The organism is Mucilaginibacter sediminis (genome assembly GCF_051903035.1).
In the GTDB taxonomy this organism is placed as follows: domain Bacteria; phylum Bacteroidota; class Bacteroidia; order Sphingobacteriales; family Sphingobacteriaceae; genus Mucilaginibacter.
On sequence record NZ_CP170602.1, the window covers coordinates 3572712 to 3630382 of the forward strand.

At 39.3% G+C, this 57671-nt stretch carries 52 protein-coding genes (2 of these 52 cut by a window edge); 12 read left to right on the forward strand and 40 right to left on the reverse strand.

Annotated elements, in window-relative coordinates:
* Nucleotides 1-905, forward strand: partial view of a uroporphyrinogen decarboxylase gene (gene hemE / locus ACFGVS_RS14510; RefSeq protein WP_439699138.1) — the 3' portion only. 121 nt of this gene lie to the left of the window's left edge; only the last 905 of its 1026 coding nucleotides appear in the window; the start codon falls outside the window, past its left edge; the stop codon is at nucleotides 903-905.
* A gap of 112 nt (nucleotides 906-1017) precedes the next feature.
* Nucleotides 1018-1554: a CopD family protein gene (locus tag ACFGVS_RS14515; protein WP_439699139.1), complete on the forward strand. Its 537-nt coding sequence runs from the start codon at nucleotides 1018-1020 to the stop codon at nucleotides 1552-1554.
* 289 nt (nucleotides 1555-1843) lie between these two features.
* Here the strand turns inward: ACFGVS_RS14515 and ACFGVS_RS14520 are convergent, their stop codons facing one another.
* Complete coding sequence (locus ACFGVS_RS14520) at nucleotides 1844-3109, reverse strand: amidohydrolase family protein (RefSeq protein WP_439699140.1); 1266 nt, start codon at nucleotides 3107-3109, stop codon at nucleotides 1844-1846.
* A gap of 454 nt (nucleotides 3110-3563) precedes the next feature.
* On the opposite strand from ACFGVS_RS14520, the gene ACFGVS_RS14525 reads away from it, so the two are divergent.
* The 4 genes from ACFGVS_RS14525 to ACFGVS_RS14540 all read left to right on the forward strand — a co-directional run bounded on the left by ACFGVS_RS14525 (nucleotide 3564) and on the right by ACFGVS_RS14540 (nucleotide 6947).
* The gene (locus ACFGVS_RS14525) at nucleotides 3564-4136 is read left to right on the forward strand and encodes an RNA polymerase sigma factor (RefSeq protein WP_439699141.1); all 573 of its coding nucleotides are present in this window, start codon (nucleotides 3564-3566) and stop codon (nucleotides 4134-4136) included.
* On the forward strand, nucleotides 4096-4908 hold the full coding sequence (locus ACFGVS_RS14530) for a hypothetical protein (RefSeq protein ID WP_439699142.1): 813 nt from the start codon (nucleotides 4096-4098) through the stop codon (nucleotides 4906-4908). Before ACFGVS_RS14525 ends, ACFGVS_RS14530 begins: the two co-directional genes overlap by 41 nt.
* A 30-nt stretch (nucleotides 4909-4938) precedes the next feature.
* On the forward strand, nucleotides 4939-5787 hold the full coding sequence (locus ACFGVS_RS14535) for an outer membrane beta-barrel protein (protein ID WP_439699143.1): 849 nt from the start codon (nucleotides 4939-4941) through the stop codon (nucleotides 5785-5787).
* A gap of 161 nt (nucleotides 5788-5948) precedes the next feature.
* Nucleotides 5949-6947, forward strand: coding sequence for an ABC transporter ATP-binding protein (locus ACFGVS_RS14540; RefSeq protein ID WP_439699144.1), 999 nt, complete (start codon nucleotides 5949-5951; stop codon nucleotides 6945-6947).
* Nucleotides 6948-7119: 172 nt separating this feature from the next.
* On the opposite strand, the gene hemA is transcribed toward ACFGVS_RS14540, so the two are convergent.
* Nucleotides 7120-8346: a glutamyl-tRNA reductase gene (hemA, locus tag ACFGVS_RS14545; RefSeq protein ID WP_090643117.1), complete on the reverse strand. Its 1227-nt coding sequence runs from the start codon at nucleotides 8344-8346 to the stop codon at nucleotides 7120-7122.
* 166 nt (nucleotides 8347-8512) lie between these two features.
* Here hemA and ACFGVS_RS14550 point away from each other — a divergent pair, with 166 nt between their 5' ends.
* From ACFGVS_RS14550 to ACFGVS_RS14575, 6 genes are all read left to right on the forward strand, one after another.
* On the forward strand, nucleotides 8513-8887 hold the full coding sequence (locus ACFGVS_RS14550) for a DoxX family protein (RefSeq protein WP_439699145.1): 375 nt from the start codon (nucleotides 8513-8515) through the stop codon (nucleotides 8885-8887).
* A 75-nt stretch (nucleotides 8888-8962) separates the two neighbouring features.
* Complete coding sequence (locus ACFGVS_RS14555) at nucleotides 8963-10489, forward strand: GNAT family N-acetyltransferase (protein ID WP_439699146.1); 1527 nt, start codon at nucleotides 8963-8965, stop codon at nucleotides 10487-10489.
* Nucleotides 10490-10498: 9 nt separating this feature from the next.
* Nucleotides 10499-10948: an RDD family protein gene (locus ACFGVS_RS14560; RefSeq protein ID WP_274211830.1), complete on the forward strand. Its 450-nt coding sequence runs from the start codon at nucleotides 10499-10501 to the stop codon at nucleotides 10946-10948.
* A gap of 5 nt (nucleotides 10949-10953) precedes the next feature.
* The gene (locus ACFGVS_RS14565; protein ID WP_439699147.1) at nucleotides 10954-11784 is read left to right on the forward strand and encodes an alpha/beta hydrolase family protein; all 831 of its coding nucleotides are present in this window, start codon (nucleotides 10954-10956) and stop codon (nucleotides 11782-11784) included.
* Between the two features lie 78 nt (nucleotides 11785-11862).
* Nucleotides 11863-12858 carry an MBL fold metallo-hydrolase gene (locus ACFGVS_RS14570; RefSeq protein WP_439699148.1) on the forward strand — a complete coding sequence of 332 codons (996 nt, stop codon included), beginning with the start codon at nucleotides 11863-11865 and terminating at the stop codon, nucleotides 12856-12858.
* A gap of 126 nt (nucleotides 12859-12984) precedes the next feature.
* On the forward strand, nucleotides 12985-13764 hold the full coding sequence (locus ACFGVS_RS14575) for a DUF5995 family protein (RefSeq protein WP_439699149.1): 780 nt from the start codon (nucleotides 12985-12987) through the stop codon (nucleotides 13762-13764).
* A gap of 219 nt (nucleotides 13765-13983) precedes the next feature.
* On the opposite strand, the gene fcl is transcribed toward ACFGVS_RS14575, so the two are convergent.
* The 38 genes from fcl to rplK all read right to left on the reverse strand — a co-directional run.
* A complete protein-coding gene (gene fcl, locus ACFGVS_RS14580; protein WP_439699150.1) occupies nucleotides 13984-14955 on the reverse strand; it encodes a GDP-L-fucose synthase in 972 nt (323 codons plus the stop codon).
* A gap of 5 nt (nucleotides 14956-14960) precedes the next feature.
* Entirely contained in the window at nucleotides 14961-16076 is a 1116-nt protein-coding gene (gene gmd, locus ACFGVS_RS14585; protein ID WP_439699151.1) for a GDP-mannose 4,6-dehydratase, read from the reverse strand.
* Between the two features lie 35 nt (nucleotides 16077-16111).
* On the reverse strand, nucleotides 16112-16975 hold the full coding sequence (locus tag ACFGVS_RS14590; protein WP_439699152.1) for a hypothetical protein: 864 nt from the start codon (nucleotides 16973-16975) through the stop codon (nucleotides 16112-16114).
* A 6-nt stretch (nucleotides 16976-16981) separates the two neighbouring features.
* Nucleotides 16982-17992: a Gfo/Idh/MocA family protein gene (locus tag ACFGVS_RS14595; RefSeq protein ID WP_439699153.1), complete on the reverse strand. Its 1011-nt coding sequence runs from the start codon at nucleotides 17990-17992 to the stop codon at nucleotides 16982-16984.
* 50 nt (nucleotides 17993-18042) lie between these two features.
* A complete protein-coding gene (locus ACFGVS_RS14600) occupies nucleotides 18043-18711 on the reverse strand; it encodes a cyclase family protein (RefSeq protein WP_439699154.1) in 669 nt (222 codons plus the stop codon).
* Between the two features lie 21 nt (nucleotides 18712-18732).
* Nucleotides 18733-19839 carry an acyltransferase family protein gene (locus ACFGVS_RS14605; RefSeq protein ID WP_439699155.1) on the reverse strand — a complete coding sequence of 369 codons (1107 nt, stop codon included), beginning with the start codon at nucleotides 19837-19839 and terminating at the stop codon, nucleotides 18733-18735.
* Between the two features lie 47 nt (nucleotides 19840-19886).
* Nucleotides 19887-20174, reverse strand: coding sequence for a hypothetical protein (locus ACFGVS_RS14610; protein ID WP_439699156.1), 288 nt, complete (start codon nucleotides 20172-20174; stop codon nucleotides 19887-19889).
* Nucleotides 20161-21285, reverse strand: a complete 1125-nt coding sequence (locus ACFGVS_RS14615) for a 6-hydroxymethylpterin diphosphokinase MptE-like protein (protein WP_439699157.1) — start codon at nucleotides 21283-21285, stop codon at nucleotides 20161-20163. The genes ACFGVS_RS14610 and ACFGVS_RS14615 overlap by 14 nt, the downstream gene beginning before the upstream one ends.
* Nucleotides 21286-21296: 11 nt before the next feature.
* Nucleotides 21297-21752, reverse strand: coding sequence for a YhcH/YjgK/YiaL family protein (locus tag ACFGVS_RS14620; protein WP_439699158.1), 456 nt, complete (start codon nucleotides 21750-21752; stop codon nucleotides 21297-21299).
* 12 nt (nucleotides 21753-21764) lie between these two features.
* Entirely contained in the window at nucleotides 21765-22514 is a 750-nt protein-coding gene (locus tag ACFGVS_RS14625) for an inositol monophosphatase family protein (protein ID WP_439699159.1), read from the reverse strand.
* A gap of 21 nt (nucleotides 22515-22535) precedes the next feature.
* Entirely contained in the window at nucleotides 22536-23138 is a 603-nt protein-coding gene (locus ACFGVS_RS14630; RefSeq protein WP_439699160.1) for a D-sedoheptulose-7-phosphate isomerase, read from the reverse strand.
* A 33-nt stretch (nucleotides 23139-23171) separates the two neighbouring features.
* Nucleotides 23172-24164: a Gfo/Idh/MocA family protein gene (locus ACFGVS_RS14635; RefSeq protein WP_439699161.1), complete on the reverse strand. Its 993-nt coding sequence runs from the start codon at nucleotides 24162-24164 to the stop codon at nucleotides 23172-23174.
* 18 nt (nucleotides 24165-24182) lie between these two features.
* Complete coding sequence (locus tag ACFGVS_RS14640; protein WP_439699162.1) at nucleotides 24183-25127, reverse strand: phosphoglycerate dehydrogenase; 945 nt, start codon at nucleotides 25125-25127, stop codon at nucleotides 24183-24185.
* The gene (locus tag ACFGVS_RS14645) at nucleotides 25120-25818 is read right to left on the reverse strand and encodes an acylneuraminate cytidylyltransferase family protein (protein ID WP_439699163.1); all 699 of its coding nucleotides are present in this window, start codon (nucleotides 25816-25818) and stop codon (nucleotides 25120-25122) included. Before ACFGVS_RS14645 ends, ACFGVS_RS14640 begins: the two co-directional genes overlap by 8 nt.
* A gap of 48 nt (nucleotides 25819-25866) precedes the next feature.
* The gene (locus tag ACFGVS_RS14650) at nucleotides 25867-25995 is read right to left on the reverse strand and encodes a hypothetical protein (protein ID WP_439699164.1); all 129 of its coding nucleotides are present in this window, start codon (nucleotides 25993-25995) and stop codon (nucleotides 25867-25869) included.
* A 118-nt stretch (nucleotides 25996-26113) separates the two neighbouring features.
* Nucleotides 26114-26263, reverse strand: coding sequence for a cytidylyltransferase domain-containing protein (locus tag ACFGVS_RS14655; RefSeq protein ID WP_439699165.1), 150 nt, complete (start codon nucleotides 26261-26263; stop codon nucleotides 26114-26116).
* Nucleotides 26264-26283: 20 nt separating this feature from the next.
* Nucleotides 26284-27279, reverse strand: a complete 996-nt coding sequence (locus ACFGVS_RS14660) for a hypothetical protein (RefSeq protein WP_439699166.1) — start codon at nucleotides 27277-27279, stop codon at nucleotides 26284-26286.
* A gap of 3 nt (nucleotides 27280-27282) precedes the next feature.
* Complete coding sequence (locus ACFGVS_RS14665; RefSeq protein WP_439699167.1) at nucleotides 27283-28515, reverse strand: MBOAT family O-acyltransferase; 1233 nt, start codon at nucleotides 28513-28515, stop codon at nucleotides 27283-27285.
* A gap of 270 nt (nucleotides 28516-28785) precedes the next feature.
* Nucleotides 28786-29664 carry a glycosyltransferase family 2 protein gene (locus ACFGVS_RS14670; RefSeq protein WP_439699168.1) on the reverse strand — a complete coding sequence of 293 codons (879 nt, stop codon included), beginning with the start codon at nucleotides 29662-29664 and terminating at the stop codon, nucleotides 28786-28788.
* A gap of 19 nt (nucleotides 29665-29683) precedes the next feature.
* Complete coding sequence (locus ACFGVS_RS14675; protein ID WP_439699169.1) at nucleotides 29684-30712, reverse strand: hypothetical protein; 1029 nt, start codon at nucleotides 30710-30712, stop codon at nucleotides 29684-29686.
* A 367-nt stretch (nucleotides 30713-31079) separates the two neighbouring features.
* Nucleotides 31080-31946 carry a glycosyltransferase family 2 protein gene (locus tag ACFGVS_RS14680; protein ID WP_439699170.1) on the reverse strand — a complete coding sequence of 289 codons (867 nt, stop codon included), beginning with the start codon at nucleotides 31944-31946 and terminating at the stop codon, nucleotides 31080-31082.
* Nucleotides 31928-33280 (reverse strand): lipopolysaccharide biosynthesis protein, encoded by a 1353-nt coding sequence (locus tag ACFGVS_RS14685; protein WP_439699171.1) that lies wholly within the window; start codon nucleotides 33278-33280, stop codon nucleotides 31928-31930. Before ACFGVS_RS14685 ends, ACFGVS_RS14680 begins: the two co-directional genes overlap by 19 nt.
* Entirely contained in the window at nucleotides 33267-34292 is a 1026-nt protein-coding gene (locus ACFGVS_RS14690; protein ID WP_439699172.1) for an NAD-dependent epimerase/dehydratase family protein, read from the reverse strand. Before ACFGVS_RS14690 ends, ACFGVS_RS14685 begins: the two co-directional genes overlap by 14 nt.
* Nucleotides 34293-34315: 23 nt before the next feature.
* Nucleotides 34316-35158: an NAD-dependent epimerase/dehydratase family protein gene (locus ACFGVS_RS14695; protein WP_439699173.1), complete on the reverse strand. Its 843-nt coding sequence runs from the start codon at nucleotides 35156-35158 to the stop codon at nucleotides 34316-34318.
* Nucleotides 35159-35185: 27 nt separating this feature from the next.
* Entirely contained in the window at nucleotides 35186-36487 is a 1302-nt protein-coding gene (gene rfbH / locus ACFGVS_RS14700) for a lipopolysaccharide biosynthesis protein RfbH (RefSeq protein WP_439699174.1), read from the reverse strand.
* 78 nt (nucleotides 36488-36565) lie between these two features.
* Nucleotides 36566-37657: a CDP-glucose 4,6-dehydratase gene (gene rfbG, locus ACFGVS_RS14705; RefSeq protein ID WP_439699175.1), complete on the reverse strand. Its 1092-nt coding sequence runs from the start codon at nucleotides 37655-37657 to the stop codon at nucleotides 36566-36568.
* 1 nt (nucleotide 37658) lies between these two features.
* Nucleotides 37659-38429 (reverse strand): glucose-1-phosphate cytidylyltransferase, encoded by a 771-nt coding sequence (gene rfbF / locus ACFGVS_RS14710; protein WP_439699176.1) that lies wholly within the window; start codon nucleotides 38427-38429, stop codon nucleotides 37659-37661.
* Between the two features lie 118 nt (nucleotides 38430-38547).
* Nucleotides 38548-39591 carry a ferredoxin--NADP reductase gene (locus ACFGVS_RS14715; protein ID WP_439699177.1) on the reverse strand — a complete coding sequence of 348 codons (1044 nt, stop codon included), beginning with the start codon at nucleotides 39589-39591 and terminating at the stop codon, nucleotides 38548-38550.
* Between the two features lie 121 nt (nucleotides 39592-39712).
* Nucleotides 39713-42082, reverse strand: coding sequence for a GumC family protein (locus ACFGVS_RS14720; protein ID WP_439699178.1), 2370 nt, complete (start codon nucleotides 42080-42082; stop codon nucleotides 39713-39715).
* 26 nt (nucleotides 42083-42108) lie between these two features.
* Nucleotides 42109-42927 carry a polysaccharide biosynthesis/export family protein gene (locus ACFGVS_RS14725; protein ID WP_439699179.1) on the reverse strand — a complete coding sequence of 273 codons (819 nt, stop codon included), beginning with the start codon at nucleotides 42925-42927 and terminating at the stop codon, nucleotides 42109-42111.
* Between the two features lie 163 nt (nucleotides 42928-43090).
* Nucleotides 43091-43405, reverse strand: coding sequence for a DUF3467 domain-containing protein (locus tag ACFGVS_RS14730; RefSeq protein WP_439699180.1), 315 nt, complete (start codon nucleotides 43403-43405; stop codon nucleotides 43091-43093).
* Between the two features lie 866 nt (nucleotides 43406-44271).
* Nucleotides 44272-46347, reverse strand: a complete 2076-nt coding sequence (locus tag ACFGVS_RS14735; RefSeq protein WP_439699181.1) for a hypothetical protein — start codon at nucleotides 46345-46347, stop codon at nucleotides 44272-44274.
* A 693-nt stretch (nucleotides 46348-47040) separates the two neighbouring features.
* Nucleotides 47041-51330: a DNA-directed RNA polymerase subunit beta' gene (gene rpoC, locus ACFGVS_RS14740; protein ID WP_274211797.1), complete on the reverse strand. Its 4290-nt coding sequence runs from the start codon at nucleotides 51328-51330 to the stop codon at nucleotides 47041-47043.
* Between the two features lie 154 nt (nucleotides 51331-51484).
* Complete coding sequence (gene rpoB / locus ACFGVS_RS14745) at nucleotides 51485-55288, reverse strand: DNA-directed RNA polymerase subunit beta (RefSeq protein WP_090642973.1); 3804 nt, start codon at nucleotides 55286-55288, stop codon at nucleotides 51485-51487.
* 224 nt (nucleotides 55289-55512) lie between these two features.
* Entirely contained in the window at nucleotides 55513-55896 is a 384-nt protein-coding gene (rplL, locus tag ACFGVS_RS14750) for a 50S ribosomal protein L7/L12 (protein ID WP_073405423.1), read from the reverse strand.
* A 63-nt stretch (nucleotides 55897-55959) separates the two neighbouring features.
* On the reverse strand, nucleotides 55960-56478 hold the full coding sequence (gene rplJ, locus ACFGVS_RS14755; RefSeq protein WP_090642968.1) for a 50S ribosomal protein L10: 519 nt from the start codon (nucleotides 56476-56478) through the stop codon (nucleotides 55960-55962).
* A 2-nt stretch (nucleotides 56479-56480) separates the two neighbouring features.
* The gene (gene rplA / locus ACFGVS_RS14760; protein WP_090642963.1) at nucleotides 56481-57179 is read right to left on the reverse strand and encodes a 50S ribosomal protein L1; all 699 of its coding nucleotides are present in this window, start codon (nucleotides 57177-57179) and stop codon (nucleotides 56481-56483) included.
* 108 nt (nucleotides 57180-57287) lie between these two features.
* A protein-coding gene (gene rplK / locus ACFGVS_RS14765; RefSeq protein WP_090642959.1) for a 50S ribosomal protein L11 crosses the window boundary here: on the reverse strand, nucleotides 57288-57671 show its 3' portion. 57 nt of this gene lie beyond the right edge of the window; only the last 384 of its 441 coding nucleotides appear in the window; its start codon lies off the right edge, out of view; the stop codon is at nucleotides 57288-57290.

Genomic DNA, 57671 nt, shown 5'->3' on the forward strand with positions numbered 1-57671 from the left:
CCTTTTTGGAAATGTGCAAAACACCGGAACTTGCTGCCGATGTTACCATGTTGCCGGTTAATTTATTAGGTATTGACGGTGCCATCCTGTTTTCGGACATACTGGTTACCGGCGAGGCTATGGGCGGCGATTTGAGTTTCAACGCAGGCACCGGCCCTAAGTTTGCTAACCCGGTACGTACCCAAAAAGATATTGATAACCTGCAAACCGATGTAGGTGATAAATTACAATATGTTGCGGATGCCATTAAGGTGATTCAGCAGCGTTTAAATGGCAGCATCCCGCTGATTGGTTTTGCAGGCGCGCCATTTACTGTGATGAGCTACCTGGTTGAAGGCGGATCGTCGAAAGATTTTAAGGTCACCAAACTGATGCTTCACAATGAGCCGGCAATGGCGCATCAGTTGTTATCAAAAATAGCAACCGTTACAGCCGATTACCTGAACCTTCAAATTGAAGCAGGCGTTAACGCGGTACAGATTTTCGATAGCTGGGCACAGGCTTTGGCCTGGGATGATTATAAAGAGTTTAGCCACTACTACATCCAACAGATCATCAGCAAGCTTAACCGTAAGGATATCCCGGTGATATCGTTCTGCAAAGGCAGTTCGGTTTTTGCTCCGCTGATGGCCGAGGCTAAGCCGGATGTGGTATCGATTGACTGGAATGTTGATTTGCTGGATATCAAAAAGCGTTTACCTGCCGGTGTAGCCGTACAGGGTAACCTTGATCCGCATATACTTTATGCCGATAAAAAAGTAATTAAAGACCGCATATACCGCCTGTTCGACCGGATGAAGGATGAGCCAGGTTTCATTTTCAACCTGGGCCACGGCATTATGCCCGATATCCCGTTTGATAATGTGAAGTACGCGGTAGAAATTATAAAGGAATACAGAAACTAAAAACAAATATGTCATTGCGAGCGATAGCGTGGCAATCTCGTAGCCATGCAATGTCGGCCTCGCACAGTCGGCGATTGCTTCGTTCCTCGCAATGACATACTGAAACGCCGTTATGTACGAATACGTTCTCGCCATACACATCATTTTTGTAGTCTGCTGGATGGCGGGGCTTTTTTATATGGTGCGCCTGTTTATTTACCATACCGAGGCACAAGCCAAGCCCGAGCCTGACCGCAGTATCCTATCGGCCCAGTTCGAGATCATGGAGAAAAAGCTATGGTATATTATAACAGTACCCTCCATGTTCCTGGTACTGGCTGCGGGGATAACCATGGTTTATATAAAGCCTGGTTTTATGCTGATGGCGTGGCTCCCTATAAAGCTTGGTTTTGTTATCGGGCTTATAATTTACCACTACATCTGCCAGCACAAAATGAAGCAAATGCGTAAAGGTATTTTTAAATGGACATCAACCCAATTACGCCTGTGGAATGAGTTGGCCACCATTTTACTTTTCGCAATAGTTTTTCTTGCAGTAAAAAAAGATGGCTTAAGCTGGATATTTGGAGTTGTGGGAATAGTATCGCTGGGGGCGATCCTGATGATCGCGGTTAAAATTTATAAACGGTTTAGAGAGAAGAAAAATTAGAGAACCGTTAACGAAAAAACCGTCATTGCGATTGTAAAATCCGGGGACTTTGAAGGTGTAATACCAGTCTATTAAAGCTTGCCATGTTGGATAGTAAAATTCGCGAAATTCTGAAGGGGGAATGACATTCAAACATAAAATATAAAATACTGTCATCCTGAGGTACGAAGGATCTATTCACGAACTTTTCTGCCGGTCATGCAAAACTAACAGATCCTTCGTACCTCAGGATGACAGGAAAATTGGATATATCGTGAGTAGGAACGAAACAATTAGGGCGTGGGTAATATTACTCCTTCACAATCACCCCATCCTTCACCACCAGCTTCACCATTTTCAAAACTTTCATATCCTCAACCGGATTACCATTAACGGCAACCAAATCTGCCAGGTATCCCGTCTTGATATTCCCCAAATCCTTCAATCCAAAAACGGCGGCGTTAACCGATGTTGCCGAGCGCAGTACCACTAAGGGTTTCATACCGTATTCGGCCATTAATATCATTTCGCGGGCATTATCGCCGTGGCTGAATACACCGACATCACCGCCCATACAAATAGCAACATCGGCCTTTAATGCCTCGGTAAAAATGTAATGCTTTTGCTTTACTGCTGCCGGCTCCGGATCGATGCCCTTCTTCCAGCCTTTGTAGCCCGAAATTGATTCGGTGGCGTTGAGGGTTGGGCATAAAGCTATGCCTTTTTCTTTCATCAGCTTAAACAGTTCTGGTGTTCCGCCGTCGCCATGCTCAATGGTAGTTACGCCTGCCGCTATGGCCCGGCGCATACCTTCGGTAGTTGACGCATGTACAGCAACCGTGCGACCGCTGCTTTTGGCTACCTGTACAGCTACCTTCAACTCTTCTTCGGTAAAGGTGGACGCTGCGGTGCTGTTTAGCCCCCAGCGATAGTCCACATAAATTTTTACTACATCTGCACCATGGCCAATTTGCGACCGCACAACCCTGGCTATTCCATCAATACCGTCAGCCTCTTCTCCGCCTTTAATTATGCTGGCTTCGGCAACTTCTGATTTAGGGCCATAACTGCCGGTGGCTACAATTGCCCGGGTGGCCACCAGCATCCTCGGGCCCGGGATTATGCCTTTTTCAATCGCAGTTTTTAAACCCGCATCATCGTAGGTGGCGCCTTCGGTGCCCAAGTCACGCACGGTAGTAAAGCCGGCCATCAAAGTTGCGCGGGCATGGTTAACGGCACGTGCGGTACGTTCGGCACGGCTTTCACCAAGTACCTGGTCGTTCCAGGCAGTCTCGTTATACGGATGCAGGAAAAGGTGCGAGTGCCCTTCAATCAGCCCGGGCATCAGGGTTGTACCCTTCAGGTCAATCACCTTAGCATTGCCGGGTGTTTTTATGGTAGCGGCCTCCCCTGCTGTTTCTATATGATTACCTTTCACAAGTACCCACCAGCCAGGGTGCATCTGCTCACCGTCGAAAACACGGTCGGGTTTAAGTAATATATAAAGTTCAGTTTTTTGGGCAAATATGGGCAGGCAAAAAATGAGGAGTATTATTGTGGCTATTGTTTTCTTCATTATAAATAAAGATAGCTTTTTGTATAGGAGAACGTATTTTGATGCCGTCTTTTATTTCAGGAGAAAGGAAGGTTACGATCCTCACGTTCATTTCTCTGCCAGGACTCGGCGTCTCCGAATGGAGATGGAGAGGTAGCTTTAAAATTAATAATCCTATTCCGTAAATCCTCCAAATGGGAATCTTGTGGCCGTATAGGCTTTAACTCAAAATCGAGATCAAGTTTTTTGGCCAAGGCAATAATCTTTTCTATGCTTTCCCTATTATCCGACTTTAGTATTAATTCCATTGTTAGGGTATTGAATTACATATAAAAATACAATTATTCAAACTTGATTACAAATGTTACTTTGCTATCTACTAAAATGACCTAATTAAAATGCGGTCGCCCAATAACTAAAAAAATATTTCAAACCCCATGCAACCATTTGCCCCAGGTTACCATCTTACTTTTAAATGATGTTTTTGGAACCTAAATATACTATCGAACAATTGGTTGACCGCTGCAAAGCGGGCGAACGTAAGGCACAGGAATTGTTATACAAACAATTGGCGGGTAAAATGCTGGCCGTGTGTATGCGCTACGCTACCGATAGAATGGAGGCGGAAGACATGCTGCAAAACGGGTTTATAAAAGTTTTTGGCAAGATGGCTGATTACCGGGCAGATGGATCATTTGAAGGTTGGGTAAGGCGCATCATGGTACACAGCTCTATTGAATACTATCGCAAGCACCATAAAATGATGCAGGTGGTTGATATAGACGATGCAGGCACCGAACCATCGGTTAACCCGATAGCTGCCGCCAACCTTGATGCCAAAGTGCTGATGGGGCTGATACAGCAACTGGCACCGGGTTATCGCATCGTATTTAACCTGTATGCTTTAGAGGGTTATGCACACAAAGAAATTGCCGAAATTGTAGGCATTACCGAAGGGGCATCAAAATCGCAGCTATCAAGGGCGAGAACGATATTAAAAGAACAAATTGCAAAAATGGAGAGCAAAAGCTATGGATATGCAGGATAAGGATCTGGACAAGCTATTTCAATCGGCATTAAACGATTACGAGATAGAACCATCTGCAAACGTGTGGACAGAGATTACCGGCGAATTGGATGCAAACAAACGCAAAAAGGTTTGGCTGCCATACCTGAGTATTGCCGCGGCAGCGGTTTTACTGATAACCGCCGGTGTTTTATTTATCCCTAAGGAAGTAAAAACGATCAGCCCTAAAAAAGATGGGCTGGCAGGTGTTAGCCATCCGATAAAGCCCAAAACGGCTGCCGGGCCAGTCGAGGCAACACAGCCTGAAACGACTGCCGGTAAAAAGTCGGAGGGAGTGGCGGCAGCGCCAGCTAACAGTTTAGCGGCTATCAGCATACACAAATGGAATAAAAAAGCGATTATTACTGCAATCCCGGTTACAGCCGCGCCTGCAAAGGATATTGCAAAGCCCGACGATCGTCAGCCGGTATTAGCATCGGCAACTAACAAGCAGGAAATAAAAGTGCCGGTGCAGCCAGATACGGCTACCAGGATATTCCCAAAACATATTGACGAAACCCCGGTTTTTGCAAGTATTAAATCGCCCGTTGGCCCCACAGAAGTGTCAACTATTAAGCCAGCGACGCCGGCAAAAAAGCATAAAATTCGCAGTTTAGGTGATGTATTTAATGTGATGATTGCCGCTGTTGATAAACGTAAAGATAAGATCATTGAATTTAGCAATACCGATGAGGACGATGCCACCATTACCGGCGTAAACCTGGGCATTATTAAAGTGAAAAAAGAAAAATAAAATCTAAAGAAAAAATATATACCCGATAATATGAAACGTTTAATTTTAACGGCAATGCTATGCGTTGCAGCAAGCTACGGCTTTGCCCAAACCACCACAACTACTACAACTACTATAGTCGACTCGACCAAAACCGGTACAGATACCACTATTGTAACCAAAAAACATATCAAAGTTAAATTAGGGCTTGGCCATGATGCGCCTTATGTGTCGCCATACACTAACGATACTACCAAAGTTCAACGGACTAAGGCCCCTGGTTTTTCTTTCGGCATTACTTTTTCAAGGATCGACCTTGGTTTTGCCACTTTGCTTGACCATGGCAGCTTTACCCTGTCGCCCAATAACCAGTTTCTGAGTTACCGCCAGGCCAAAACAGCCAACTTTGGTTTTGATGTGGTGCAGTTTGGTTACCGTTTTAACAGCGCCTTCAAAATATATGTTTCGGGTGGGTTCGACTGGACCAACATCCGTTTGCGCCAGGATATTACCATACAACGCAATGCACCCGTGTTAACGTATGTGCCGGATAGCATCCACTTCAGCAAAAACCGGTTTTCGTCAAGCTACCTGCGCATACCATTATCGTTTTACTACCGCAGTCATGAAGATAGCCGTGGCAACTACTTCCGCCTGGTTGTTGGCCCCGAGGTTGGTATCCTGCTTAACGGCCGTGTAAAACAAATAAGCGAAGAACGCGGCAAGCAAAAATTTGACGACGATTATCACTTTGCCAAACTGCGCAAAGGCGCATTCATCCGCATGGGCTATGGCATCATGGGCATCTACGCCAAGTACTACTTTAACGACATGTTTGAAAACAGCCCCGCCCAGGAAGGGTTGAGGAACTTTAGCTTCGGGTTGACGTTGGGATTCTAATACACACGAATAAATACGAATTGGGTGGAATTTCACGAATTTTAACTTCAGGCAGATTTGTGAAATTCGCTTCAATTCCTGCCATTCGTGTTTATAAAATTCGGATTCTTGGAGTCCATCCAGATTTGTGAAATTCGATTTAATTCGTGTTATTCGTGTCAATGTCAGACATTCCTTTTTTGCAGGCTATTGCAGTAAGTAAAATATATCCCGGTAAACAGGCGGCCGGTGTTAAAACTACAGATATTTCTATCCAGCCCGGAAAAATAACGGCTATTATTGGCGAAAGCGGAAGCGGGAAAAGCACGCTGCTTCGATTATTATACGGATTGCTTTCTCCTGATGAAGGCATTGTTAAGTTTAAAGGCGAACGCATCTGGGGGCCTGAAGAAAAACTGATTCCCGGCCACGATGCCATGAAAATGGTTACCCAACATACCGACGACCTGAACCTGTTTGCCAAAGTTTGGGATAACGTAGCGGCCATGCTGCCTGCAACCGACCTAAAAGCAAAAAAGGAAAAAACCGAGCAAATTTTAACACAGCTTAACATGCTCCACATGGCCGACAAACGGGTGGCCGACCTGAGTGGCGGCGAGAAGCAGCGCGTGGCCATTGCAAGAGCTATAATTACCCGCCCGCAGGTGTTATTACTGGATGAGCCTTTTAACCAGGTTGATACCTCGTTCCGCGAGGGTTTGCAGCAGGACATCAGGCAAATTGTAAAAGAGCTTGGTATTACGGTGATCATGGTGTCGCATGATCCGGCCGAGGTGCTATCCATGGCCGATGAACTGGTAGTAATAAAACATGGGCAAATTGTGGAGCATGGGCATCCAAAAACCTTGTATCAACGCCCGCAGCATTTGTATACCGCCCAACTGTTAAGTAACTGTAATGTGCTTAGCGCTGCCGACGCGCAGATCTGCGGTATCGAAACCATAAAAGACCATGTGGTAATTTACCCCGACTGGATAAGGATAAAACTGATCTCATCAACCAAAAGCTGGGCAATAAAACAAATTCTTTTCCGTGGGTTTTATGAAGACCTGATACTCGAAAAAGAAGGCGTGCTGCTCCGCGTATCCAATGGCGAACCCGATAGTTACAAAGAAGGCGATATGGTATCTGTAAGGTTTTGGAAGTGGTTGGAGTATTAATAGCCGCCGCGAGTTTAGCGAAGCGTAACTCGTGGTTTACACCATTTAAGCTTCCAGCTTAAATTATCGTCCATGAAAATTATTAGGGTAAATTAAGCTGGAAGCTTAATTTATGATTACCACGGGTTGCACTTAGTTAAACCCGCGGCAGCTGCGCAATGAAAAAATTAAATCAATTTTCATTAATCAATATATCCTTAGCCATAACCATGGGCACACTGATATATTTCTTCTCCATGTAGTTAATCACTTTTTCCAGGATGTCGCGCGATTGCTGATCCATGCTTTGTACTTCATCAGCAAAAACAGAATTGATGGCCGTGTTGCGGATCTCTTTTATCTTTTCGGGCACCTGGCGCATGGCCACTTCAATACGGCGTTGTTTCAGTTGGGTTAAAAACTCGGCTATATTTTGTTCAATAATACCTTCGGCGTGTACCAGTTCGTGATAGCGCTCCTGAAGGTTACGTTTGGCAACTTCGTTTAATGAATGTACTTCGATAAAGTTAACCGGGAATTGCTCTAAAACTTCGGGAGCGGTATCATTAGGGATGGCAAGATCGACGATAGTTTTCTTGCCGGTTTCGCCGTTGAGCAGCGATTGGTAAATTTCGGTGGTGATGATAGGCTCTACTGCCGACGTACAGGTGATAATAGCGTCAAAGCCTTTATTGTATGTCTTAAGCGCTTCCAGGTCAAATGCCTCGCCGCCCAGGTCTCTGGCCAGTTCAGCCGCCTTCGAAACAGTCCTGTTAAAAACCGCGAAGTTACTGAACTTATGCTTTTGCAGGTATTTAGATAAATTTCGGTTGGTTTCGCCGGCGCCGATAATCAACACACGGGCGTTTGAGCAAAGGTTTAAATCTTTAAGCTTACGATAAGCTAACGAGACAACCGAAATAGGGTTTTTTGAAATATTGGTATGGGTATAAACTTCCTTGGCTGTTTTAACCACACAGTTCATAATCATACGCAGGCCGTCGCCGGTAAGTCCGGCTTCTTTACAGTGTTCATATGCTTTGCGCAGCTGGGCCAGTATCTCCTTTTCACCAACTATCAAACTCTCTAACGAGCATGAAGTACGTAGCAGGTGCACCATAGCTTCCTGGTCTTCATAAATAGACGCGCCGTCCATGAAGGTACTCAGGGAGTGTTCACAAAGTTCGGTGTTAAACGCTTCGATGAAACGTTTGGCAAAGTCCTTGTCAACTACTTGCGGAGTAGTCATAACAAATTCCACACGGTTACATGTAGCCAGATAGAATATTTCCGGTATTCCAAATTGAGTTTTAACCTGTTGAAGCTTTTCAGTCAGATTTTCCTGGCAAACCACCAATCTTCCTATTTCCTTCAGTTCAATCTGTTTGTGTGTAAAAGCAATAACCTTTAAATACTTCAAAGCAGTTTTAAATTTGACCGAACAAAAATATCACTATAAAAGGGATGCAATGTCAACACTTTGTCAAACAGAGGTATTTAGAATGGTTATAAATTAGCCGAAATACCCCAAAAACCACATAAAAACTGCTTAAAACAATAGCTGGCAAAATTATGTATATTAACAAATGCGTTTATTAAAAACGGTTAGCCTGTTCATATTGGTGGTTGGTTATGCATTTGCGGGCATAAATCATTTCATAAACCCCGACTTTTACATTCATATAATTCCGCGTTATATACCCTGCCCTGTTTTATTGAACATTATTGCCGGGATAGCAGAAATATCATTTGCGCTCCTGCTGATACGGCCCCAAACAAGGCCCTGGGCGGTATATGGCGTTGTATTGATGCTGGCAGCGTTTTTACCGGTTCATATCCAAATGCTTATTGATGCCCCTTTTAAATTAGGTAACATAACCGTAACACCACTTATTGCCTGGCTACGCTTAATTTTACAACCGGTATTGATGCTGTGGGTATGGTGGCACAGGAAGAATTAACATCAAAGGCTTATTTAAGGGCAAAACAAATCACCGGGTTTTTTATTTAAGGATACAGCATCTTAAAAGTACAATATGGATTTGCAAAGTGTTGAAATGCGTAACCTGGAAGTACAGGATTACCAGGAATTAAAAAAGTCGATGAAATCGGCATACATGGATATGGACGAGGATTATTGGGATGCCAATTCCATTAAAAAGCTCATCAAAATATTCCCCGAAGGGCAAATTTGTGTAACCGTGAACGATGTGGTGGTAGGTTGTGCGTTGGCCATTATAGTCGACTATCAAAAATTTGGCGATAACCATACCTACAAACAAATTACCGGCGATAGTACCTTTAAAACCCACACAGATAAAGGTGATGTTTTATACGGAATAGATGTATTTATTCACCCAAACTACCGCGGCTTGCGCCTGGCCCGTCGCCTTTATGATGCCCGCAAGGCCTTGTGCGAAAAACTGAACCTGAAAAGTATTATTGCAGGTGGCCGGATACCCAATTATCAAAAATTCCAGAATGATCTTACCCCCCGCCAATATATTGATAAGGTTAAGTATAAAGAGATATATGACCCTACCCTATCTTTCCAGCTGGCCAATGATTTTCACGTGCGTAAAGTGCTGCGTAATTACCTGCCCGAAGACAGCCGCAGCAAGGGCTTTGCTACGTTAATAGAGTGGAACAATGTATATTACGAGGAAATCAGCAGCGCTATCAACCAAAAAACTATAGTGCGCATTGGCCTGGTACAGTGGCAGATGCGCCCGTACAATAACATCAGCGAACTATTAAAGCATGCAGAATACTTTGTAGATGCTGTAAGCGATTACCAGGCAGATTTTATACTGTTCCCAGAGTTATTTGGCACTCCTTTAATGGCCGATTACAACCACATGGACAGCGCCAAAGCCATGCGTGAACTGGCTAAATATACCCAGCCTATCATCGAAGAATTTTCAAAGCTGGCGGTATCATATAATGTGAACATCATAGCCGGCAGTATGCCTACCATTTTTGAAGATTCGTTATACAATGTATCGTACCTCTTCAGGCGCAATGGCAGTATGGAAGAGGTTTATAAGATTCACCCTACTCCATCCGAGATCAGCTCATGGGGTATCCGCGGCGGCGATGAGGTTAGGGTATTTGAAACCGACGCCGGTAAAATAGGCATCCTGATTTGCTACGATGTGGAATTCCCGGAGTTATCACGGATACTGGCCAGCCAGGATATGCAGATCCTGTTTGTACCATTTTTAACCGATACCCAAAATGGCTATAACCGGGTTAAGTTTTGTTCGCAGGCACGGGCGGTTGAGAATGAATGTTATGTGGCCATCGCGGGCTGCGTGGGCAACCTGCCCAATGTAAATAATATGGGCATCAGCTATGCGCAGTCGGCGGTATTTACACCGTCGGATTTTGGCTTCCCTACCAACGGCATTCAATCAGAAGCTACACCAAACAGCGAAATGATTGTAATAGCCGACGTAGACCTTTCACTGCTGGACGAGCTGCATGAATACGGCAGCGTACAAAATTTGAAAGACCGCAGGACTGATTTGTATAATATTACTTTTAACGGGAAAAAAGTGTAGTATTGAATAATGAAAGTAACTACGGTTATTCCCCGGGCCTATATCAAATTACGCATATTTGCTACTTTAATTGACTACAGCATTTATGGCATTTTTTACTTTGGATACATTTATGCTTTCGATGAATCTACCCGGCCCGGCAATATGACCGTTACCGGATTGATGGCCCTGCCTATATTCCTGGTTTGGTTTTTATATTTTGTAGTCATTGAAGCCTTGAACGGAACACCGGGCCATGATATATGCAAACTTAAAGTTGTTACAAGCGGCGGGGCTAAAATAACAATTATAGATGCACTTAAACGCCGCATTTGCGACCCGATAGATATCATGATGTACGGAATACCGGCAATAATCTGCATTTCAAAAACAGAAAAGCACCAGCGCATAGGCGACCTTTTAGCAAATACCCTGGTAGTAAAAGCAAGCGATATAACTGTAACCGAGGTGATATTTTAACCCCCATGATCCGTAAAGATACTTACACCCTCCCAGGCGCTAAAGGCCGCCCCATGCTGATAGACGTAACTTACAATAACGCTTTTAAAGACGCACCTATAGTTATCTTCGCACATGGCTTTAAAGGTTTTAAAGACTGGGGCACTCATAATTTAGTAGCTGGCTACTTTGCCAACGCTGGTTTCAAATACCTGAAGTTCAATTTTTCGCACAACGGCACCACGCCCGATAACCCGCTTGATTTTACCGACCTGATAGCCTTTAGCGACAATACATTTTCGATAGAGCTGGAAGATCTGGATACCATTATTGATTTTGCCTGTAGCGGATCGGGCATGGCGGCAGCCCGTGGGGTTTACCTTATTGGCCACAGCATGGGTGGCGGTATCAGTATCATTAAATCAGCCGAGGATAGCCGGATAAAAAAGCTGGTTACTATGGCTTCCATATCAAGCTTTTATAACCTTTGGCCCGAAGAAATTGAGATACAATGGCGACTACAGGGCATTATTTACATGCCCAATAAGCGCACAGGCCAACAAATGCCCTTAAAATCTACTTTGCTGGGCGATCTGGATAAGCATCCTAAACGCCTCGACATATTGGCGCAGGCAGCAAAAGTTAAGCAACCCTGGCTATTGATGCATGGCGATGCAGACCCTACTGTTCCGCTAAACCACGCCGAAGAACTATATGGCGCGCATCCCGACGCTGAATTTTTTATTTTGCCTGGCGGAGATCATACCTTTGGCGGTGCCCACCCTTATTTAAGCGATGTTTTGCCGGCATCGCTGGTTACATTTTGTGATACAGCAATATCATTTTTAAGTAAATAAAACCGACGGCAACAATCTATCGTAACTTTTTTGTGTTAAAGCTGTCACACACCCAGTATAAGTACTATTATTGTTTAGATGAGTTTAGAAGGATCCCGCAAAAAAGCAAAAAAATATATCAACGTTATTCCTACCGACGAGGCCGGTTTTGGAAAAATGATTCCCATTTTACGCGAATATATAGGCAATAAAGCCGAAAACTCGCCCAGAAAACCGATTGGCCCCTTTAAAACCGACGTTACTATTTTTAATGACGCGCCCAAAAGTGGCCTGCGCATTACCTGGGTTGGCCACTCCAGCATATTAATTGAAATTGATGGCAAACGCATCCTTACCGATCCGGTTTGGGGCGATAGGGTATCTTTCTCCAAACATCTCGGCCCGAAGCGCTTTTTTAAACCGGCTATTGCTTTACAAGATTTGCCACCGCTGGATGCTGTGCTGCTATCGCATGACCATTACGATCACCTGGATAAGGATACTATTAAATTTTTTGCAGGCTCATCAATTCCTTTTTACTGCTCGGTTGGTGTAGGCCAGTATCTTGAAAAATGGGGAATACTTAAAAATTTTGTATTTGAAATGGACTGGGGCGATAGTATGCTGATAGGTAACCAGGTTGTTATTACCTCTACCCCATCAAGGCATTTTTCGGGCCGCGGCGTGGTAAACCGTAACGAAACCCTTTGGGCAAGCTTTGTAATAAAAGGCCCAAAACATAATATTTATTTTGGCGCCGATTCGGGTTGGTCGCCAAGTTTTGCCGAGATTGGCAAAGCCTTTGGCCCGTTTGATTTAACTATGCTTGAGGTTGGCGCCTACGGAAAATACTGGCCGGATATCCATATGGGCCCCGATCATGCTTCAAACGCCCACATAGCCCTTAAAGGCAAGATCATGATGCCCATACACTATGGCACGTTTAACCTGGCCCCCCACGCCTGGTATGAGCCAGTTGAACGTTTGGAGAAATTTGCCAAAGATAAAAAGATAGACCTCTTTATACCCGAACCTGGTAAGCCCACCGAAGTTAAAGGCCCTTATAACTCGGCGTGGTGGAAAAAGTTTATGTAGGTTACAGCCCATGCAAAAAATAATATCCTGATATCGGCCCAAAAGTAATTGAACCATGTATGTCCCATTCAGTTTTTGCGCTATCTTTAAGTTTAATTACCTGCCTAAACTTACGGATACAGTCCTATGCAAGCTACAACTATCGATCAAATTATAACCGAATTGGAAACCATCATTGCCGATGCCATACAAACCGGCAGCCGGGCGGGATATTTTGCGGCTTTATACCACAAAGTAACCTGCAAGGTAAAGGAAGGCATATTGGCCGGCGAGTTTGAGGATGGCAAAAGAATGGAGCAACTGGATGTTACTTTTGCAAGCCGTTATATTATGGCCTATCATCAATGGCAACAAAAACAACAACCTTCGGCATCATGGGCATTGGCTTTCAGTATATTTAATAAACCCCGAAAAATGGTACTGCAACACCTGCTTATTGGCATGAACGCGCACATCAACCTTGATTTAGGGATTGCAGTTGTTGAAACTGCCCGGGCTTTTAACCAGCCATTGGCACAGGTACATAAGGATTTTAACGCCATCAATACTATTCTGTCGGCCCTCACTTATGAGGTTATTAACGAACTTAACCAGGTATCGCCCTTAATGTCGTTAGCCGGTTTGCATGCGCAAAACAACTCCATCCTAATTCAATTTGCGCTTGGTAACGCCAGGGACGGCGCCTGGTGCTTTGCCGAAGACCTTTACACAAGAACAGGCCAGGATTACCTTAACCTGATAAGCAGCCGCGATGCCGATATCAACAAACTTGGCCTGGGCATTGTTGCCCCGGTAGGTTTATTGAGTTTTACTGTATGGCTTATCCACTTGTTTGAATGGCGAAACCCATCCAGAATAACCCGGGTATTAAATGAATATAAGAAAACGTATTTGAAGGTGAATTAATTTAAAGATTACAATTACCCGGGTATAGATATAAAATACTGAAAATTTCAGGTTATCTATAATTGAGTAAGCAGATTTAAAGATTTTCAAAGCACAGTTCACAATGGCTGGTAAATAGTAGCACCAAATGTGTGTATATTAACAAAAAACCGCATTACTATTTCAATAATGCGGCTTTTCCTTTAACATTCGATTTTAAATTTGGCTCCGCCAAAGCATTTATTTAACCGATTTAGTAAGCAAATTACTATCTGTATTTTGCCCATTTAATTTTGTTAAAAAATCGTTGTAGGCTAATTTAATTCCCTCATTTAATTCAATGGTATGTTTCCATCCCTGGCTATGAAGTTTGGTAACGTCCATTAGTTTACGTGGCGTTCCATCGGGTTTTGTAACATCAAAATCAATATCTCCCTGATAACCAACAACTTCTTTAATTAACAACGCAAGATCTTTAATAGCAATGTCTTCCCCTGTACCTATATTAACCAATCCTTCTTCATTATAGTTCTGCATCAGATAATAGCAGGCCTCGGCAAGATCATCTGCAAATAGAAACTCACGCTTTGGAGATCCGGTACCCCAAATAGTTACACTTGGAGCATTCTCCACTTTTGCTTCATGAAAACGACGTATGAGTGCTGGTAAAACGTGTGAGTTTTGCGGATGATAATTGTCATTATAACCATACAAATTTGTAGGCATCACAGATATAAAGTTACATCCGTATTGTGCCCTATACGCATCGCACATTTTTATACCTGCAATTTTAGCAATAGCATAGGGTTCGTTTGTTGATTCGAGCAAACCAGTTAACAGATATTCTTCTTTTAAAGGCTGAGCCGCCATTTTAGGATATATGCAGCTTGAACCCAAAAACATTAGTTTTTTAACTCCGTTTAAATAGGAATTATGGATAATATTATTTTGAATTTGGAGATTATCGTACAAAAACTCGGCACGGTAGGTATTATTGGCTATAATTCCACCAACTTTTGCAGCTGCTAAAAAAACATAATCGGGCTTTTGCTGCGCAAAAAAATCAGCTACTTGTTGTTGATTACGCAAATCGAGTATATCTGATGTTCTGGTAATAAAGTTAGTGAACCCTTCCTTCAGCAGTTTCCTGTGAATCGCCGAACCAACCATACCCCTATGCCCGGCTATATATATTTTCGCTTCTTTTTCCATTGGCATTATTCAAATTGGTTTTTAATTGTATAACCAGATTCTTTTAGCAATTTCTCTTTGCGGAAATGGTTAACATCTGCATCCATCATGTCTTCCACCAACATTTTCAAATCATATTTAGGAGTCCACCCTAATAAGGTTTTTGATTTTGTAGGATCTCCTATAAGCAACTCAACCTCTGTCGGGCGAAAATATTTAGGGTCGACAGCCACGACTTCTTTACCTATTTCAACCTGAAAATCCAGAGAATCGCAAGATACTACGTAACCTTTTTCATCAACTCCTTCGCCCTTAAATTCGATTGTTATACCTACTTCAGCAAAAGCCATTCTTACAAATTCACGTACGCGCGTAGTTACACCGGTTGCAATTACATAATCTGTAGGAGTTTCCTGCTGTAATATTAAATACATAGCCTCTACATAATCCTTGGCATGCCCCCAATCGCGTTGTGCATCAAGATTACCCAAGTATAATTTATCCTGCAGGCCCATTGCTATTTTAGCTGTAGCACGGGTAATTTTGCGGGTTACAAATGTTTCGCCCCGTAGTGGGCTCTCATGGTTAAATAATATGCCATTACAAGCATAAATGCCATAAGCCTCGCGATAGTTCACTGTGATCCAGTAAGCATACATTTTTGCTACTGCGTAAGGTGACCGAGGATAAAAGGGCGTAGTTTCTGATTGTGGAACTGCCTGAACCAAACCATATAACTCAGATGTAGATGCCTGGTATATTTTTGTTTTCTTCTCCAGTCCTAATATCCTGATAGCTTCCAACAACCGCAGGGTACCAATACCATCTGCATTTGCGGTATATTCAGGTGTATCGAAACTTACCTTAACATGCGACATAGCGCCCAAATTGTAAATTTCATCAGGCTGTACCTGTTGAATTATACGAATCAAATTGGTTGAATCGCTCAGGTCACCGTAGTGTAATGTAAGGTGCACGTTTGTATCATGAGGATCCTGGTACAAGTGATCAATCCTATCGGTGTTAAATAAAGAGCTTCTTCTTTTAATACCGTGTACCTCATATCCTTTTGATAATAACAGCTCGGTTAAATAAGCCCCGTCCTGACCGGTTATGCCTGTTAGTAAAGCTACTTTTTTCATTTAATTTTTTCTTTTAGTAAATACCTATACCTGAATTATTTCTTTGAATCGAAATAATTTATCGTCGAAACCGTGTTTTCAATGTTAGCTTTTGAAGATGCCCCGAATAATATCGATTCGATGTTTGGCAAGTTACATACATACTCCATTGCTTCTTTTGGTGCAATAGCACCACCGCCCAACACCTGCATGGCTATCGCCCTTAATTTACGTGTTTTTAACGTTTCTTCGTAAATTTCTTTACCGCCAGACATACGGAAACCAACTTTATTTATTGATGAACAGATAATCGGATTCTCAATGCCGCCTTTTTCAAGTACATCAAGCAGTTTTGGCATGTTCATAGTAATAAACCCGGCTTCAGCATTATATTTCTTTTTAACATAGCTATGAAAACCCGTTAGAATTTCGTTGGCACCCAAGCCCAGAAAAAGGTCGGTAATAACGTTTTGCAAAAACACCACAGGTGTGTTTACACCTTTAAACATTTTCATTTCTGCATCAATCAAAAGTTCCATAATCGAGATAAAATCTTTTGACAGGAAAGCTACTCCACCTTTAAATATAGTACCAAAAAGGTTACCTGGTACGTATTGCTTAATAGTACCTGCTATGCCTAATTCTGTAACAGCATTAGCATACTTGTGGGCATACGGCATGCACGGGTAAACTTTAAAGTCTTTATATTTTTCAGGATCCTTCCTTATTATTTCGCAGATATTGGCAATCCTATCATGGGTTGTACACATAAATGTATTAATACCCTGTGCTCTTGCTTCATCAAGCGTCTTTATGATGGCACTATCATCCTTAAATTTTATAGATTGTGCTCTTGATTTTTCGTCAGATATATGATTAACAGCAAAAAACTGGTTATCTCCAAAAAGAATTCTTTCCATAGTATTTTATTTAACGCTTTTTTTAATCAGATCAATAGCGCGGTCTGTATACCATGCACTTTGAAACGTGTTTATTGTATTTGGAACCTTACCTTCAACAGCTTTAATAAAATAATCAAGCTGCGCAGAATATTCTTCTCCACGTAAATAAAAATCTACTTCTTCTGTTAAATCAGTAATATATTTTACGTTCCAGCCTTTAGAGTATCCTTTGTATGCATTTTCATCTTTTAAAAATACTTTAAGCTCGTTGGCGTCAGAAACAATTTTTCCTTTGGTACCAATGATTGTTATCGAGGTAGACATTTTGCGATAAGTTTCATCACTCCAATTAACAGATAAAACTCCACTGAGTTTATTTGATAATTCAACCAAAGAATAAACTGCATCTTCTACATTTTTTGAATAGATAGACTTTAGCAGGCTACCTTTTACGGCAGTAACCGGTGCAAGGATGTCGTTTAACAGGTCGATTACGTGTGATGCATAATCAAGCAGACAACCACCGCCTTCCGATGGATCTGAACGCCAGGTTTCCTGTTTTGCTTTAATCACCACCGGCCCGTATGATTCTGCCACAAAGTGATTAAGCTCGCCAAGGGCGCCGCTATTCACAATCTTTTTAACTTCACCAAACGTTCCAATAAATTTGTTGTGGTAACCAACCTGATTTACAACATTCTGTTTTGCAGCAAGCTTCACCAATTCTTCGCCTTCTGTTGCCGTTAAGCAAAACGGCTTTTCTGCGAAAATGTGAACTTTGCTATCAAGCAAATCCTTTATAATGCTGTAGTGGAATTTAGTAGGAACTGCTACTACTACTGCATCAGGTTTTACTTCACTAATCATCTTTTTGTAATCAGTGAAACATTTAAAATTACAATACCTCGATAAAAAATCATTTACCATTTTTGAGGTATCACATACCCCGACAACTTCGACATCGGGATGAGCACCTAATATAGATAAATGAGATATACCCATTTTTCCGGCGCCGATAAGTGCAACTTTTACCATATTTTCTTTAATTTTTGAGGCAGATTATTTCTTTATTGTTTTTATTTAATTTATTTAGCAAAAATAGTAACAGCGCCTCCATTACCGTCTTCGACCATTAATGGGGCAACCACAACTAAATCAATTTCATTTGGGGCCTTTAATAAGGCCATATCTTCTATTATCAGAATAGATTTTTTACCATCGGTAGGGCATAAAAATGCCTTATGACTTGCACGACCCTCTACCCTGAACTTCCATGAAGTAAGGGATATAAAATCAAATCCAACACAACGCAAAGCAGGATATAACTCTCTAAAATAATCAGCGAGTTCAGGTGCCAACCCTGGATTATCGTTCCAATATTTGTCTTCTCCGCGATAATTCTCATACCCTGTCCTGATAAGTAAAAGTTCGGTATCCGGTTTTATCGTTGTAAGAGTTTTAAAATCCTCAATATCTATCAGCTTAGCCTCGGTACATGGGATATCAACAATCGATACTTTTTCATAAAAGTAATCCCGTATTGGAATTTCAAATGTCTTCTGTCCATTTTCGCAAAAATGGTGCGCTGAATCGATGTGGGTGCCAATATGGTTGTTTGAAAAAAACCAACACGACGTATTGGCTGTATCGCCCTTACTTATAGCCGAGTTCGTTTTGATAAAAACCCTATCCTTATCTCCATAGGCCGGAGTTAACTGTGATACGATGTGAGATAAAAGAAGATAATCCTGCATACTAATATATAAAATATTTAACTATTGCTCAACTTGTAATGAAGGTATGGCATCCTGTGCTTTGGACGCATCGCCCGTATGAGAACCAAATTTACGCCTTAATTTCATCACGGGTTTTTCAACCAGGTTATAACTGATTAAAGCCAGGATAAACGCCCCTGATAAACTTAAAAAATAATAAGGTAATGATTTTGCGTTCATGTTGAAGTAAGTATCACATATACGATAAGCAATCAAATGAAACAGGTATAGTGAGTAACTGAGTTTACCAATAAACACCAATGGCTTAACGGACAAAAACCTGTTAATGAAAACATACCTTTTCCCAAATAGCATAGCAGGAATTATTGACATTAATGCTATACTTTGCACCGAATACCTAAGTGTTTGCCTGAAAAATTCATTCCTGATAACTAAACTCATGAATAATACAACTAACGCGCCTATAAATACTGGTAGAGATTCTGCAACTTTAAGATATACATTTTTTTTATCAAGCCATAGTATCATGCTTGAAAGACAGCCTAACAATATCGAATCGGACCGGCACAATGATGCATTGTAGTTATACTTATATGAGAATTCGCTAAAGTGGTAATTATAACCTATATAAACACGCAACAAAAGTGACGAAAGAACTATTAGCAACGTTAATATTATCAGCCACCGCGTGTTTCGCATAAACAAGCTAAAAAACAAGGGGAATACCAAATAGAAATGCTCTTCTACTGAAAGCGACCATATAATTCCAAGATTAGATTTTACTTCGGGATGAAATATCACGAAATAGTTTTCATAATAAAATATGGACGCTAACACCTCGCTTGATAATAGCTTTTGATTTACAAGAAAAGCAAACACAAATGCAACTGCTATCATTAATAATAAAGGCGGGTATAAACGTAATAACCGACGGATATAAAAATTTTTGAAATTTATATGTTGCCGTTTTTTAAACTCCTCGATAAGCAACCTTGTAATCAGAAACCCGCTTATGAAAAAGAATATGTTGACACCTAAGCCGCCTGGAACATTCTTTTCAAATCCCAGATGTGCAAACAACACTAACAGTATGGACAAAGCCCTTGCACCATCAAGCGAGGATAAGTAATGGTTTTTCTCTGACATAACCTTGTTTCTTAATAATTAAAGTTCTATTAATATATAACCACCCTTTACAAAACAATAGGCTCAGTCCGTTTTATAAGCACATATGAACCATTAAAGGGATCGTACGGAATAGGTGTTAATATAAACTTAGGAGCCAATTTTGCTCCTTCTTCACCGTCGATACGCACTTTATCAGTATTATGGTTATTGGGTAACATCCAAAGAGATGTGTTGGCTGTATCGCCATTTTTTATGGCATAACTTGGCCTTATACAAATCTTATCCTTATTGCCAAAAGCCGGAGCAGATTGCGATATCGTATGTGAGAGACGTAGGTAATTATTGGGACTCATCCTGATTGCTTGTCTTTTGTAAGATGTCACTATTCCTGTCAATAAATATATATCTATCCTGATAAGGGCCAAAAGGTACATGCGACAGGATTGCTGTTCTGATCAAATCCTTGCCAAGTACGTTATCGGTTGTAAAGATTTCGTTGGCAACCGAAAACTCGTCGGCGGTTTTTATAACTTTTGACTCATTCCATAATGTTAGAAAGGCATCTGGCGAAAGCGTTGAATTTATGCCGTCGATAAAAAGCTGCCTTTCTTCTTCCTCCGAGTAATTAAAAAGCTCACGGATGGCCTTTCTTGGAAAAGCTTCTAGTTTACCTCCAATTGTTGAATTATAAATATTTACGCCATTTTCGGTAAAAAATTTACGCGCATCTTCAAATTTTTCGGCCATGATATCAACCCTCGCCGTGTGATATTTTTTCCCCTTTCCCCAATAACGAGGGTCAAAGTGGCTTACATCATTATTGTCTTTTGCTTCCCAATCGCGTGAGCTTAGTTTTTTTCCGGTATGGCTGGCAAAGCTCATGTCTACGCCTAAAACATAAATTTCTGTAAAACCCAGGTAAGCCAGGATTTGTAAACCTGCATTAACTACAGATTGATTTATACCGCAATAAGGTAAATTTAAAGAAAAGCCCGGCGTGTCGGTATGTAACCATAATACATTATCCCTGGCTTTAAGCTTTTCTTTAAAGTTAATATTGTAAGGCGTAATATCAGGAAAAAAGCTATACTCAAAATCTTCTAACAACTTTCCGTTCAACTCATCAAGCATATCCATGTACACCAAATCATCAGTAATCGCAAAAAAATCAGGTTTCCAGCTCAAACGCTCGTAAAGCATGTTTACGCGGTTAAAGCACATGGTAAACTCATCTTTAAGCAGATACAATGGGGTTTCATTTAAACTAGGCCCATTTCCCAATATAAATGCGCGCTTACCTTTATATTTGCCTTTAATATCTTTCCACTTCTGCAGGTTTTCTTTATCCTCCGACTCAAAAATTCGATTGAGCTTCAATGTGAAATATCTTACAGACCTATCTAAAAATACAGAAAGCCCCTCTTCTTTAATGCTACTTATAGCCTGATCATAAACGCCTCGCATATTTTTTTTAATTATGTAACTTTAATTTTTATAACAATCTTCTTAATGTATTCGGGTATATTATTATAGCAGTGCTGCGGTGCATGGGCATCTATCGGAAAAAATATGCCGTAAATACCATTACCAATAACTACCTCCGATTCAGGTTGGGCCGTCCTATAAAAAGTAACGTCTTTCACTTCATCATATGCTGTATATGCCGATAATTTATCGAGCGTAACATATTTAACCAGTTCTTTCCCAATAAAAGGAAACTGAATGTCGATAACGCGTTTATGGGCTTCGTAACCAAACCCGTTATCAATTTTGGTTTCATACTCCATCACCAATGCTTTTACATTGGCCGATATAGGGTATTCGCCAAGCGCGATATCCAACGGGGCATTTTTTATAAACTGAAGCCCTTCGTATATATCCGTATTAAAGGATTTATAAAACTCTATATTGTCTACCGAATCTAAAATCATATTTTGTTTGTGTTATTGTCCGTTAGATGCATAAACCTTTAAGTAATTGGCGCCTGTACCCTCGCTGTACGAATAGCTGCCACCTGCGGCTTTCACAATAGCCAGCCCAGCAGCAACATCCCAAATAGCTATATTATCTTCGGTATAGGCCTCCATGCTTCCCTTTGCAACCATAATAAGTGAAAGTGCGGCCGAACCAAGCAGCCTCACCTTTTTATATGCCTGTATACCGGTAACAAACTTAAGTAAGGTTTCTTGACTAAAATCTGAATAAACCGGAAAACCTGTAGTTAAAATACTATCCTTTTTGTTTTCTATACTGCTCACATAAATTCTCTCGTCATTACAAAAAGCAGCTTCACCTACTATACCCGTATATAATTTATGATGATTAAAATCATATATAACCCCCAAAACGGGTTCTCCATTATCCCAAAGACCAATTGAGATACCGTACATATCAAAGTCTCTTGAAAAATTGAGGCTACCATCAAGTGGATCGACTATCCATCGAAGCGTTTGTCCATCAGACGCTTTAACCAGCCCCGACTCCTCACTTAATATATTGTAGGGAGTATTTTCTGATAAATGTTTTACTATTAATTTTTCTGATTCAACGTCCGCTTCCAGTTTAATATCTTTCCCTATGCTGCTATTGATTTTTACGTCGGCCTGTTTAGCTGCTATTAACAGTTCACTGGCAAGGCGCGCGGCTTGAATAGCAACATCAAGATCCTTTTTAAAAGTTGAATTATAAGTCATTAATAACGGGTATTATAATCATTAAGCGGTAAGTGAAAGAAACTCTGGATCAACAGAAAGATAATTCACAATTATGTGGTTTAATATCATGTGCACATCTTCTATCGGCCCATAATCGCCTTTAGGATTTGGTGTATATAATGGTATAGTTGAAATCTCATTAAGCTTACCACCTAAAAATCCAACAAAAGCAATTGAAGTACCACCTAATTCGTTAGCAAATTTAGCCGCTCTAACCAGGTTAGGTGAATTTCCACTTGCTGAAATGGCGATCAAAACATCACCGGATACAAATTGGCCCCGCATCTGTTCAACAAATACATCGTCAAAGTTATTATCGTTACCAATTGCTGTGATCATCGGAACGTTATCTGTTAAAGCGAAAATTTTAGGGCGGAACTTTGAAAAGTAACGCACAAAAAACCTGAAATCGGCTTGCATGTGTGATGCCGTTGCAGCACTGCCACCATTACCTACTACATAAATAGTTTTACCATTTTTGAATGCAGTGATCATGGCTGTTACTACTTTTTCAAGTTGTTCTACTTCAATCTTTTCTAATATTGCGGTTAAACGACTAGTGTAATCCTTTAAATAGTCTTTTAGTTGCTCTTTTCTTTCCATAATAGAAATTTTTAATTTATGATAATGTGATTTTTAAAAATCCTTTTGATCGTAAACTTTATCAATGATACGCATCAGTTTGTAAGCATCATCTGAATTACCAATAGCAATCGCCTTATCATCGGTAATTGAATCAAAGAAATGATCCATTTCGTAACGCCAGCTATTGTTGTTAACATACTTAGTAACTACTTCGTCTTTCCAGGTAGCAGCTGGCGCTGTTGATCTATTTTTAGCTATTGATAACGTTTCTTCGCCATATGACATTGAGGATGTAATCAACCCATTTAAAACCATATACCCTTTTTCGAGGAAAATCTCTAAAGAAAACAAGTGACGCCATTGCGACATGGTTGAATGTAATGAAGCAACTTTACCTGTTGTTGATTCTTTAAGAATAACAAATGCATTATCCTCAACATCCATGTGCCAGTAAAGGTTCGAAACTTCGGCTTTGACAACGTCAAAATCGCCCGAAAGATACAGGAACAAATCAAGCATATGAATACCCTGATCCATCAAAATACCACCGCCCGCTAATTCCTTTTTAGCTCTCCATTGGTTAAAATAATCACTGGTAACACTTTTACCATACCGGCCGCGGAGCCACAACACCTTTCCGTATTCACCGCTATCTATCAATTTTTTGATATGCATAACGCTGTCATGATGGCGGTGATTAAAACCATACATCAATTTTTTACCACTGGCGGCTTCGGCCTCTTGTATCTCCAATATATCAGCACCGGTAAAAGCAGGTGGTTTTTCGCAAAATACGTGTTTGTTAGCGCGTAATGCCCGTATGGTCAGCGATTTATTTAAAAAATTGGGAGTACAAACAATTACTACATCAATATCGGGGTTATTAATAATATCGTCATGACTAACATTAGGTATACCATCAACCACAGCATCGGCATTGGGTTCTGAAATGGCAACAACAACGGCTTTTTCAATTTCTCTAATGGCCTGGCTGCGAATTTTACCCATAACACCATAGCCGATTATTCCAACTTTATATTTCATTATTGTAGATTTTACTATCTAATTTAAATTAGAGTGATTATATTTAGAAAGCGCTTCGATTATATTATTTACAGCATCAATTTCCATCAGCAGTTTGCCTTCCTCGGCATACGAGCCCAAATGTGGCGTTAAAACCACATTTTCTAAATCACAAAGCGGGCCGGTATACGGTTCATCTGTAAATACATCGATTGCCGCCGATGCTAGCTTTTTTGTAGTTAATGCGCCATAAAGGGCATCTTCATCAACTATGCCTCCGCGAGATATATTGATGAGCATTGCTGTGTTTTTTACCAGTTCAAGTTCTTTGGCACCAATTACTGCGCTTTTATCTTCATTACCGGGCACATGCAAGGTAATTATATCCGCCGTTTTTAATATAGTTTCAAAATCAACCAATTTAACGCCTGTTCTTTCGGCCCATGCTGCATCGCTATAAGGATCATAACCAATTACAGGGTTACCGATACCTCGAAATAATTCTGATACCAAACGGCCAATACGGCCTAAACCCACTACACCTATTACCTTATTAAAAATGAGGTTACCAGTTTGCTTTTTCCATACACGGTTTTTCAGATCGGCATCGGCCTGCGGAATTTTACGCAACAAGGCAAATGTCATTGCTAAAGTAAGTTCGGCGACGCTTCTCGTGGGACCGTTAGGTGTGTTGGTAACAATTATGCCTTTTTGGGCCGCATATTTTAAATCAACGCTATCCATACCAATACCTACCCTGCTAATGCATTTTAACAATGGCAATGCATCCATTACACGGGGGGTTAGCGGCTCAACGCCTGCAACAATACCAATACAATCTTTTGCCAACTCAATCACTTCATCTTCAGTTAATTTACGGCCATACGGATTATTAATTACCTCATAGCCACTTTTAACAAGTAAGTCAACAGGCTCTGACCCTACCTGCCCAAAAGAAGAAGGCGATGTTAATATTTTATTCATAATATGTTATTGTTTTTTCGGTTGCTGTATTTTTTAATGACAGATATAGCTCAGCTAATTGAAAATCCTCTTCCGTGCTCACTTTAATTGACCGGATGGGATCAATCGGGTACAAACCATATTTGCCCACAAAAACGGCGTAGCCTTTTGCCTCAAATTGTTCTTTAAATTTCTTTGCATTCCAAATACATACCGTCCAGGCGCATAGTTGTACCGGCTTTAAATTCTGGGTCATCGGAAGCAAAGCCTGATCACTAAAATTCAGTGGCTGATGATCATAAAATGCCTGTAGTTTTTCTTCCCTGATGGATATCAAGCAGTCAAGTTGGTTTTCTTCATAAAACCTGATGGCGTCATCAATATCTCTTGCCGTTACCAAGGGCGACACCGGGTTAACCATTACCAGGTTTTCTGTTTCTATATGGCTTAAAAAGTCGTAATTGAATTGATCTTGTACTATATGGTCTTCCGCGAGTTCCGCCGTACGGCGATAGAAGTTTACACCATAATCGCCACAAAGTTTTTCCATGATATCTGCCTCTGAATTTACATAAACACTATCAATAAACTCAGATTGTTTACAAGCGTCTATCGCATAGCCAACCATCGGCTTTCCAAGAATATACCTTAAATTTTTTTTCGGGACTCTTTTACTTCCCAACCTAACAGGAATTTCAGCTACGTATTTCATTACAAATTCTGATAAATAATATTTTCAACAAGTTTGAATTTTAAAAATCTACTTTTTTACCGCCGTTACCTCGTCACTAAAAAAGGTGTCGTAATCCCGCTTCTCAAAAATATCCGGCTTTCCGCCTACAGTTGCGTCATAAATTACATGACCATCGTATTCAACGGCTCTTCGCAATGGTAAAGCTAATCCCTCATCTTTGTAATTTGGAATCTTCCACCCAATAATGCGAGTCGCCGATATGTTTTACAATTCAAACTCTCAGCAATTGCCGCAAGCGAATCATCATCTGTGTTCACATAACCTCATCTAAGTTACTATTTAAAGCACTTTCAATGCTATATGCGATCATCGCTTTACCATCCATATACCTGAGATTTTTTGACTGTACCCTTTTGCTTCCCCCTTTTGCGGGTATATGAGCTATTACTTTACCTAATTTCATATAATGAGATAATAATATATTTAACGAGCGACTCTTAAATCAGGATACTCACTCATTTTAATAGTTGCTTTATTGCGTAATATTTTATTAAAAAGTTTTGTAAATGACTCGCCACCCTGTTCATTCAAATGATCTGCGTTATAAAACCATTTAATATCATTGGCAATTGGTTTATAAGTTGAGAAATTATAATACTCGGCGCCTGTTTCTTTACAAATTTGCTGCATAAATTTCTCTGTTTCTTTTATATCCGCCTGCGGATAAAGTCGTGTATATTCCTTATAATAAGGTGGGGTAAAAAACACGCATGCTATATTTTTAGATTTCAAGACTGAAGCTATTTGTTTCAAATAGTTCACATACTCATCTCTAATGTGCGGATTATACTCCAGAGCAATAGTCTTATCTTTACTATGATCATATGCTTGTACCGAAGCCGACTCTAAGATGTGAAGAGAATCTAACGCTGTTTTCTTTTCGTCACCCTTTGTAAATTCTTTATTCCCCTGAACGAGGTTTTTGAATTCCTCGAAGCCATAGTCGGCGTGCATAAACGCAAACATTTTTCCAAAAAACATATTGTTATAATCTTTCGGCGAAACCAACTTATAAGAGGGGATGGATGCATATATCGCCTTACGGGCATCATTTAAATTGCCGTTCGACAATGCCTCATTATCAAAATACAAAGAAGAATAAGAAATACAAATCAATACTTCTTTTAAATTAGTGAGCTTAGGCAAAAAATAGTTCAAACTGTAGTTGATTGAAGCTATATCTTCTCCTCCTAAAGATAAATTTTGCCCCTTATAATCCCAATGATCATAATGTAACGCAAAACCGTGCGACCTTCCAAAGGTTAATGATTGGAGGGTATCTTTTTCGGCCATAATATCAGTTACCCATTTACGTTGGACAACTATGGCTTTTGATGGGAATACAATATTCAATACCTGGCATATGCCAAATATTACTAATAAGTAAATTACAGTTTTTATTAATATTTTATTTCCCATGAACTAAAATTGAAAATATATAAACTCATTGATCCCAAATTTACCAAACCATAGTACAACAAAAGTTATCACTATATAGAAACTCCATCTTACAACTGTTGACCGGCTTAATATAAATTTTGGCAGTCCATCCTTGCGGAAGATGAAATTAACCGTTATAAATAACAGAATAAAGAATATCGCCAGGAAGAAATCGTAGAATTTTAAGCCTATCAATCCCTCGGAACCTCCTTGTGTAAATAATGTTATAGAATCATGTTTAAGATCTTTAAACGCAAATATTTTTTCAAATATTTTTATGGCATCGCCAATATTATTGGCCCTAAAAAAAGTCCAGGCAACTACAACAACTACATAAGTAATAAACCACCTGCAGATATTAGCGAACGTAATACCGCTTGTAATGTTTCTTATTTTATCGCCATATATAAACCGTTCAATTACCAGCATCGCCCCATGTATAGCACCCCACACTAAAAAGGTATAATTTGCACCATGCCATAGCCCACTCACCACAAACACCAGCATGGTATTGAATATCCATTTTGATTTTGACACTTTATTACCGCCAAGCGGTATATATAAATAATCTCTGAACCATGTTGATAACGATATGTGCCATCTTCGCCAAAATTCTGTAATAGTTTTCGAGAAGTAGGGCTGCTTAAAGTTTACAATCAGATCGATACCAAATAGCTTTGATACGCCTAACGCTATATCAGAATAACCGGAAAAGTCGCAATATATTTGGTATGTAAAAAAAACGGTGGCGATAATCAATGACAATGTAGATGCTTTATCAACGTGATTATACACGTGGTTTACGGCAATCGCCAACCGATCTGCTATCACCATTTTTTTAAATAATCCCCAAAAAATCAGCACAAATCCCTTTCTGAAGTTACTATAATCATAGTCTTTCAATTCCTGCAACTGAGGTAACAGGTTTTCCGAACGAGCAATTGGCCCCGCTACCAACTGAGGAAAAAATGAGACGAATAACAAGAACCTAAAGATGTTGCGTTCTGCCTTTATCCGGCCGTTATAAACGTCAATAACATAGCTAATGGAGTGGAAAGTATAAAACGAGATACCAACCGGAAGCAACAAATGCAATACATTTAATTGATAATTTCCGTGAAAAGCAGACGCCAAATCCTCAAAGGCTTTGATAACAAAATTAAAATACTTAAAAACAAATAAAATACCGAAGTTGACTGTTAAGCTTAAAGCCATAAACAATTTGCGATAACCGACATATTTGGTATTTGTTATTAGCCGGGCTACAACAAAACAAGAGGCAGAGGTAAAAAATATTAACCCCAGGTACATCCAATCCCAACATGCGTAAAAAAAATAGCTGGCGGCAAGTAAAAAATACAACCTCCCTTTTTGATTAAGAAGCGGGTAAATAATTAATACCAGTAATAAGAAAAAAATAAATTCAATAGAATTAAAAAGCATACAAATTAATTTTTAAACATACTATCAAAAGTGTTCTAAATTTTACCACAATCTTAATCTTGAAACAAACCCCCCAAGGTGAATAAACATGCGGCATACAAAAAAGAAATGATGCTGCACCGGGTTATTCTTTGATAGTATCTTTCCATAATAATAACGATACTTCCAATAAGCCGAACTTCTGAAATCAAAAAACTTACTTTTAATATCGTTAAGTGAATATTTCTCTTTAATATCGACTGAAGCTGTAGTACCTGTATATTCCATAACTATGGCCCTTGATGTAACCAATAACTTATAACCCGCATTTTTTGCCCTTAGTGGTAATTCAGTGTCACCACGGTGTTTGAAATGTTCATAATCAAAAAGTCCGGTCGATTGAAATACTTCCACAGGTATGTAGATTCCTCTGCCAATTAAATCAAATGATTCTATTAGCAGATCTTCCTTAAGCGAGGAAAGCTTTGCACCACGATGATAATACTTTGAATATGCAAACCATGGGTGAGTCGTCTTTCCGGCATATGTTATCGTATCACCATCAGCAACGTCGACCGTTGCCGAACCAATCAGCGCTTTCGGGTTTTCTTTGGCTACGGTTACTAAATTTTCAATCCAATCACTTTTAAAATTTACATCATCATTTTGCAAAATTATCGCTTCAATTGCGGGGTGGCTTTTTAATACATAATCAATTCCCAGATTTACCGATCCTGTCCACCACAAATTACCGTCACCCTTTAAACAAATTACTTCAGGAAAATCGCGACTCAATATTTCTCCGGTCCCGTCAGACGATCCGTCATCAACTACTATAGTTAGTTCGGGCTTAACGGTTTGAGTTCTCAGTAATTCCAAACACTGAATTAATAAATGCTTCCTGTTGAAGGTAGGTATAACAATAGCTATTGGTAATTTCATGATCAAATATTATATAGTGTTAAAAAGATAAAGAGTTATTAGCTCCTTTAACATCACCTTCAAGCGAATCCTCTTCGACTTCTGAAGGTTGGGCAGTTACCTTTTTCGTTAATTCCAACTTCTCGCGAACTATATAGATACCACAGAATATCAATATAGTATTGTAATAATCGCTTATCCAAGGTCGTTGATACCAGCATAACAACAGCCCCAGGATAGCTAAAATTGAATTGTAAGGATTGAGTACCTTACGTATCAGCTTGTAATAAATAACAACAAGTAATAGTACTCCACCTATCCCGTATTCATATATATATACTTTATATGAAGCAATAGCTGCCTTGCGCTCTTCAAGTGCAAATTCGCTCCCCATACCATTTCCTATAGCTAATTGAGGCGTTTGCACATATTTATCATAATGATTATTGAACACTTCCATTGTTCGCTGTTCGCCTATTAAATCTTGCGCATTGGTAATTCTTGAATAAATTAGGGTATTAAAAACCTCCGTGTTACTAAGGGTTATAACAACAATTAAAGCTGTAACCACTGTAATCAACATCCTTTTTACACTGGTAATTTTCATCATAAAAAACATGATAAAAGACCCAATGTAAAAGAAAAGCGAAAACGATAAAAGACCAGCTAATAATATTATTTTATTACGCCACGGCTTAAAATCGTACCTTAAAAACAATAACAAATAAAAGCACACCGTCCCAACCACCCCAGCTTCGTCAAAAATAAACCTGAACCTTGGTAATGCGTCCACATCCTGTACAGCTTCCACAAAAAAGCCAAAATTTCTGTATTCCTGAACAAGTACCAGATTTCTGCTTGGGATGATAAAAAATGGCAATTTTATAACATAATGAACCAGGTATAATATTATTCCAGGTACCAATAAAGTACTAAATAGCTTTACAAACTTTTGAAAAACTTCCGCTTTAACATCATCGTCTTCATGTTGTAAAAAAGTAACAAACGCTATGGAAGTTATCAGGGCCGCTTTGAATGATATAATTTCATATGTACGTGGAATAAGCATATATATGATAAGTAAAAAGGGCAAAACAGTGTACTTCCGCCTTTTTAAGGTGGTAAAACATACTATGAACATGTAGAGTAAACCAATAACCGGGAATAAATTATTAAGATCCCACACTATCCAGGGCTGCACGGATAAAAAGCACAAGGATACCAACAAGAAAACCCTTAATGATCTCAACTTGTTTACCCTTCCTACATGTGAACTTTTAATCGTACTCATTAATATTCGTAATTAATAACCGCTCTCCGTTTATTGTTAATCATTCAAACCCTAATTTCTACTGCTGTTCGTTACTCTATATATTCTGTTTTTAAGAAACCGCATCCATGAAATTTAGTGACGATTTCAATAACTACAGGTAAAACTATCGTATCAAAAAATAAACTTCTTTTATCCTATCTACATTAAACTTGTGCCTTTTTATGAGGTAGTAAATATATCTTGTCCCTAAAATTGCTTTATAAAACCAGGTAAAGGTTCGATATGAATTTAAAAAAAAGGCTGTTGCGTATAAATATGGCATTATCAGGTCTTCATTTCTGGTAATTGAGTCATCTCCTCCCAAAAAATGACAGTTTGTATTATGTACATATCCCACATTTTTATAGCGTGCAGCCGTTAGCAAAAATAGCAGTACATCGTTGCCACCGCCCGTACGGGGATAATTTATACCTAAAGGATTTGGTATATTATATAGCAATGACTTCTGGATATCAGTTTTCCTGAATATAGCACAACCTGGCGACACAGGGACATTGCCTTTACTACGTATATACCTGTAAATAAAATCTTTGGATGCAAACACTTTATTTTCGCCAAAATTATCATATTTACCAACTACCTCGCCAAATTGATGAAGCATTGTCTTTGAAAAAACCAAACCTACGTCGGGATTATTTTCAAGATAATCTATCGTTTTTTCAATATAATCATCATCAAACCAATCGTCAGAGAATAGAAACTTCACGTATTCGCCTTTTGATTGTTTAATACACTCCATCCAATTTCCCACCGGGCCAAGATTTTCAGCATTTCGGAATATTCTTACCCGAGGGTCTTTCCCGGCATATTCACCCAACACTTTCCAGGTATTGTCAGTACTACAATTATCAATGACAATTACTTCAATATTTTTATACGTTTGGCTAAGCGAACAATCAATCGCCTTGCCAACCAGGGTCTCCCTATTATAAACGGGAATCAATATACTAACTAAGCTACCGCTACCCATTTGTTAATTATTTTAAAAGATTTGATAGATCCTGCAACGCCAAATATAGAAAGTGAAATCGCCATAGAAAGCACAACACCTTCTGGGCCGAAATGTAAATACTTAACTAAAAATATCGACAATGGAATATGAATTATCGAAGCTATAATGGAGGTTATTACCTGTATTCTAATTAAGCCGGTTCCGTTCAAAAAATATGAATAAGTATTGTTCCATACTTGTATCATAGCATAAAATGAAAAGATGATTAACATTCGGTTACTTACTACCACTCTCTTATTTGTCCACAGAGCTACAATTGATGGTGCGGCTAAGAACATGATTAATATTACAAACGCAACAAATATCATGAGGTAGTTAAGTTTTCTTATAGTGCGTTGTATCCACTTGTAATCTTTGGTTGCCATAGCATGAGTAAATGCCGACCACATTGGTGTTACAACAATGCCCCAAACCATTATGATGACACTAAAATATTTATAGGCTATATTATAAGGTGTAACCGATGCTGGTGAAAACAGTTGTGCTATAATGATATTGCTGGTTTGAAAAATGATGATCACAGCAATTTGTACCATGAAAAATTTTAAACCTAAGCCCAAAAGGCTTTTTGAGTAACTAAAATCAACGTATTTAAGTCCAGGGCGTAAAAACCTATACTTTTTGCTAAACAGGATGATACTTGCTATCAGAAATACCAATGCTGGTATTGACATAATAGCAATACCAAAGTTCAACAATGAAGTTTTGCCTAATACAGCCAAAAAAAGAATAGCTACCAATCCCAAAACACTTCCGGAAACCTCCAATAAACTGCTAAAGGCAGGGCGTTGGCTGGCCAGCAAAATCACATCAATTACCTGTAATACAAACTTTAAACAAAAAAGAAATATTACAATAACCGCCAGTTTAGATAGCTCACTCTGAAAAGATGTTTGAGTATTTAAAATTGAGGGCCAGTAAAGCCAATGATTTATAATAAAAAATAAAAAGGCAATGCTTGCACTTATAATTACCAACAATGCGTAAGTAGTACTTACCAGCTTCCGAGCCACAAGCTTTTCATCATTGGCTAAGGCAGTTGCAAGATTGTTCCTCAAGCCGTTTCCTAAACCAACGTCAAATAACGAAAACCAGGCAACTATCGATGTTAAGGTAATCCATATTCCGTACCGTGTGGTGTCTAGATATTTGATGGTAGCAGGAACGTACAATAAGGATGCGCCGATATTTAATCCTTTCAAAAAAAATGAAATGACAATATTCTTCTTAACATTAATAGATCTGTCTGACCCTTTTGTTAAAAAATTAGTTATTGGTTTAAATATTCGCACTTTTCAGCCAGTTAATAGTTTCTAAGACACCTGTTCTTTTGTCAACAAGCGCTTTCCATTTTGCAAGTCGTGTAATTTTAGTATTATCGGCAATGAAAACTTTTTGATCACTTTCTCTCCATGGCAATTGTTTGTAAACCATTTTAATATCAAGCAATTCTTCAAGCAGGTCAAATAGTTCAAGCAACGATAAACTATTTTCCACGCCGCCACCTATATTAAATGCCTGCCCTTTGGTGTTTTTTATATTTTCAAATGCGGCAAAATATAAACGAACTACATCATCAGCATGTAAAACATCACGCACTTGTTTACCAGTTCCGCTTATAGTAAACGGTTCTTTAAGTTTGCCGCTCTTTATTTCCAGCGCATTTTTTATGAACCAACTTACCCAACCCTGGTCATTTGAGGGATGTTGGTTGCCACCGTACATCGAAGAATGTCTAAACACTACCGTTTGCAAGCCAAAAATTCTGTTATAATCGATCAGGTATTGATCAGCAGCGCCTTTTGAACAACCATAAGGTGAATGGAACGAAAGTGGAGCCTGTTCGTCAAAGCCATTTGGAAACTCTTTACATTGGTACCGGGTTTCGGTTTCTTCAAACGTCAGATCGGCAAAGTCCCCGTATACTTTATTTGACGAAGAATATAAAACAGCAGTATTTGGCGAATATTTTCTTACCGATTCCAACACGTTATGTGACCCCATAACATTTACCTCAAAGTCCATACGCGGGTTTTGAATAGAGGTAGTCATAGCTACCTGCCCCGCCAGGTGAAAAATAACATCTGGTTTTATATCTTTAATTACTGTTTCAACATCATTTAAGTTTCTGATATCTCTATGATAAAACTCAAATGCGCCGCGTTCTTGTAACCAAGCAAGATTTTGAGTACTTCCCAAACGGTAAAGACTATCAAAAACAAAAAGTTCCTCGCCTCGTTTTAATACTTCGGCGGCTAAATTACTACCTATAAAACCGCAGCCTCCCGTTATTAAGTATTTCATATGTACCCTTTAAATTATGTATATTAAATTGTCTTTTTTAATCCTTCTGTAAGAGTTGTTTTGGCCTGCCAGCCAAGCGCCACAAGGCCTGAATTATCGGTGGTTGATATCATAAGTTCATTTTCACGATAAGGAACTGCACCAAAATTCAATAATGTCGAACTGTTTGTGAGCTTTTTAAGTTCGTTCAGCAGCGCTTTAACAGCGACAACTTCGCCCGAGCCCACCTGAAAATTATTATAAGCATCTGCTAAATTATCTATCTTGCTTACCATCAATTCGTAGGCATCAACAGTGTCGTCAAAATAGATAAAATCCCTTTTTTGCTCACCTTTAGTTAAATCGATATGGCTTTCGTTGTTTTTAAGCCTTCCAATCATCATCGTAATAAAATTGGTACTGTCGCAGCCTGGCCCATAAAAGTGCTCAAGTTGTAAATTAATTACTTTGATTTCATTCCTCCTGAAATAAAGCCAGTCGGCAAACTGACATTTCGTTAGTGAATATAAATTGACAAAACGATCTAAAACTGTATCAGAATTAATAAAAGCTTTAACCCCATTTTTAATTGCCGTATCTAATAACCTCAAGGGAAATTGGAAATTTGTTTGGGATATTTCATCTACAGTTTGATTATTACGGCCATACGAAGTAGCCGTGTGAATGACAACATCAATCTTGTGCTTTTCAAACAACTCTTTGATGCCAGCTTCGTCAGATTTATATATCTCAAAGTTATTACCCTTTATTCTGTGCAGGTTTTCCGGATTGCGTACAAGGCCCAGAATAGTATGATTTATTGAGAGCCTCTTAGCTACATGGCTACCCAAAAAACCATTAATACCTGTGATCAAAATTTTATACATAAGCAATATCTATTGAGTACCGATCAGTTATTTTAAATAATCAGTTATAGTATCAAGCATATAATCATAATGACTTTCATTTAAGCCAGGCCATACGCCTATCCAAAACGATTGATTCATAATGATGTCTGTATTTTTCAGATCTCCGATCGCGCGATGCTGAACGTTTGCGTAGGCAGGTTGGCGTAATAAATTACCGGCAAACAACAAACGTGTTCCTATCTTCTTCTCTTCTAGATGCTGTACCAACATGTGCCTGTCGGCGGCGTCACCTTCCCTCAGCGTCAATAAAAACCCAAACCACGATGGATCGCTATTTGGCGTTGCCTCTGGTAAAATAAACACATCTTCTAACTGTTTCATGCGGTCATAAAGTGCTTTATAGTTTTCCCGCCTACGTTGCACAAAATGGTCAACTTTTTTAAGTTGCGATACCCCAAATGCCGCCTGCATATCAGTAACCTTCAAATTAAATCCAATATGCGAGTAGGTGTATTTGTGATCGTAACCATAAGGCAGGCTACCCAACTGCTGGCCAAAACGGCATCCGCATGTATTGTCTTTTCCTGGCTCACAATAACAATCGCGCCCCCAATCGCGGAAGCTTTCAGCCAGCTTAATCAATTCGGGATTATTAACTATCACTGCCCCTCCTTCGCCCATAGTGATATGGTGTGCAGGATAAAACGAGAATGTTGAGATATCGCCGTAGGTTCCTGTTTTTTTACCCCTATAGGTAGCGCCAAGCGAATCGCAATCATCTTCAACCACCCATAGGTTATATTTCTTAGCAACTCTCATCACCTCATCTAAATCAAAAGGGTTACCCAATGAATGAGCAATCATAATTGCTTTTGTTTTTGGGGAAACAGCAGCTTCAATCTGATCTGACAGCACATTGTGTGTAGCTATATCTACATCTACAAACACCGGTATAGCGCCAAACTGAACCATTGGATTTACTGTTGTAGGAAAACCAGCTGCAACGGTTATCACCTCATCGCCCGGTTTAATTGCCCTATCGCCAAGTTTTGGAGATGTAAGCGCATAAAATGCAACAAGATTTGCTGACGAACCCGAGTTAACCAGTAACGCTTTAGGAGCGTTAAAATAGGCCGCAAACTCCCTTTCAAAGTCGTTAGCAAAACGTCCTGTTGTTAACCATCCATCAAGTGCAGCTTCAACACCTAATAAAATATCATCCTCATCTAGAACTTTACCTGTTACCGGAATATAATTTTCGCCCGCGATAATAGTTTTCGTGGTTTGAGTTTTTGCGATTGCCCTCAGGCTCTTTTCCAGATCGGGCGTGTTAATGTGTTTTAGCATGCTATTACTAATGACTTGTTTTTCAAATATTAATATACTATTTAAGATACAGCAGAGTATACCGCTTTACCCATACAATTAGCTGTGATCAGCAGCTTCAATAAACTCGGTAATCTGCTTTTCGGTAAAAGCGATAATATCCGCCGAAGTGTTATAGTAGTACTTGTACCATTCTATGCTTTTTCCAATAGCATCAATGGCCTCATATTGCGGCTTCCATTTTAATTGATTTACCGCTTTGCTGATATCTAATTTTAAAAGTCCTGCTTCATGTGGTTGCTTATCAGCATTTAGTAAGTCGAATTGACCAGTACCCCATGAAGCAATAGCTAACTCTACCATTTTATGAACAGGCAAAGCGTCACTCAACCCCGGTCCAAAATTGTACGCTTCTGAATATTCTATTGGGTCAGCTACCAGTTTACTACCAAGCAACAGGTAACCAACTACAGGCTCAAGCACGTGTTGCCAAGGTCTTACTGCGTTTGGGTTACGGATAATAACTCTCTCGTTTTTTGCAAGGGCTTTAACGATATCCGGGATTAGCCTGTCTTTGGCCCAGTCTCCGCCGCCAATTACATTGCCCGCACGGGCAACTGCAATGGCCTTACGATGATCATTATATACAGCCTTGTTAAAAAAAGAATTCCGGTATGAATCAATTACCAATTCCGCACAGGCCTTGCTTGCACTATAAGGATCATACCCGCCTAAACGATCAGTTTCACGGTATGGGTGAACCCACTCCCTGTTATGATATACTTTATCCGTAGTTATCAAAACTACCTGACAAGTTTTTTCCAAAGTTCTTACTCCATCAAGTACGTTGGCTGTACCTATTACATTGACATCAAAAGTTTCAGACGGAATGCTGTAGGATAACCGCACCAGTGGTTGTGCTGCCAAATGAAAAATAAAATCTGGTTGAAAACTACTGATAGACGCAATCAGCTTTTCTCTCTCACGCAAGTCTGCTATTACCGAATCACAAATTTCATCTCCTTTGATTAAATTATACAAATCAAAATCATTTTCAGGAGCCAACGCATAACCTTTTACGTCAGCACCCAACATAGATAGTATTTTCAACATCCAAGCGCCCTTAAAACCAGTGTGCCCTGTTAAAAAAACTTTTTTTCCTTTATATATTTTTTCTAATTCTTTAAACATATTACCAAATTTTCCATTTAGCCTTATTCTGTACCCAATCTTCCTCTAACTCCTGCTTATCCCTTAGCGTATCCATTGGCTTCCAAAAGCCACTATGCTTGTAGGCAACCATCTGACCATCTGCAGCAATCTTTTCCATCGGCTCACGCTCCCATAAAGTACTGTCGCCGGCTATATAGTTGAAAACGTCAGGCTCACAAACAAAAAATCCGCCGTTTATCCAGGCACCATCGCCTTTGGGTTTTTCCATAAAAGAGTGCACATTATTATGGTCATCAATATTAAGCGCACCAAACCGTCCAGACGGTTGTACCGAGGTTACTGTACAAAACTTTCCGCCGCGTTCATGGCACTCCAAAAGTTCCTTAATATTTACATCACTAACACCATCACCATAAGTTAACATAAATCTTTCATTGCCGATGTGTGGTGCTATCCTTTTAATACGACCACCTGTCATTGATTCATTACCGGTATCAACCAAAGTAATTTTCCATGGTTCGGCTTGTGAGTCATGGACTTTAACAGAGTTATTTGTCAAATCAATTGTTACATCCGATTTGTGCATGAAGTAATTGGCAAAGTACTCCTTAATTACGTACCCCTTATAACCCAGGCAAATAATAAAATCGTTAAAGCCATAAGAAGAATAAATCTTCATGATATGCCACAAAATGGGCATTCCTCCAATTTCGACCATTGGTTTTGGTCTTAATACCGTTTCCTCAGATAAACGAGTGCCTAAACCTCCGGCGAGTAATACTACTTTCATACGTTTTAAAATAGATGAATGATGTTAACTTAATATATATGTTCCTTAATATTTATACTTTATTTCATGTCGGCCAGGTTTCTTAGCCAACCCTATAACACAAATATCTTTTCTGGTATTAATCAACCGTTATACAAACATCATCAGTTAACGGATAAGTACAGCATAATAAGTACTCGTTAACGTTAAGGTCGGCCGGCCTTTTATCCAAGCCAATCATTTTAACCTCACCGCTGGTTACCTGACCCTTACATACAGAGCAATTTCCCGTTTGGCAGGAATAGGATAACTCTAACGAAGAATCAAGCCCTGCTTCTAAAATACTTCGCCCTTTAACAACTTCTACCTTATGAGTTTGTTGATCCTTAAAGATTTGAACGAATCGGGTATTGATATCCTCAAAATCCTTAGGGTTTTTAACTAACTCAAAATCTTCTGTAAAAATCTGTGATTCGTCGGCACCCAAATCTTTCAACGACGCTTTAACGGATTCCTTTAAGCCAACCGGCCCGCATATGTAATGAATTGAATTTTCAATATCACCAGTTGCTTTCATCACCGAAAGCACTTTTGACGGATTTATTCTGCCTTGCACCAGGTAAGGATTTTGATCACTAACGGAAAGCTGCGTATGAAAATGCCATATCGAAAGCTTGTTTGGGTAAGCTTCATGTAAGCGCTTAATAGTGTCTAAAAATATAACAGTTTCATAATTTCTGTTACCGTAAACCAACGTAATCCCGGGTGCATCCTCCAATGACAATGCATATTTAATAATTGACATAAGCGGCGTTATGCCACTGCCGGCACCCCACAGCACTATATTATTTACATTGGGAAACAATATCCGGTCGTAAACAAAATCGCCAAGAGGGGGCATAACTTCTATAATATCATCAATTTTTATAGTGTCATGGATGTGGTTTGATACTATCCCACCAGGTACTCTCTTTATCGTCACTTCCAACAAAGCATCAACAACAGGAGCAGATGAAAATGAATATGGCCTAATATATCTCCGCCCGTTAATTCTGAAAATGAGTGTCAAATATTGCCCTGGTAAATACTTAATTTTTTTTAACCCGGGCTGCTTAAAACAAAGCGTAACGGTATCACCAGTTTCCTGCCTGATCTCCACAACTCTCAATGTATAAGTAAGCATATTAAGTCCCGTTTTAATTATTAATTATTGTATCTTAAATATCACGCAAAGTGATAAGATTATCCCGTTATATTCTATATCTAACTTAAGGATGGCTGCGAGTATTCAACTACTCCGCTTATTATTTTTTAAATAGATTTTTGAACCAATCCGCTTTTGATTTCTGAACATCAACCGAATATCCGTACCCATACCCGTAACCGTATCCATACCCATAACCGTATCCGCCTCCGTAGTAGCCAGCCTTCTTTGATTTAATATCATTGATAACCAAATATGGCCTTCTTATTTTGCCAGTTACCTTGAGATCGTTTATAATTCCAATTTGTGATTTAAACGTATAGTTTTGTCGCACAACGTACAGTACCACGTCTGCAAATTTCTCTATCAATAATGCATCAGATACCAAACCAACCGGTGGAGTATCGATAATTATAAAATCAAACTGTTTTTTTAATGTTGCAATCAATACGTCCAACTTTTGGTTTAATATCAACTCAGAAGGGTTAGGAGGAATCGGGCCTGACGATATAATAAAGCAATTTTCATGAAAAAAAGTAGGCCTGATAATGCTCTCCGGCGAGTTGCTTTCTGAAACAATGTAGTTAGTAAAACCATTGGAATTATCCATACCGACATTTGCCGAAAGTTTTGGTTTTCGCAAATCCAATTCGATAAACACAACTTTCTTTCCGGTTATGGCTAAAGCAGTACCTAAATTTAATGATATAAAAGATTTTCCTTCACCACTCATACTTGAAGTAAGAACCAATACCTGCGATTCACCACTTTTTAACAAATATTGAAGGTTGGTACGTAAGCCTCTAAATTGTTCAGAAATTATAGATCGCGAATTGGAATCTACAACCAGATTGTTTTGATCTACATTGTTTCCAATTTCACCAACGATTGGAATGTCGGTTTCACGTTCAACATTTTGTTTTGTTATGATCCTAATATTCAAGCTATCCTTGATAAACAGATATGCTGCAGGTAACAAAAGCCCTAATAATGCTCCAACCGTAAATATAAATCCCTTATTTGGTTTATAAGGCTTAATTGCACTCTTAGCCCTATCTATTATTCTTGTAGTTGAAAAGGTAGAGGTTTTCGAAATCGCTGTTTCCTCTCTTTTCTGCATCAGGTATAGGTACAACTCCTGTTTTAAGTTTTGCTGACGCGAATAATCTAAAAATATACGTTCAGTAGCAGGAGCACCTTTTATTTTACTATTGAAATCATTATTACGAACATTTAATTGGCTCCGTGTTACTTGTAAGCCTTTTTTATAGGCAGCAAAGCTTTTAAGCAAATTTCCGCGTATCCCTTCAATCTGACTATCGATATTAACTATGATGGGGTTGCTTTCCTTAAAAGAAATAGTTTGCTTGCTGCGCTCCAGTAGTAACTCATTGTATTTTTCGATGGCACCGGCAAACAGCGGATCGGGCACGGTTAAAGTGCTCGGAATTATTGTCCTGTTGCCAGGATTTTGAATGTATTTTTCAAGATCTTGTATAATAGTTAGCTGAATATCTGCATCGGTTAACTTACTGTTCAAATCTTTGGCACTTTGTACCAATGCCTTTGATTGCTCATCAACATCAGCCAAACTATTTTCCTTTTTAAAGTCTTCTAATTTTTTTTCAACGCCTGAAAGATCTCTGCCAACTCCTACCAAACGATTATCAATAAAAACAAGTGTACTATCCAGTATACGAATTTTATTGTTCAGATTATCCAGCATATATTGATCAATAAGGTGCTGCATAATTGCTTCGCCCTTTTTTGAATTTGGATAATTAAAGGTTAAATTAATAGTTGTACTTTGTTTATCTGACAGGGTCGCGTCAAATTTTTCGCCAAGTTCTTCCACCTTGGTTTCGGGTGCCTGAACTAATATAACATACTGTGAGCCGGGTATTAAAGGCTTTAAATTGTTCTTAAATACAATATTGTATTGATCGAGTTTTATAAGAGTACCAAATGTGCCATTTACATCAACATTTGCTTTACTGTTTTTTAATCTAAAATGATGCGCATCTAATACATCGAGCACATATCTTGCATCTTCAATGGTATCAGTTGAGTTATCTAATACAATATCAAAAGGAGTTTCATCGAACAATTCAACAGATTTTATCGTTCCCTTTTTAAAGACAGTAACGTTCAACTGTAGTTGATGAACTACTGCTGTCATTAACGATCTTGATTTTAGTATTTCAAGCTCATTTTGAGCATTACTCGGCAAATCAAAAATACTTGAGAAATCAACAATCGAATTTAAGGCAGATGAAGTTGGGTTCTTCTTATCATCATCAACCAATAATTTACCGTCAATTATATAGTCTGGTGTTGAGTAACGTATAAATAAAAAGGCAAGCCCTAAGCAAAGGATGACTCCCAAAACAAAAAGATACCAATTTGATAAAACACTACCTATTATTTCTTTAAAATCAAAACTTTCCTCTTCCTTATTAGACTTTCCCATTTGTGTGTTATGGTTGCTCATTTAATCTATTTTAACCTGGTTAATAAAACAATCAATACTGATAATGCCGAACTGATTATAGTAATATTGCGCGTTTGGGCAATATCATTTGCGGCCACTTTTGATTTGGAAGGCTCTACGTAAATAATATCATTTTGCTTCAGATAAAAATAGGGCGATTTCATAATATTGGAATTATTCAAGTTAAAACGATATGCCAGCTTATGACCATCAGCTTCTTCTCTGATCAATAGCACGTTTTCCCTTTTACCATAAATGGTGATATCACCAGCCATGGATAAAGCATCAAATAAACTTACTTTTTCATTTGGAACAACGTAGGTAGAAGGACGCCCTACTTCGCCCGTTACGCTAATTTTAAAGTTTGCAAACCGTACGCTTACAGTAGGATCATTAAAAAATGTGGCAGCCTTAGCTTGAATTACATCTTTCGCTTCACTTGTTGTTAAACCGGCCAACTTTAACTTGCCTAAAACAGGCAATTCAACATTTCCATCTTTATCAATTAAATAACCAGCAATAATTTGCTGGGGGGTGACAGCCGGATTTACATTAAGCGCACCATTAGCGGACCCGGGAATATTTCCCATATTAATTACCTGACTGGCAAGAGGATCAACTGTAACAACCGTAATTGTCAAAATATCATCCGGTTGTATCTTGGGCGCCACGAATGAAGTAGCCGGAATCTCTGTTACCTTAGCTGTGTCAGAAATATCTTGAAAATATTTAATGTTTTTTGAAGAAGAACAAGATGAAATAAAAAGAAACAAAAAATATAGTGGGATGCAGAGGAAAAGATTTTTCAGGTAGGGTTTTTTCATAAAAATGTAATTATTTGAGCTTAGTTAAGCTTTAAATAATGGCTGCAATATAGCCACTATTTTTTTAAAAATAAAACTGTTTATTGACTTTTTTTCAATGTTAAAGCAAAAATATAATTTTTTCGCTAATCAAAGCACCTTTTTAATATTAATAATTAAAAAATCAGGCCTGTCCCATGGTCCCGCCAAAATTCATTGTAAAGCCAGAATGGTCCTGCTGAATTTTGATTCTACCATTTGCTGCCTCGTATCTTTCAATATTATTTTCAAGTGCCGACAAAAGCCGTTTAGCGTGTTCAGGCGTTAAAATTATCCTTGTTTTTACCTTCGCTTTGGGGACACCCGGCATAACACGAATAAAATCAAGTACGAATTCGGCGCTTGAATGAGAAATAATGGCCAGGTTTGAATATATGCCTTCTGCAATTTCTTCTGAAAGCTCGATATTCAATTGATCCTCGTTTTGTTCATTGTTCATAAAATCTAAGGTATATCTGTATAGTAATTTGATTATCGATGATCAACGTTAATTAACAATTAAAGTCGGTCATCGTTTAGAATTGACGGAACAAAAGAAAGCATATAAAGTTTTAAAAAAGAAAATATATTAGGAAAACATCAAGATTTTTCACGAAAAAAATACCGAACGAGCGAAAACGAAATAAGCATGATCTACCCAACCGGTAAAAATAAGATGAGTTCGAGAGAAGCAGATATTTAAAAAGAGCCAACGTGCAGTCTCATTAATAAATAGGTGGCAATAAATTTATTAACAACTATCAACACCGATGTGCAAAGTATTATTTGCTGCCTTATATCAACGCTGTATAAATAGCTTAACAAATCCATTGCAGGTGGTTTCCTGGAAACGATTGATCGCGTAATGATCGGGATGGGACGATCCCGATATGGGTTACGTTTTCCGGTCTGTGGCTGATAAACAGATAGCTTCAGATCTATCTCCCGAATGCAGGTAATATGATACGAGCGCACCAATTCCTTCTCTGTTGGCTTTTCGTAGTATGGTAAATTTCCGCTTTTTCAATCATATCAATCCCTGATCTTTGGCGCGATGCCCGAGGTAAGTCTGGATTACTTTTGACGTAGTAAATGTCGAAAAGACGATATTAATAAATGTTATTTATCGTTTGTCGCCAGGGGCCTCTAAATTGTGTCCGTTCCGTACAGTTAAATTTAAGTTATAAACCATCCCGCAAACTTGTGCTTTATCCCGGAGTATAGAAATCTCGTTATATCTTTTGAAACAGCTATGCGTCACAATTTATCTTCACTGATTCCCATCACATGATAAACAAAAAAAAGAAGTATCGCCTGGCCGGAAGTCTATTTTTTTCTTAAGATGACTGAGCAAAACGGTTTCAAGGTAATAGCATTAGTATATTTGATGTTATTTGTGTCAAAGTAAGTTCCATCTAAACGAATTACCTTGGTAAGTTTTGTGTCGTTATATTTTAAAATAAATGAGTCTCCTGCGGTTTGATCATCTGAATCATTACTATGACTAAGTTTCCACTGAGTTATATTTAACGTTCTATGCAATTTGTTCTGTGCCGCCAGATTAATACCCTTATCCAACTTTGAGTGTATATACTTATTGTTGTTAAATAAACCCATCTTTTCAATTTCATCATTATCGATGGCCCTAAAATCGCCTATAGCCTGTGATGAGTCATTTGAAGCCAATATGTTGTTTGATATTAAATTATCTTTAACAACACTTTTAACAAAATTGCTGCTATGAGCCATAAACAATTGCACATGATTATTACAAATAACATTATTTGAAATATCTATTTTTTTTGCATTATGTATAAATATGCCGCTGCCGTTGTTATTGAACAGTGTATTATCTTTGATCTCTATGTTTGAAGCATTATCATCAATATAGATGCCATTAGCCGTCCAGGGCATAGTACTTTGAGACTGATATCTTCCATGATCAGTGCCATTCCGCGCTTCCATGCCATATGAAATTATATTTCCCAAAATCTTCCTGCCTGTATATTCAGGATTATTTGGACTTGTCCATATATATATACCTCCGGCGTCGTCTTTGTTAATAGCAAAATGGTCTATAATATTATTTTTTATTGTGATTGAATCCCCATTAAAATTAACAGGCAGGTAACCTGTGTTGCTTATTCTATTATAAGCTATCAGGTTATTGCTTCCAAATTTTACAATTGCACTTGTATTATTAGCATTGCAAATGTTTATTGCATTATAGGTACTTTCGCCGCTTTTTCCCATTCCTGGAATTAATCCGGTATTTATAATAGTATTGTTAGTTATAGACGTATGTGAACACGTTGGGCATGTGAAAGCATTATTTAATGTTTCGGCAATTTTTCCGCTATCTATGGTAAAGCCGTCTACATTTGTTGCCGTTATGGCATTACCTCCCGAATAAAGAATATTACATCCTTTTAAAATTATGCCGCTTGCCCGGTTGACTGTTACCGCAGTTTCGTTAGCGCCCTCAATTACAATATTTTCAATAGTGATATTTTTCGAATCATTAAGAGTAACCAAGGTGTCAATTGTACTAGCCTGTACAACCAGGCCGTTAGGTCCGGCAGATCCAAAGTACATGAGCATTTTTTTTGTAGATGGATTAAAATACCATTCTCCCATCATATCAAGAGTAGAGGGGTGATTTTGAATAAAATAGCCAAATTTGTCTGTTGCATCATAATGCGACCCCGATTTATAACTTATGGTGTTACCACTGTGATTTGTTATTGGGCTACGATCAATAATCCAATGGTTTTTTCGTATTACAACTTCGCCGCCTGTAAAATTTGCCGGAGCATTGAGGTTTTTATCTGTAATGCTTGTATTTCCCACGTGCGAATCAATGGTAAGATACCCACTATTGGTAGCATTGGCGTTTGGATATCTTCCCATTGGTTGTACCTTATTGTTAAGCGTAACCATATTAATCCCCACTTTACATGACGAACAATCAGCTTCCCATACTCCTCCGCCTCTTGCTTGCCAACCTTTTAATTCAATCAAACCAGAAATAAGCGGCATAGCACCATTACCGTATGAACTAATCAAAATTGGACTTTCAACTGAACCCGAAAAAGAAGGGGTTAAGCGCTCATGCCATGTTCCTCCTCTTTTTAACAAAATCCGGTCTCCAGGTTTCAAAGCAAAAGAATTAACCTTCGCTATAGTTTTCCATGCTGCACCTGGCGACAAACCATTGTTTGAGTCGTTACCGGCCGGATCTATATAATAAGTATTCCGGCTACCACCCAATTCATAACTAATCTTGTCCAAGTTTAATTCGAAACCTGAAGAGATTATAAAGATCATTAAAATCAAATAGTAAATTAAACCCTGGCCGATTCTGTTGTTTACAACTTTGTTAAACATGTTTGAATTTTTCATAATAAATATTTGTGTGATGCCGTCGTCTACACTTCGCCATCTTCCTAAATTGAAATAAACTATTGATCTGAATGGATAATAGTTAATAAGCAGGTATCGAACAATTTACTATTCAGACACGTCAACAGTCCTTAAACAAGAAACAGCTTAAATAGTTTATTATTGCGTTGATATAAATCTTAATTTATCACTATTAGATTGGGTGAAGAATCAAGGTAGTGTTTTCTCATTGCGCACATCTAGCTACGATGCGTTCATATTATATTCATTAAACGATAACAATATCGAAAATAAAAGCAGTTTTTGGATATTCTTCGTACTTCTTATAGCCCCTCTTTTGAACATTTATTAATGATTTACATTAGTTAGCTTATTGATTGTATGTAAATAAAATCCAGGGGGTTGCCTATTGGGGTGGGTACTCATTTAGTTCATTTTTCGGATATCACGATCGACTCAAGCTAAAACATACATAACCGATATGTTCAAGATCAGAAAAATGGGGTCACAAATGTTGGCACATCTATGCAGGATTTTAATGTCGAAAACGAGATTAATAAGAACATCGGTAATTATTAATGCGAATATTTAAGTGAACTTTATATCAACACTATCATTGAACTATTAATCATAAAATAAAGAGGCCGCATCATTTTATGTATGATACGGCCTCTTTTCATCATTTATAAAAGCTTATGCCTCTACTTCTTCAGCTTTTGAAGCCATTAAGCGGTCAAACTCTTCCTGTGAGCCTACACGGATATTTTCGTATTCGCGTAAACCTGTACCGGAAGGAATAAGGTGACCAACAATAACGTTTTCTTTCAAGCCAAGCATGTTGTCTTTTTTACCTGCGATTGCTGCTTCGTTCAGTACTTTGGTAGTTTCCTGGAACGAGGCGGCAGAGATAAACGATTTGGTGCCTAACGAGGCCCTGGTGATACCTTGCAGTATTGGGCTTGATGTAGCTGCGATTGCATCGCGTACTTCAACCAATTTTAAATCTTTACGTTTTAAAATCGAGTTCTCATCGCGTAACCTCCTTAATGATACTATCTGACCAGCTTTTAATGTTGTTGAATCGCCTGGCTCAACTACAACTTTCTTGTCAAATATCTCATCGTTCTCGTTCATGAAATCCCAGCTGTCAACAGCTTCACGCTCCAAGAAACGGGTATCACCTGCATCCTCGATAGCTACTTTCTGCATCATCTGGTGAACGATAACCTCAAAGTGTTTATCGTTAATTTTCACACCCTGCAAACGGTAAACCTCTTGTATACCATTTACCAGATACTCCTGCACTGCAGCCGGGCCTTTAATAGCCAGAATATCTGCCGGAGATATGGACCCATCTGATAACGGCATACCAGCCTTCACAAAGTCGTTATCCTGTACCAGGATGTGTTTTGACAATGGAACAAGGTATTTCTTGATCTGGCCATCTTTTGATTCGATGGTCATTTCGCGGTTACCACGTTTAATACCGCCTAAGGTTACCACACCATCAATTTCTGTTACTACAGCCGGGTTAGATGGGTTACGTGCTTCAAACAACTCGGTTACACGTGGTAAACCACCGGTGATATCGCGTGTTTTACCAGTTGAACGAGGGATTTTAGCAATAACCTGTCCGGTTTGTAGTTTTTCGCCTTCTTCAACAGCAATGTGAGCGCCTACAGGAATATTATATCCTTTTATTACGTTACCTTTTGTATCCGTGATCTGGATAACAGGGTTTTTAGTTTTATCCCTGGTATCGATAATTACTTTTTCGCGGTGACCGGTTTGCTCGTCAGATTCTTCACGGAAAGTGATACCTTCTAATACAGCTTCAAACTGGGTTAAACCTGCAAATTCAGATATGATAACCGCATTGTACGGATCCCATGAACAAATCCTGTCGCCTCTGGTGATTTTGGCACCATCTTTAACATACAGATATGAACCGTAAGGGATGTTGTTGGTAACAATAACTTTATTGCTTCCCTGTTCAACAATCCTGAACTCGCCAGAACGACCTAACACCACATCAACTTTACCTTCTTCGGCGGTATTGAATTCAACAGTACGTACGTTTTCAAATTCGATGATACCATCAAACTTAGCGTTGATCTGTGACTCAGCCGCGATGTTTGATGCGGTACCACCCACGTGGAATGTACGTAACGTTAACTGTGTACCTGGCTCACCAATTGATTGTGCAGCAATTACACCAACAGCCTCGCCTTTTTGCACGCGTTTACCGCTTGCAAGGTTACGGCCATAGCATAATGCACATACACCTCTCCTGCTTTCGCAAGTCAATACCGAACGGATTTCAACACCTTCTAAAGGAGAGTTTTCAATTTTCTTGGCAACTTCCTCTGTCAGATCCTGTCCTGCAGATGCCAGCAATTCGCCTGTGATAGGGTCATGAACATCATGCAAGGTAGTACGGCCTAAAATACGATCGTATAATGGCTCAACAATATCTTCGTTATCTTTTAGCGCAGTTGTATAAATACCCCTTAAGGTACCGCAATCCACTTCGCCTACAATCATATCCTGGGCAACGTCATGCAGCCTACGGGTTAAGTAACCAGCATCAGCTGTTTTTAACGCCGTATCCGCCAAACCTTTACGTGCACCGTGGGTAGAGATAAAGTACTCCAATACCGACAAACCTTCTTTAAAGTTTGAAAGAATCGGGTTCTCGATAATCTCGCCACCTGAACCAGATTTCTGAGGCTTAGCCATCAAACCACGCATACCTGCAAGCTGACGAATCTGCTCTTTAGAACCACGCGCTCCGGAATCAAGCATCATATACACCGAGTTAAAGCCCTGGTTATCGTTGCTCAGGATGTCCATCACATTCGCGGTTAAGCGGTTGTTGATACGGGTCCAGATATCGATAATTTGGTTATAACGCTCGTTGTTGGTAATGAAACCCATGTTATAGTTACCCATAACCTCTTCAACCTGTTTAGAGGCTGTTTCAATCAGTGTAACTTTTTCTGCAGGAATGTTGATATCCTTCAGGTTAAATGATAAACCACCCTGAAATGCCATCTTGAAACCTAACTCCTTAATATCATCAAGGAATTGTGCTGCACGTGCCATACCGGTAATTTTCACCACCTCGCCAATAATATCACGCAGTGATTTCTTGGTAAGCAGTTCATTGATATAACCTACTTCAACAGGTACATGTTCGTTAAACAACACGCGGCCTACAGTAGTATCAATAATTTTGCTTACAATATTGCCTTCACGGTCTTTTGTCAAAGCTTTAACTTTTATAAAGGCGTGCAAATCAATTTTACGTTCGTTGTAAGCAATAATAACTTCTTCGGATGAGTAAAAAGTTAAACCCTGGCCTTTTACAACACGTCCATCATCAGTTTTACGGCCTTTGGTTATGTAGTACAAACCAAGCACCATGTCTTGTGATGGTACTGTAATAGGCGTACCGTTGGCAGGGTTCAAAATGTTGTGTGATGCAAGCATCAATACCTGGGCTTCCAAAATTGCCGCGTTACCAAGTGGTACGTGAACGGCCATCTGGTCACCGTCAAAATCCGCGTTGAAGGCCGTACAGGTTAATGGGTGCAATTGAATCGCTTTACCTTCAACCAGTTTAGGCTGGAACGACTGAATACCCAACCTGTGCAGCGTAGGCGCACGGTTTAGCAATACAGGGTGTCCTTTCAATACGTTTTCCAAAATATCCCAAACTAATGGGTCTTTACGGTCAACAATCTTTTTGGCAGATTTTACTGTTTTAACCACACCACGCTCAATCATTTTGCGGATGATAAATGGTTTAAACAGCTCGGCAGCCATATCTTTTGGTAAACCGCACTCGTGTAATTTAAGGTTTGGCCCTACAACAATTACCGAACGGGCAGAGTAATCCACACGTTTACCTAATAAGTTTTGACGGAAACGGCCTTGTTTACCTTTCAGGATATCCGAAAGTGATTTCAAAGCACGGTTACCTTCGGTTTTAACCGCGTTAACTTTACGTGAGTTGTCAAATAACGAATCTACAGCTTCCTGTAACATACGTTTTTCGTTACGTAAGATAACTTCCGGCGCTTTAATCTCGATCAAACGTTTTAAACGGTTGTTACGGATAATTACACGGCGGTAAAGGTCATTCAAATCTGAAGTAGCGAAACGACCGCCTTCCAAAGGCACTAACGGACGCAATTCAGGCGGGATAACCGGAACGATTTTAACAATCATCCACTCTGGGTTATTTTCAATCCTGGTTTTTGCGTCACGGAAAGCCTCAACAACCTGTAAACGTTTTAAAGCTTCGTTTTTACGTTGTTGTGAAGTTTCGTTTGCTGCCTGGTGGCGTAAGCTAAATGAAAGCTCATCCAAATCAAGGCGTTTTAACAGTTCTTCCAAAGCCTCGGCGCCCATTTTGGCAACAAATTTCTGAGGATCTTTGTCGTCAAGGTACTGGTTTTCTTTCGGAAGAGTATCTAATACGTCAAGGTATTCTTCTTCAGTCAAGAAATCCATTTTGTTGATTCCGTCTGCTTCTTTAATACCTGGTTGTATAACTACGTAACGCTCGTAGTAAATAATTAAGTCTAAACGTTTTGTTGGCAAGCCCAGTAAGTAGCCAATTTTGTTTGGCAACGAACGGAAGTACCAGATGTGCGCAACAGGAACTACAAGGTTAATGTGGCCCATGCGCTCGCGACGAACTTTTTTCTCGGTTACTTCAACACCGCAACGGTCGCAAACTATACCCTTGTAACGGATACGTTTGTATTTACCGCAATGGCACTCATAATCTTTAACCGGACCAAAAATACGCTCGCAGAATAAACCATCACGCTCAGGCTTATAGGTCCTGTAGTTGATGGTTTCTGGTTTTAAAACCTCACCGCTTGAACGCTCAAGAATGGACTCGGGAGAGGCCAGGCTGATCGTAATTGTGGTGAAATTACTTTTGATTTTATTATCCTTTTTGTAAGACATAGTCTCCTTGTTTTTTTAATGATTGAATTAGTGAGTTAGTGAATTAGTGATTTAAGCAACCTGCCAAACCATTCACATTATTCTTGAATTAGCGAGTTAGCAAATTCTGATCGACTTTATCAATCACTAATTCACTAACTCACTAAATCACTAATTATTCCAGAGTGATATCTAAACCTAAACCTCTTAATTCATGAACCAATACGTTGAATGATTCAGGAACTGACGGTGTTGGCAGGTTTTCACCTTTAACAATAGCCTCATAAGTTTTGGCACGGCCGATAACATCATCCGATTTAACGGTTAATATCTCTTGCAGGATATTGGCAGCACCAAATGCTTCCAATGCCCAAACCTCCATCTCACCAAAACGCTGACCACCAAACTGGGCTTTACCACCCAATGGTTGTTGTGTAATTAATGAGTATGGCCCGATAGAACGTGCGTGCATCTTATCATCAACCATGTGACCAAGTTTCAGCATATATATGATACCTACTGTGGTTTGCTGGTCAAAACGGTCGCCTGTTAAGCCATTGTATAAATAGGTACGGCCAGATTCTGGTAAGTTTGCCTTTTTAACCCACTCCTCAACTTCGGTATGGCTTGCACCATCAAAAATTGGGGTAGCGAATTTAATGCCCAACTCTTTACCTGCCCAACCTAATACGGTTTCGTATATCTGCCCTAAGTTCATACGTGAAGGTACCCCCAGCGGGTTCAACACAATATCAACCGGTGTTCCGTCTTCAAGGAAAGGCATATCCTCATCACGTACAATACGTGCAACAATACCCTTATTACCGTGACGACCGGCCATTTTATCACCTACTTTAAGCTTACGCTTTTTAGCGATGTAAACTTTAGCCATTTGAACTATACCCGATGGCAGCTCATCACCCACGCTGATAGCGAATTTATCACGACGGTAAGCGCCCAACTCTTCATTAACCTTGATGTTGTAGTTATGAAGTAAGGTTTTTATCTGGTCGTTTTTATCATCATCAGTTGTCCATTTAGTTGGGTTAATGTTTTCGTAATTAAGCTCAACTAAAATTTTCTGGGTAAATTTTACACCTTTAGGCACATGAAGCTCTTTGTAAACATTGTAAACACCTTGTGATGTTTTGCCATTCACAATCTCAAATAACTTTTCAATCAAAGTGTTTTTAAGATCTTTTACTGCTTTATCATGTTTGTTATCCAGTTTCTCCAACTGTGCTTTTTCTTCGGCTTTCGACGTTTTCTTAGCACGGCTAAACAATTTGGTATCTATAACCACCCCGGCAATCGACGGTGGAGTTTTTAAAGATGCATCCTTAACATCACCTGCTTTATCACCAAAAATGGCGCGTAACAGTTTTTCTTCCGGTGATGGGTCAGATTCGCCTTTCGGAGTAATCTTACCAATCAGGATATCGCCTTCTTTAACCTCGGCACCTACACGGATAATACCGTCTTCGTCAAGGTCTTTAGTAGCTTCTTCTGATACGTTAGGGATATCTGGTGTTAATTCTTCTTCACCACGTTTGGTATCACGTACCTCCAGTTCAAACTCTTCAACGTGAAGTGAAGTGAAAATATCCTGTGATACAACGCGCTCAGAGATCACGATAGCATCCTCAAAGTTGTAACCTTGCCAAGGCATGAAAGCCACCTTTAAGTTACGGCCCAGGGCAAGCTCGCCTGCCTGTGTTGCGTAACCTTCGCAAAGCACTTCGCCTTTTGATACCCTTTGGCCTTTTTTAACAATAGGCTTAAGGTTCATGGTAGTACTTTGGTTGGTTTTCTTGAACTTGGTTAAACGGTAGCTTTTTGAATCGCCATCAAATGATATCAGGCGGTCAAGCTCGTTACGGTCATATTTAATACGAATTTCGTTTGCATCTACATACTCAACCACACCATCGCCTTCGGCATTGATTAGTGTACGTGAATCTTTTGCCACACGACCTTCCAAACCGGTACCAACAATCGGCGCCTCAGGGCGTAACAAAGGCACAGCCTGGCGTTGCATGTTCGATCCCATCAAGGCACGGTTAGCATCATCATGTTCCAAAAACGGAATTAATGAAGCTGCGATAGAGGTGATCTGGTTTGGAGCAATATCCATTAAATCCAGCCTTTCAGGCTCGATGATCGGGAAGTCACCTTCAAAACGTGCTTTTACTTTCGGTAATGCAAATACACCTTTATCATCGTAATGCGCGTTTGCCTGGCCTATAGTTTTACCATCCTCGTCCTCAGCAGATAAGTAAATAACCGGCTCATCAACCTGCACTTTACCATCAACCACACGTTTGTACGGTGTTTCGATAAAGCCTAAGTTGTTAATCTTGGCGTGTACGCAAAGCGACGAGATCAAACCAATGTTCGGTCCTTCAGGAGTTTCGATAGTACATAACCTACCGTAGTGGGTGTAGTGTACGTCACGAACCTCGAAACCTGCACGCTCGCGTGACAGACCACCGGGCCCAAGGGCTGACAGACGACGCTTGTGCGTAATCTCTGCCAGTGGATTGGTTTGGTCCATAAACTGTGATAACTGGTTAGTTCCGAAGAACGAGTTGATCACAGATGATAGTGTACGTGCGTTAATCAGGTCAGTAGGTGTAAATACCTCGTTGTCGCGGATGTTCATACGCTCGCGGATGGTACGGGCCATACGGGCCAAACCAACACCAAACTGGGCATATAATTGCTCGCCCACTGTACGAACACGACGGTTTGACAAGTGGTCAATATCATCCACCTCGGCTTTTGAGTTGATCAGTTTGATCAAATATTTTACGATGGCGATAATATCCTGTTTGGTTAATACCTTAGTTTCATCAGAGGTATTTAATTTCAATTTACGGTTGATGCGGTAACGGCCCACATCGCCCAGATCATATCTTTTATCCGAGAAGAACAAACGATCGATAATACCACGTGCAGTTTCCTCATCAGGTGGTTCGGCGTTACGTAATTGACGGTAGATATGCTCAACCGCTTCTTTCTCAGAGTTCGAAGTATCTTTTTGTAATGTATTATATATAATAGTATAATCACCGCTGGTTGAAGCATCTTCCTTGTTCAGGATGATGGTTTTAACGCCAGCATCAATGATCATATCAATATGGTCATCTTCTAATACAGTTTCACGCTCAAGGATAATTTCGTTACGGTCGATAGATACCACTTCACCGGTATCCTCATCCACAAAATCTTCTACCCATTTTTTAAGTACCCTTGCAGCAAGCTTACGGCCAATGAATTTCTTCAGGCCCGATTTGCTAACTTTTACTTCGTCGGCCAGTTCAAATAACTCTAATATATCTTTGTCAGAGTCATAACCAATAGCACGAAGCAACGTGGTAACCGGGAATTTCTTTTTACGGTCAATGTAAGCATACATCACGTTGTTAACGTCTGTAGCAAACTCAATCCATGAACCCTTGAAAGGAATAACACGGGCAGAGTATAATTTTGTACCGTTGGTATGGCGGCTTTGACCAAAGAATACACCAGGTGAACGGTGTAACTGCGATACAATTACACGCTCGGCACCGTTAATAACAAATGTACCTTTAGGTGTCATATAAGGGATAGTACCCAAATAAACATCCTGTACAATTGTTTCAAAATCTTCGTGCTCCTCATCATTACATGACAGGCGAAGCTTGGCTTTTAATGGTACGCTATAAGTTAATCCGCGCTCGATACACTCTTGTATATCATAACGTGGCGGATCAATAAAGTAATCCAGAAACTCTAAAACGAAGATGTTCCTTGAATCTGAGATAGGAAAATTTTCAGCAAACACTTTAAACAAACCTTCTTTATAGCGGTTGTCTGAGGTGGTTTCCAATTGAAAAAATTCCTGGAAAGATTGTAACTGAACATCCAGGAAATCGGGGTAATCAAGTACCTTTCTACTGGTTGCAAAGTTTACTCTTTGATTAATGTTGTTTGCCAAGGTGTTTAATTTTTAGTTTATTAATAAACTTTTGTAGATGTGAGATTTGAGATGTGAGATTTGAGACCGAATATGTTGCAGAAGGCTGGTAGTTAAAAGTTTAACCGCCAAAAATCTCATATCTTACATCTCATATCTGGCATCTAATATCCAAACCTTTATAAACAGCAATAGACCCCGACCAAAATAGGTCGGAGTCTCATGCTATATTTTATTGGGTTAACTTATTTAACCTCAACTACTGCTCCAGCTTCTTCTAATTGTTTTTTCAAAGATTCAGCTTCTTCTTTAGTTACACCGGTTTTAACTTCTTTTGGTGCACCATCAACAAGATCTTTAGCTTCTTTCAAACCTAAGCCAGTTAAGTCTTTTACTAATTTAACAACTGCTAATTTAGCGCCACCTGCTTCTTTCAGGATAACGTCAAATGCAGTTTGTACTGCTTCAGCAGCAGGAGCGTCATCGCCACCAGCCGGAGCAGCAGCAACAGCAACAGCTGCAGCAGCAGGCTCAATACCATACTCGTCTTTTAAGATCTGAGCTAATTCGTTTACTTCCTTTACTGTTAAGTTTACCAACTGTTCAGCAAACGCTTTTAAATCCGCCATTTTATTTAAATTTTACTTTTAATGCTTTTTGTTTATTGTTATCTAACTTTATTGAGGTGTTAGTTAACCTCTTTCTTGTAATGTTTTTACCAAACCTGCGATAGTATTTCCGCCTGATTGCAGTGCAGAAATAACATTCTTGGCTGGTGATTGCAATAATCCGATAACTTCGCCTATCAGCTGCTCTTTTGATTTCAACTTGATCAACGTATCGATCTGGTTGTCGCCAATAAATATTGCTGAATCAATATAAGCTGCTTTTAAAATCGGTTTGTCACTTTTTTTCCTTAATTGTTTAATCAACTTTGCCGGGGCAGTTGCTGATTTTGAAAAAAGGATTGATGATGAACCTTTTAATACATCAAATATTGGAGTGTAATCGCCACCTGCAGCTTCCATAGCTTTTTTAATCAAGCTATTTTTTGCCACTTTCATTGTGATTTCGCTTTGGAAACACTGACGGCGGATATCGTTGATCTTTGCAACTGTTAAATTAGAGGTATCAGTAATATAGAAATTACCGTACTCTTTCATTTGCTCAGTAAGGGCAAGAACAAGGTCGTATTTTTCTTCTTTATTCATGATTAGATCCCCGCTACTGATTTAGTTTCAACTGTTATTCCAGGAGACATGGTTGAAGAGATGTGAATGCTCTTGAAATATGTTCCTTTTGCTGCTGATGGTTTTAATTTTGAGATAGTTTGCAATACTTCTAATGCATTCTCATAAATTTTATCTGCAGGGAATGATGCTTTTCCTATTGAGGTATGGATGATACCTGTTTTATCAACCTTGAAGTCGATTTTACCGCCTTTTACCTCAGTTACAGCTTTTCCAACTTCTGGAGTTACTGTTCCTGATTTAGGGTTTGGCATAAGGTTACGCGGGCCTAAAATTCTACCCAAACGACCTACCTTAGCCATTACACTTGGCATAGTGATGATAATATCAACGTCAGTCCATCCGCCTTCAATCTTGGCAATATATTCATCCAAACCTACGTAATCCGCACCTGCATCTTTAGCTTCTTGTTCCTTATCAGGAGTACAAAGCACCAATACACGTACAGTTTTACCGGTTCCATGAGGTAATGTTGCAATACCACGTACCATTTGATTGGCTTTACGCGGGTCAACACCTAAACGAACGTCTATATCAACTGATGAATCAAATTTAGTTAAGGTTAATTCCTTTACCAAAGCTGATGCAGCTTCTAATGAATACGATTTGTTTGCCTCAATTTTGGAGAGTGCCGCTTTTTGATTTTTTGTTAATCTAGCCACTGTCTTAAACTGATTTTGTATAAATTAATAATTTTTGATCCGAGATCTGAGATCTAAGATTTGAGATTTTAAAAATCCGAAATCGAAAATCCGAAATCCGAAACCAATTTAGTTCCAGGGAGCCGTACCTGATACGGTGATTCCCATACTACGGGCAGTACCTGCCACCATTTTCATGGCTGATTCTACAGTAAATGCATTTAAATCTACCATTTTATCTTTGGCTATAGTTTCAACCTGCTCCCAATTTACATTGGCAACTTTTTTACGGTTGGGTTCAGCCGAACCACTTTTTAAACCTGTAACTTCCAATAACTGGATTGCAACAGGAGGGGTTTTGATGATAAATTCGAAAGATTTGTCAACATAAACAGTAATCAAAACAGGCAACACTTTTCCAGCTTTATCCTGGGTACGTGCATTAAATTGCTTGCAAAACTCCATGATGTTCACACCTTTTGCACCCAATGCAGGGCCAATTGGAGGTGATGG

Coding starts and splice junctions, on each gene's coding strand:
- ACFGVS_RS14515 (WP_439699139.1), top strand. CDS start 1,018: ATGTACGAATACGTTCTCGCCATACACATCATTTTTGTAGTCTGCTGG.
- ACFGVS_RS14520 (WP_439699140.1), bottom strand. CDS start 3,109: ATGAAGAAAACAATAGCCACAATAATACTCCTCATTTTTTGCCTGCCC.
- ACFGVS_RS14525 (WP_439699141.1), top strand. CDS start 3,564: ATGATGTTTTTGGAACCTAAATATACTATCGAACAATTGGTTGACCGC.
- ACFGVS_RS14535 (WP_439699143.1), top strand. CDS start 4,939: ATGAAACGTTTAATTTTAACGGCAATGCTATGCGTTGCAGCAAGCTAC.
- ACFGVS_RS14540 (WP_439699144.1), top strand. CDS start 5,949: ATGTCAGACATTCCTTTTTTGCAGGCTATTGCAGTAAGTAAAATATAT.
- ACFGVS_RS14550 (WP_439699145.1), top strand. CDS start 8,513: ATGCGTTTATTAAAAACGGTTAGCCTGTTCATATTGGTGGTTGGTTAT.
- ACFGVS_RS14555 (WP_439699146.1), top strand. CDS start 8,963: ATGGATTTGCAAAGTGTTGAAATGCGTAACCTGGAAGTACAGGATTAC.
- ACFGVS_RS14560 (WP_274211830.1), top strand. CDS start 10,499: ATGAAAGTAACTACGGTTATTCCCCGGGCCTATATCAAATTACGCATA.
- ACFGVS_RS14565 (WP_439699147.1), top strand. CDS start 10,954: ATGATCCGTAAAGATACTTACACCCTCCCAGGCGCTAAAGGCCGCCCC.
- ACFGVS_RS14570 (WP_439699148.1), top strand. CDS start 11,863: ATGAGTTTAGAAGGATCCCGCAAAAAAGCAAAAAAATATATCAACGTT.
- ACFGVS_RS14575 (WP_439699149.1), top strand. CDS start 12,985: ATGCAAGCTACAACTATCGATCAAATTATAACCGAATTGGAAACCATC.
- fcl (WP_439699150.1), bottom strand. CDS start 14,955: ATGGAAAAAGAAGCGAAAATATATATAGCCGGGCATAGGGGTATGGTT.
- gmd (WP_439699151.1), bottom strand. CDS start 16,076: ATGAAAAAAGTAGCTTTACTAACAGGCATAACCGGTCAGGACGGGGCT.
- ACFGVS_RS14590 (WP_439699152.1), bottom strand. CDS start 16,975: ATGGAAAGAATTCTTTTTGGAGATAACCAGTTTTTTGCTGTTAATCAT.
- ACFGVS_RS14595 (WP_439699153.1), bottom strand. CDS start 17,992: ATGGTAAAAGTTGCACTTATCGGCGCCGGAAAAATGGGTATATCTCAT.
- ACFGVS_RS14600 (WP_439699154.1), bottom strand. CDS start 18,711: ATGCAGGATTATCTTCTTTTATCTCACATCGTATCACAGTTAACTCCG.
- ACFGVS_RS14605 (WP_439699155.1), bottom strand. CDS start 19,839: ATGTCAGAGAAAAACCATTACTTATCCTCGCTTGATGGTGCAAGGGCT.
- ACFGVS_RS14610 (WP_439699156.1), bottom strand. CDS start 20,174: ATGAGTCCCAATAATTACCTACGTCTCTCACATACGATATCGCAATCT.
- ACFGVS_RS14615 (WP_439699157.1), bottom strand. CDS start 21,285: ATGCGAGGCGTTTATGATCAGGCTATAAGTAGCATTAAAGAAGAGGGG.
- ACFGVS_RS14620 (WP_439699158.1), bottom strand. CDS start 21,752: ATGATTTTAGATTCGGTAGACAATATAGAGTTTTATAAATCCTTTAAT.
- ACFGVS_RS14625 (WP_439699159.1), bottom strand. CDS start 22,514: ATGACTTATAATTCAACTTTTAAAAAGGATCTTGATGTTGCTATTCAA.
- ACFGVS_RS14630 (WP_439699160.1), bottom strand. CDS start 23,138: ATGGAAAGAAAAGAGCAACTAAAAGACTATTTAAAGGATTACACTAGT.
- ACFGVS_RS14635 (WP_439699161.1), bottom strand. CDS start 24,164: ATGAAATATAAAGTTGGAATAATCGGCTATGGTGTTATGGGTAAAATT.
- ACFGVS_RS14640 (WP_439699162.1), bottom strand. CDS start 25,127: ATGAATAAAATATTAACATCGCCTTCTTCTTTTGGGCAGGTAGGGTCA.
- ACFGVS_RS14645 (WP_439699163.1), bottom strand. CDS start 25,818: ATGAAATACGTAGCTGAAATTCCTGTTAGGTTGGGAAGTAAAAGAGTC.
- ACFGVS_RS14655 (WP_439699165.1), bottom strand. CDS start 26,263: ATGAAATTAGGTAAAGTAATAGCTCATATACCCGCAAAAGGGGGAAGC.
- ACFGVS_RS14660 (WP_439699166.1), bottom strand. CDS start 27,279: ATGGGAAATAAAATATTAATAAAAACTGTAATTTACTTATTAGTAATA.
- ACFGVS_RS14665 (WP_439699167.1), bottom strand. CDS start 28,515: ATGGCTTTAAGCTTAACAGTCAACTTCGGTATTTTATTTGTTTTTAAG.
- ACFGVS_RS14670 (WP_439699168.1), bottom strand. CDS start 29,664: ATGAAATTACCAATAGCTATTGTTATACCTACCTTCAACAGGAAGCAT.
- ACFGVS_RS14675 (WP_439699169.1), bottom strand. CDS start 30,712: ATGCTTATTCCACGTACATATGAAATTATATCATTCAAAGCGGCCCTG.
- ACFGVS_RS14680 (WP_439699170.1), bottom strand. CDS start 31,946: ATGGGTAGCGGTAGCTTAGTTAGTATATTGATTCCCGTTTATAATAGG.
- ACFGVS_RS14690 (WP_439699172.1), bottom strand. CDS start 34,292: ATGAAATACTTAATAACGGGAGGCTGCGGTTTTATAGGTAGTAATTTA.
- ACFGVS_RS14695 (WP_439699173.1), bottom strand. CDS start 35,158: ATGTATAAAATTTTGATCACAGGTATTAATGGTTTTTTGGGTAGCCAT.
- rfbH (WP_439699174.1), bottom strand. CDS start 36,487: ATGCTAAAACACATTAACACGCCCGATCTGGAAAAGAGCCTGAGGGCA.
- rfbG (WP_439699175.1), bottom strand. CDS start 37,657: ATGTTTAAAGAATTAGAAAAAATATATAAAGGAAAAAAAGTTTTTTTA.
- rfbF (WP_439699176.1), bottom strand. CDS start 38,429: ATGAAAGTAGTATTACTCGCCGGAGGTTTAGGCACTCGTTTATCTGAG.
- ACFGVS_RS14715 (WP_439699177.1), bottom strand. CDS start 39,591: ATGCTTACTTATACATTGAGAGTTGTGGAGATCAGGCAGGAAACTGGT.
- ACFGVS_RS14720 (WP_439699178.1), bottom strand. CDS start 42,082: ATGGGAAAGTCTAATAAGGAAGAGGAAAGTTTTGATTTTAAAGAAATA.
- ACFGVS_RS14725 (WP_439699179.1), bottom strand. CDS start 42,927: ATGAAAAAACCCTACCTGAAAAATCTTTTCCTCTGCATCCCACTATAT.
- ACFGVS_RS14730 (WP_439699180.1), bottom strand. CDS start 43,405: ATGAACAATGAACAAAACGAGGATCAATTGAATATCGAGCTTTCAGAA.
- ACFGVS_RS14735 (WP_439699181.1), bottom strand. CDS start 46,347: ATGAAAAATTCAAACATGTTTAACAAAGTTGTAAACAACAGAATCGGC.
- rpoC (WP_274211797.1), bottom strand. CDS start 51,330: ATGTCTTACAAAAAGGATAATAAAATCAAAAGTAATTTCACCACAATT.
- rplL (WP_073405423.1), bottom strand. CDS start 55,896: ATGGCGGATTTAAAAGCGTTTGCTGAACAGTTGGTAAACTTAACAGTA.
- rplJ (WP_090642968.1), bottom strand. CDS start 56,478: ATGAATAAAGAAGAAAAATACGACCTTGTTCTTGCCCTTACTGAGCAA.